66 protein-coding genes and 1 tRNA gene (1 of these 67 cut by a window edge) are annotated in these 54,719 nt (G+C 68.5%); 3 read left to right on the top strand and 64 right to left on the bottom strand.

The genetic code is table 11. The annotated features are described in order from the left end of the window. The 54 genes from truA to rplJ form a co-directional block, all read right to left on the bottom strand. Positions 1–55 carry the start of a tRNA pseudouridine(38-40) synthase TruA gene (truA, locus tag ACZ6SD_RS15755; protein ID WP_465317638.1) on the bottom strand. Its footprint begins 776 nt before the window's first position, so only the first 55 of its 831 coding nucleotides appear in the window; its start codon is at positions 53–55; its stop codon lies beyond the left edge, outside the window. Positions 56–69: 14 nt separating this feature from the next. Next, positions 70–651, bottom strand: coding sequence for a 50S ribosomal protein L17 (gene rplQ / locus ACZ6SD_RS15750; RefSeq protein ID WP_465317637.1), 582 nt, complete (start codon positions 649–651; stop codon positions 70–72). Between the two features lie 51 nt (positions 652–702). Beyond that, the gene (locus ACZ6SD_RS15745; RefSeq protein WP_465317636.1) at positions 703–1,752 is read right to left on the bottom strand and encodes a DNA-directed RNA polymerase subunit alpha; all 1,050 of its coding nucleotides are present in this window, start codon (positions 1,750–1,752) and stop codon (positions 703–705) included. Between the two features lie 114 nt (positions 1,753–1,866). After that, on the bottom strand, positions 1,867–2,472 hold the full coding sequence (gene rpsD, locus ACZ6SD_RS15740) for a 30S ribosomal protein S4 (protein WP_465317635.1): 606 nt from the start codon (positions 2,470–2,472) through the stop codon (positions 1,867–1,869). A gap of 23 nt (positions 2,473–2,495) precedes the next feature. Then, a complete protein-coding gene (gene rpsK / locus ACZ6SD_RS15735; RefSeq protein ID WP_091454169.1) occupies positions 2,496–2,903 on the bottom strand; it encodes a 30S ribosomal protein S11 in 408 nt (135 codons plus the stop codon). 194 nt (positions 2,904–3,097) lie between these two features. After that, positions 3,098–3,478, bottom strand: a complete 381-nt coding sequence (gene rpsM / locus ACZ6SD_RS15730) for a 30S ribosomal protein S13 (protein ID WP_465317634.1) — start codon at positions 3,476–3,478, stop codon at positions 3,098–3,100. A gap of 179 nt (positions 3,479–3,657) precedes the next feature. Then, positions 3,658–3,771 (bottom strand): 50S ribosomal protein L36, encoded by a 114-nt coding sequence (gene rpmJ, locus ACZ6SD_RS15725; RefSeq protein WP_018682809.1) that lies wholly within the window; start codon positions 3,769–3,771, stop codon positions 3,658–3,660. Between the two features lie 82 nt (positions 3,772–3,853). Then, entirely contained in the window at positions 3,854–4,075 is a 222-nt protein-coding gene (infA, locus tag ACZ6SD_RS15720; protein WP_005166804.1) for a translation initiation factor IF-1, read from the bottom strand. A gap of 283 nt (positions 4,076–4,358) precedes the next feature. After that, the gene (gene map, locus ACZ6SD_RS15715; protein ID WP_465317658.1) at positions 4,359–5,129 is read right to left on the bottom strand and encodes a type I methionyl aminopeptidase; all 771 of its coding nucleotides are present in this window, start codon (positions 5,127–5,129) and stop codon (positions 4,359–4,361) included. A 53-nt stretch (positions 5,130–5,182) separates the two neighbouring features. After that, entirely contained in the window at positions 5,183–5,737 is a 555-nt protein-coding gene (locus tag ACZ6SD_RS15710) for an adenylate kinase (protein WP_465317633.1), read from the bottom strand. Further along, on the bottom strand, positions 5,734–7,035 hold the full coding sequence (gene secY, locus ACZ6SD_RS15705; protein WP_465317632.1) for a preprotein translocase subunit SecY: 1,302 nt from the start codon (positions 7,033–7,035) through the stop codon (positions 5,734–5,736). Before secY ends, ACZ6SD_RS15710 begins: the two co-directional genes overlap by 4 nt. A 560-nt stretch (positions 7,036–7,595) precedes the next feature. Continuing rightward, entirely contained in the window at positions 7,596–8,048 is a 453-nt protein-coding gene (rplO, locus tag ACZ6SD_RS15700) for a 50S ribosomal protein L15 (RefSeq protein ID WP_465317631.1), read from the bottom strand. Position 8,049: 1 nt separating this feature from the next. Continuing rightward, positions 8,050–8,232: a 50S ribosomal protein L30 gene (gene rpmD / locus ACZ6SD_RS15695; RefSeq protein ID WP_465317630.1), complete on the bottom strand. Its 183-nt coding sequence runs from the start codon at positions 8,230–8,232 to the stop codon at positions 8,050–8,052. A 2-nt stretch (positions 8,233–8,234) separates the two neighbouring features. Next, positions 8,235–8,906: a 30S ribosomal protein S5 gene (gene rpsE, locus ACZ6SD_RS15690; protein ID WP_091454152.1), complete on the bottom strand. Its 672-nt coding sequence runs from the start codon at positions 8,904–8,906 to the stop codon at positions 8,235–8,237. 28 nt (positions 8,907–8,934) lie between these two features. Beyond that, positions 8,935–9,342 (bottom strand): 50S ribosomal protein L18, encoded by a 408-nt coding sequence (gene rplR, locus ACZ6SD_RS15685; RefSeq protein WP_465317629.1) that lies wholly within the window; start codon positions 9,340–9,342, stop codon positions 8,935–8,937. Continuing rightward, positions 9,339–9,878 (bottom strand): 50S ribosomal protein L6, encoded by a 540-nt coding sequence (gene rplF / locus ACZ6SD_RS15680; RefSeq protein ID WP_465317628.1) that lies wholly within the window; start codon positions 9,876–9,878, stop codon positions 9,339–9,341. The genes rplR and rplF overlap by 4 nt, the downstream gene beginning before the upstream one ends. A gap of 12 nt (positions 9,879–9,890) precedes the next feature. Further along, complete coding sequence (rpsH, locus tag ACZ6SD_RS15675) at positions 9,891–10,289, bottom strand: 30S ribosomal protein S8 (RefSeq protein ID WP_465317627.1); 399 nt, start codon at positions 10,287–10,289, stop codon at positions 9,891–9,893. An 86-nt stretch (positions 10,290–10,375) separates the two neighbouring features. Continuing rightward, on the bottom strand, positions 10,376–10,561 hold the full coding sequence (locus ACZ6SD_RS15670) for a type Z 30S ribosomal protein S14 (RefSeq protein ID WP_091454142.1): 186 nt from the start codon (positions 10,559–10,561) through the stop codon (positions 10,376–10,378). A gap of 37 nt (positions 10,562–10,598) precedes the next feature. Beyond that, positions 10,599–11,162: a 50S ribosomal protein L5 gene (gene rplE, locus ACZ6SD_RS15665; protein ID WP_465317626.1), complete on the bottom strand. Its 564-nt coding sequence runs from the start codon at positions 11,160–11,162 to the stop codon at positions 10,599–10,601. 2 nt (positions 11,163–11,164) lie between these two features. Beyond that, positions 11,165–11,485, bottom strand: a complete 321-nt coding sequence (gene rplX, locus ACZ6SD_RS15660) for a 50S ribosomal protein L24 (RefSeq protein WP_465317657.1) — start codon at positions 11,483–11,485, stop codon at positions 11,165–11,167. Positions 11,486–11,499: 14 nt separating this feature from the next. Further along, complete coding sequence (gene rplN / locus ACZ6SD_RS15655) at positions 11,500–11,868, bottom strand: 50S ribosomal protein L14 (protein ID WP_018682823.1); 369 nt, start codon at positions 11,866–11,868, stop codon at positions 11,500–11,502. Positions 11,869–11,939: 71 nt separating this feature from the next. Beyond that, a complete protein-coding gene (gene rpsQ / locus ACZ6SD_RS15650; protein ID WP_465317625.1) occupies positions 11,940–12,215 on the bottom strand; it encodes a 30S ribosomal protein S17 in 276 nt (91 codons plus the stop codon). Next, positions 12,212–12,454: a 50S ribosomal protein L29 gene (gene rpmC / locus ACZ6SD_RS15645; RefSeq protein WP_091454134.1), complete on the bottom strand. Its 243-nt coding sequence runs from the start codon at positions 12,452–12,454 to the stop codon at positions 12,212–12,214. The genes rpsQ and rpmC overlap by 4 nt, the downstream gene beginning before the upstream one ends. Before the next feature lie 2 nt (positions 12,455–12,456). Then, entirely contained in the window at positions 12,457–12,876 is a 420-nt protein-coding gene (gene rplP, locus ACZ6SD_RS15640; protein WP_091454131.1) for a 50S ribosomal protein L16, read from the bottom strand. 3 nt (positions 12,877–12,879) lie between these two features. Next, positions 12,880–13,746: a 30S ribosomal protein S3 gene (rpsC, locus tag ACZ6SD_RS15635; RefSeq protein WP_465317624.1), complete on the bottom strand. Its 867-nt coding sequence runs from the start codon at positions 13,744–13,746 to the stop codon at positions 12,880–12,882. After that, the gene (gene rplV / locus ACZ6SD_RS15630; RefSeq protein WP_465317623.1) at positions 13,746–14,159 is read right to left on the bottom strand and encodes a 50S ribosomal protein L22; all 414 of its coding nucleotides are present in this window, start codon (positions 14,157–14,159) and stop codon (positions 13,746–13,748) included. Before rplV ends, rpsC begins: the two co-directional genes overlap by 1 nt. A gap of 48 nt (positions 14,160–14,207) precedes the next feature. Beyond that, positions 14,208–14,489 carry a 30S ribosomal protein S19 gene (gene rpsS, locus ACZ6SD_RS15625; protein WP_018682829.1) on the bottom strand — a complete coding sequence of 94 codons (282 nt, stop codon included), beginning with the start codon at positions 14,487–14,489 and terminating at the stop codon, positions 14,208–14,210. Between the two features lie 18 nt (positions 14,490–14,507). Next, positions 14,508–15,341: a 50S ribosomal protein L2 gene (gene rplB, locus ACZ6SD_RS15620; protein WP_091454100.1), complete on the bottom strand. Its 834-nt coding sequence runs from the start codon at positions 15,339–15,341 to the stop codon at positions 14,508–14,510. Between the two features lie 14 nt (positions 15,342–15,355). Next, positions 15,356–15,655: a 50S ribosomal protein L23 gene (gene rplW, locus ACZ6SD_RS15615; protein WP_465317622.1), complete on the bottom strand. Its 300-nt coding sequence runs from the start codon at positions 15,653–15,655 to the stop codon at positions 15,356–15,358. Beyond that, complete coding sequence (gene rplD, locus ACZ6SD_RS15610; protein WP_465317621.1) at positions 15,652–16,341, bottom strand: 50S ribosomal protein L4; 690 nt, start codon at positions 16,339–16,341, stop codon at positions 15,652–15,654. Before rplD ends, rplW begins: the two co-directional genes overlap by 4 nt. Position 16,342: 1 nt before the next feature. Continuing rightward, complete coding sequence (gene rplC, locus ACZ6SD_RS15605; RefSeq protein ID WP_465317620.1) at positions 16,343–16,993, bottom strand: 50S ribosomal protein L3; 651 nt, start codon at positions 16,991–16,993, stop codon at positions 16,343–16,345. A gap of 36 nt (positions 16,994–17,029) precedes the next feature. Continuing rightward, complete coding sequence (rpsJ, locus tag ACZ6SD_RS15600) at positions 17,030–17,335, bottom strand: 30S ribosomal protein S10 (RefSeq protein ID WP_003938093.1); 306 nt, start codon at positions 17,333–17,335, stop codon at positions 17,030–17,032. A gap of 368 nt (positions 17,336–17,703) precedes the next feature. Further along, positions 17,704–18,897 carry an elongation factor Tu gene (tuf, locus tag ACZ6SD_RS15595; protein WP_465317619.1) on the bottom strand — a complete coding sequence of 398 codons (1,194 nt, stop codon included), beginning with the start codon at positions 18,895–18,897 and terminating at the stop codon, positions 17,704–17,706. Between the two features lie 132 nt (positions 18,898–19,029). Further along, on the bottom strand, positions 19,030–21,129 hold the full coding sequence (gene fusA / locus ACZ6SD_RS15590; RefSeq protein ID WP_465317618.1) for an elongation factor G: 2,100 nt from the start codon (positions 21,127–21,129) through the stop codon (positions 19,030–19,032). Positions 21,130–21,199: 70 nt separating this feature from the next. After that, positions 21,200–21,670 carry a 30S ribosomal protein S7 gene (rpsG, locus tag ACZ6SD_RS15585; protein ID WP_018682836.1) on the bottom strand — a complete coding sequence of 157 codons (471 nt, stop codon included), beginning with the start codon at positions 21,668–21,670 and terminating at the stop codon, positions 21,200–21,202. Position 21,671: 1 nt separating this feature from the next. After that, positions 21,672–22,046 carry a 30S ribosomal protein S12 gene (gene rpsL, locus ACZ6SD_RS15580; protein WP_091454089.1) on the bottom strand — a complete coding sequence of 125 codons (375 nt, stop codon included), beginning with the start codon at positions 22,044–22,046 and terminating at the stop codon, positions 21,672–21,674. A gap of 689 nt (positions 22,047–22,735) precedes the next feature. Then, positions 22,736–23,470 carry a D-Ala-D-Ala carboxypeptidase family metallohydrolase gene (locus ACZ6SD_RS15575; RefSeq protein WP_465317617.1) on the bottom strand — a complete coding sequence of 245 codons (735 nt, stop codon included), beginning with the start codon at positions 23,468–23,470 and terminating at the stop codon, positions 22,736–22,738. 168 nt (positions 23,471–23,638) lie between these two features. Beyond that, positions 23,639–24,043 (bottom strand): type II toxin-antitoxin system VapC family toxin, encoded by a 405-nt coding sequence (locus tag ACZ6SD_RS15570; RefSeq protein ID WP_465317616.1) that lies wholly within the window; start codon positions 24,041–24,043, stop codon positions 23,639–23,641. After that, on the bottom strand, positions 24,040–24,309 hold the full coding sequence (locus tag ACZ6SD_RS15565) for a type II toxin-antitoxin system Phd/YefM family antitoxin (RefSeq protein WP_465317615.1): 270 nt from the start codon (positions 24,307–24,309) through the stop codon (positions 24,040–24,042). Before ACZ6SD_RS15565 ends, ACZ6SD_RS15570 begins: the two co-directional genes overlap by 4 nt. Positions 24,310–24,434: 125 nt before the next feature. After that, positions 24,435–28,334 carry a DNA-directed RNA polymerase subunit beta' gene (locus tag ACZ6SD_RS15560; protein WP_465317614.1) on the bottom strand — a complete coding sequence of 1,300 codons (3,900 nt, stop codon included), beginning with the start codon at positions 28,332–28,334 and terminating at the stop codon, positions 24,435–24,437. Positions 28,335–28,416: 82 nt separating this feature from the next. Beyond that, a complete protein-coding gene (gene rpoB / locus ACZ6SD_RS15555) occupies positions 28,417–31,920 on the bottom strand; it encodes a DNA-directed RNA polymerase subunit beta (RefSeq protein WP_465317613.1) in 3,504 nt (1,167 codons plus the stop codon). A gap of 334 nt (positions 31,921–32,254) precedes the next feature. Then, entirely contained in the window at positions 32,255–33,415 is a 1,161-nt protein-coding gene (locus tag ACZ6SD_RS15550; RefSeq protein ID WP_465317612.1) for a hypothetical protein, read from the bottom strand. 17 nt (positions 33,416–33,432) lie between these two features. Continuing rightward, positions 33,433–34,428: a hypothetical protein gene (locus tag ACZ6SD_RS15545; RefSeq protein WP_465317611.1), complete on the bottom strand. Its 996-nt coding sequence runs from the start codon at positions 34,426–34,428 to the stop codon at positions 33,433–33,435. Positions 34,429–34,473: 45 nt separating this feature from the next. Further along, positions 34,474–35,733, bottom strand: a complete 1,260-nt coding sequence (locus ACZ6SD_RS15540) for an MCE family protein (protein WP_465317610.1) — start codon at positions 35,731–35,733, stop codon at positions 34,474–34,476. After that, a complete protein-coding gene (locus ACZ6SD_RS15535) occupies positions 35,733–36,926 on the bottom strand; it encodes an MCE family protein (RefSeq protein WP_465317609.1) in 1,194 nt (397 codons plus the stop codon). Before ACZ6SD_RS15535 ends, ACZ6SD_RS15540 begins: the two co-directional genes overlap by 1 nt. Next, positions 36,926–38,119, bottom strand: a complete 1,194-nt coding sequence (locus tag ACZ6SD_RS15530) for an MCE family protein (protein ID WP_465317656.1) — start codon at positions 38,117–38,119, stop codon at positions 36,926–36,928. Before ACZ6SD_RS15530 ends, ACZ6SD_RS15535 begins: the two co-directional genes overlap by 1 nt. A 5-nt stretch (positions 38,120–38,124) precedes the next feature. Beyond that, positions 38,125–39,117 (bottom strand): MCE family protein, encoded by a 993-nt coding sequence (locus ACZ6SD_RS15525; RefSeq protein WP_465317608.1) that lies wholly within the window; start codon positions 39,115–39,117, stop codon positions 38,125–38,127. Next, positions 39,114–40,148, bottom strand: a complete 1,035-nt coding sequence (locus ACZ6SD_RS15520; protein WP_465317607.1) for an MCE family protein — start codon at positions 40,146–40,148, stop codon at positions 39,114–39,116. Before ACZ6SD_RS15520 ends, ACZ6SD_RS15525 begins: the two co-directional genes overlap by 4 nt. Then, a complete protein-coding gene (locus ACZ6SD_RS15515; RefSeq protein ID WP_465317606.1) occupies positions 40,145–41,482 on the bottom strand; it encodes an MCE family protein in 1,338 nt (445 codons plus the stop codon). The genes ACZ6SD_RS15520 and ACZ6SD_RS15515 overlap by 4 nt, the downstream gene beginning before the upstream one ends. Then, the gene (locus ACZ6SD_RS15510; protein WP_465317605.1) at positions 41,479–42,318 is read right to left on the bottom strand and encodes an MlaE family ABC transporter permease; all 840 of its coding nucleotides are present in this window, start codon (positions 42,316–42,318) and stop codon (positions 41,479–41,481) included. The genes ACZ6SD_RS15515 and ACZ6SD_RS15510 overlap by 4 nt, the downstream gene beginning before the upstream one ends. A 1-nt stretch (position 42,319) precedes the next feature. Continuing rightward, positions 42,320–43,117 carry an MlaE family ABC transporter permease gene (locus ACZ6SD_RS15505; RefSeq protein ID WP_465317604.1) on the bottom strand — a complete coding sequence of 266 codons (798 nt, stop codon included), beginning with the start codon at positions 43,115–43,117 and terminating at the stop codon, positions 42,320–42,322. Next, on the bottom strand, positions 43,114–44,223 hold the full coding sequence (locus tag ACZ6SD_RS15500) for an ABC transporter ATP-binding protein (protein ID WP_465317603.1): 1,110 nt from the start codon (positions 44,221–44,223) through the stop codon (positions 43,114–43,116). Before ACZ6SD_RS15500 ends, ACZ6SD_RS15505 begins: the two co-directional genes overlap by 4 nt. A gap of 235 nt (positions 44,224–44,458) precedes the next feature. Further along, positions 44,459–44,845 carry a 50S ribosomal protein L7/L12 gene (gene rplL / locus ACZ6SD_RS15495; RefSeq protein WP_465317602.1) on the bottom strand — a complete coding sequence of 129 codons (387 nt, stop codon included), beginning with the start codon at positions 44,843–44,845 and terminating at the stop codon, positions 44,459–44,461. A 64-nt stretch (positions 44,846–44,909) separates the two neighbouring features. Next, positions 44,910–45,467: a 50S ribosomal protein L10 gene (gene rplJ / locus ACZ6SD_RS15490; protein ID WP_465317601.1), complete on the bottom strand. Its 558-nt coding sequence runs from the start codon at positions 45,465–45,467 to the stop codon at positions 44,910–44,912. Between the two features lie 267 nt (positions 45,468–45,734). Here rplJ and ACZ6SD_RS15485 point away from each other — a divergent pair, with 267 nt between their 5' ends. Beyond that, positions 45,735–46,544 (top strand): hypothetical protein, encoded by an 810-nt coding sequence (locus ACZ6SD_RS15485; protein WP_465317600.1) that lies wholly within the window; start codon positions 45,735–45,737, stop codon positions 46,542–46,544. Positions 46,545–46,642: 98 nt separating this feature from the next. Next, positions 46,643–46,864 carry a hypothetical protein gene (locus ACZ6SD_RS15480; protein WP_465317599.1) on the top strand — a complete coding sequence of 74 codons (222 nt, stop codon included), beginning with the start codon at positions 46,643–46,645 and terminating at the stop codon, positions 46,862–46,864. Between the two features lie 262 nt (positions 46,865–47,126). Here the strand turns inward: ACZ6SD_RS15480 and rplA are convergent, their stop codons facing one another. The 9 genes from rplA to ACZ6SD_RS15435 all read right to left on the bottom strand — a co-directional run bounded on the left by rplA (position 47,127) and on the right by ACZ6SD_RS15435 (position 52,785). Beyond that, on the bottom strand, positions 47,127–47,846 hold the full coding sequence (gene rplA / locus ACZ6SD_RS15475) for a 50S ribosomal protein L1 (protein ID WP_465317598.1): 720 nt from the start codon (positions 47,844–47,846) through the stop codon (positions 47,127–47,129). Positions 47,847–47,966: 120 nt separating this feature from the next. Then, on the bottom strand, positions 47,967–48,398 hold the full coding sequence (rplK, locus tag ACZ6SD_RS15470; RefSeq protein ID WP_465317597.1) for a 50S ribosomal protein L11: 432 nt from the start codon (positions 48,396–48,398) through the stop codon (positions 47,967–47,969). A gap of 108 nt (positions 48,399–48,506) precedes the next feature. After that, positions 48,507–49,325: a transcription termination/antitermination protein NusG gene (gene nusG / locus ACZ6SD_RS15465; RefSeq protein WP_465317596.1), complete on the bottom strand. Its 819-nt coding sequence runs from the start codon at positions 49,323–49,325 to the stop codon at positions 48,507–48,509. Positions 49,326–49,393: 68 nt separating this feature from the next. After that, positions 49,394–49,801, bottom strand: coding sequence for a preprotein translocase subunit SecE (secE, locus tag ACZ6SD_RS15460; RefSeq protein WP_465317595.1), 408 nt, complete (start codon positions 49,799–49,801; stop codon positions 49,394–49,396). A gap of 66 nt (positions 49,802–49,867) precedes the next feature. Further along, a tRNA-Trp gene (locus ACZ6SD_RS15455) sits at positions 49,868–49,940 on the bottom strand. Positions 49,941–50,168: 228 nt separating this feature from the next. Further along, positions 50,169–51,263 (bottom strand): aminotransferase-like domain-containing protein, encoded by a 1,095-nt coding sequence (locus tag ACZ6SD_RS15450; protein WP_465317594.1) that lies wholly within the window; start codon positions 51,261–51,263, stop codon positions 50,169–50,171. A gap of 67 nt (positions 51,264–51,330) precedes the next feature. Further along, positions 51,331–51,777, bottom strand: coding sequence for a MaoC/PaaZ C-terminal domain-containing protein (locus tag ACZ6SD_RS15445; RefSeq protein WP_465317593.1), 447 nt, complete (start codon positions 51,775–51,777; stop codon positions 51,331–51,333). After that, entirely contained in the window at positions 51,774–52,232 is a 459-nt protein-coding gene (locus ACZ6SD_RS15440) for an FAS1-like dehydratase domain-containing protein (RefSeq protein WP_465317592.1), read from the bottom strand. The genes ACZ6SD_RS15445 and ACZ6SD_RS15440 overlap by 4 nt, the downstream gene beginning before the upstream one ends. A gap of 55 nt (positions 52,233–52,287) precedes the next feature. Beyond that, positions 52,288–52,785, bottom strand: coding sequence for a MarR family winged helix-turn-helix transcriptional regulator (locus tag ACZ6SD_RS15435; protein WP_465317591.1), 498 nt, complete (start codon positions 52,783–52,785; stop codon positions 52,288–52,290). Between the two features lie 105 nt (positions 52,786–52,890). On the opposite strand from ACZ6SD_RS15435, the gene ACZ6SD_RS15430 reads away from it, so the two are divergent. After that, positions 52,891–53,532, top strand: a complete 642-nt coding sequence (locus tag ACZ6SD_RS15430) for an FMN-dependent NADH-azoreductase (protein ID WP_465317590.1) — start codon at positions 52,891–52,893, stop codon at positions 53,530–53,532. 855 nt (positions 53,533–54,387) lie between these two features. On the opposite strand, the gene rpmG is transcribed toward ACZ6SD_RS15430, so the two are convergent. Then, positions 54,388–54,552 (bottom strand): 50S ribosomal protein L33, encoded by a 165-nt coding sequence (rpmG, locus tag ACZ6SD_RS15425; protein ID WP_465317589.1) that lies wholly within the window; start codon positions 54,550–54,552, stop codon positions 54,388–54,390. Positions 54,553–54,719: the final 167 nt, after the last annotated feature.

The raw sequence follows: 54,719 nt of genomic DNA, 5'->3' as shown, positions 1-54,719 counted from the left end.
CCAAGCGGATGCGGACGAGCCCGCCACCCCCAGCGGGGGCGACGGGCTCGGCCACGGTGTGCTGCCGTGTCAGGACTTGTCCTCGGCGCCCTCGGCGGGCTTCTCGGCGGCGTCCTTGGTGGCGGACTCGGGCGCGTCGGCGTCCTGGTCGGCCACGGTGTCGACCGGGGTGTCCTCGGCCTCGGACGCGGCGGTCTCGTCGGCCTTGGTCTCGTCGGCCTCGGCGGGCTTGTCCGCCTTCGGCTTGTCGGCGAACTTCGTCTTGCGGGCCGCCTCGGCCTCCGCGGTGACGGTCTTCTCCTGGATCAGCTCGATGACGGCCATGGGCGCGTTGTCGCCCTTGCGCGGCATCGTCTTGATGATCCGGGTGTAGCCGCCGTTGCGGTCGCTGAAGAACGGGCCGATCTCGACGCAGAGACGCTGCACGACGTCCTTGTCGCGGATCACCTTCATGATCTCGCGACGGTTGTGCAGGTCACCGCGCTTGGCCTTGGTGATGAGACGCTCGGCCAGCGGACGCAGCCGCCGCGCCTTGGCCTCGGTGGTGGTGATCCGGCCGTGCTGGAACAGCGCGGTGGCCAGGTTGGCCAGCAGCAGCCGCTCGTGGGCCGGGCCCCCGCCGAGACGGGCGCCCTTCGTTGGGGTGGGCATTCCTTGCTCCTTGTGGAAATCCGCTGCTCAAGCTGTCCCAGCGGGGACGGCTCAGAGCTGCTCCGTCTCTGCGTAGTCCTGGCCGTCGTCGTTGCCGGTGTCCGAGCCGTCCGACCAACCGTCGGTGGCGTAGTCCGCCGCGGCAGCCGTCGGGTCGAACCCGGGCGGGCTGTCCTTGAGCGCGAGGCCGAGGCCGACGAGCTTCATCTTGACCTCGTCGATCGACTTGGCGCCGAAGTTGCGGATGTCCAGCAGGTCCGCCTCGCTGCGGGAAACGAGCTCACCCACGGTGTGGATGCCCTCACGCTTGAGGCAGTTGTAGGAGCGCACGGTGAGGTCGAGGTCCTCGATCGGCATCGCGTAGGCGGCGATGGTGTCCGCTTCCTGCGGCGACGGGCCGATCTCGATGCCCTCGGCGTCCACGTTCAGCTCGCGGGCGAGCCCGAACAGCTCGACCAGCGTCTTGCCCGCCGACGCGACAGCGTCGCGCGGCGTGATCGACGGCTTGGTCTCGACATCGAGGATGAGCTTGTCGAAGTCGGTGCGCTGCTCGACACGGGTGGCCTCGACCTTGTAGGTCACCTTGAGGACCGGCGAGTAGATCGAGTCGACCGGGATGCGGCCGATCTCCGCGCCCGCCTGCTTGTTCTGCACGGCCGGGACGTAGCCGCGACCGCGCTCGACGACGAGCTCGATCTCCAGCTTGCCCTTGCCGTTCAGGGTGGCGATGTGCAGGTCGGGGTTGTGGACCGTGACGCCGGCGGGCGGCACGATGTCGCCCGCGGTGACCTCACCTGGGCCCTGCTTGCGCAGGTACATCGTCACCGGCTCGTCCTCCTCCGAGGAGACGACAAGCTCCTTGAGGTTGAGGATGATGTCGGTGACGTCCTCCTTGACCCCCGGCACGGTGGTGAACTCGTGCAGCACGCCGTCGATGCGGATGCTGGTGACCGAGGCGCCGGGGATCGAGGACAGCAGGGTGCGCCGCAGCGAGTTGCCCAGCGTGTAGCCGAAGCCGGGCTCAAGCGGCTCGATGACGAAGCGGGAGCGGGTCTCGTTGACCGGCTCCTCGGCAAGGCCGGGACGCTGTGAGATGAGCATTGTCGATTGTTCCTTCCCTTGGGCGACCGCTATTTGACGCCCGACTGAACGGGATGTCCCCGGCCAGGAGGCCGAGGACGGGGCGGCGGCTCTGGCGCCGCCGCCCCTTCAAGATCACTTCGAGTAGAACTCGACGATGAGCTGCTCCTGCACGGGCACGTCGATCTGCGCGCGCTCAGGGAGCTGGTGCACCAGGATCCGCAGGTTGGACGGCACGACCTGCAGCCAGCCCGGGATCGGGCGGTCGCCGAAGGACTCCTTGGCCGCCACGAACGGCAGCGTCGGCAGCGACTTGGGCTTCACGTCGATGATGTCGAACTTCGACACCTGGTAGCTCGGGATGTTGACCTTCTTGCCGTTCACGATGAAGTGACCGTGGCTCACGAGCTGACGGGCCTGGCGGCGCGTGCGGGCGAGCCCGGCGCGGTAGACCACGTTGTCGAGACGGGACTCCAGCAGCTGGAGCAGGACCTCGCCGGTCTTGCCCTTGCGGCGGACGGCTTCCTCGTAGTACTTGCGGAACTGTCGCTCAAGGACGCCGTAGGTGTAGCGGGCCTTCTGCTTCTCCTGGAGCTGAAGCAGGTACTCGCTCTCCTTGATCCGACCGCGGCCGTGCTGGCCGGGCGGGTAAGGACGGCGCTCGAACGCCTGGTCGCCGCCGACGAGGTCGACCTTGAGCCGACGCGAGATGCGGGTCGCGGGGCCGGTGTAGCGTGCCATTTCTTCTTACTCCTCCCCGTTCCTCAGACCCGGCGCCGCTTGGGCGGGCGGCAGCCGTTGTGGGGCTGCGGGGTCACGTCCTGGATGGTGCCGACCTCAAGACCGGCCGCCTGCAGCGACCGGATCGCGGTCTCCCGGCCGGAGCCGGGGCCCTTGACGAACACGTCGACCTTCTTCATGCCGTGCTCGGCGGCCTTGCGGGCCGCGTTCTCGGCGGCCATCTGCGCGGCGAACGGAGTCGACTTGCGCGAGCCCTTGAAGCCGACGTGGCCGGAGGAGGCCCACGCGATGACGGCCCCGGTGGGGTCGGTGATGGAGACGATCGTGTTGTTGAACGTGCTCTTGATGTGGGCGTGCCCGTGCGAGACGTTCTTCTTTTCCTTGCGCCGGACCTTCTTGACTCCGGCGCCGGTGCGCGACTTCGGTGGCATGTCTTCGGGTTTCTCCTAGCTGGTGCGCGAGGTGGTGATCTCGGGAGCTGCGTTCCGGATAATCGATCCGGCGTCCGCGTAGAGATCGCGCAGTGCCGCCGGGCGGGCGCACTTGGGCGCGACTGCAAGGGCCATGAATGCCCGGTTCCGTCGGCGCTGAGGCACGACGTGAACCACGGTCTCGCAGCTCTTGGTCACTTCTTTCCGGCCTTCTTCTTGCCGGCGACCGTCTTCTTCGGGCCCTTGCGGGTACGGGCGTTGGTCTTGGTCCGCTGTCCGCGGACGGGCAGACCGCGGCGCCACCGCAGGCCCTCGTAGCAGCCGATCTCGATCTTCCGGCGAATGTCGGCCTGCACCTCGCGGCGGAGGTCACCCTCGACCTTGAAGTTTTCCTCGATGTATTCCCGGAGCTTGACCAGGTCCTCGTCCCCGAGGTCCTTCACACGCACATCCGGGCTGATCTCGGTGGCGGCCAGCAGCTCCTTGGAGCGGGTCCGGCCGATGCCGAAGATGTAGGTCAGCGCGATCTCCAGCCGCTTTTCGCGGGGAAGGTCCACGCCAGCGAGTCGTGCCATTCGGCGATGTCTCCTCTGGTTTCTTCTCCAGGTCTTCTCCCCCACCGTCCCAGACCGACTCAAGGTCTGGGACCCGGCCTGGAGCCCGGGCGTGAGCCAGATCCGCGTGATCTGGCAGGTAGGGGGAGGTCGTCTTGTTCTCGCTTCGCGTCGATCCGTGACCGAGCGCTAGGCGGTGATCAGCCCTGGCGCTGCTTGTGGCGCAGGTTCTCGCAGATCACCATGACCCGGCCGTGACGGCGGATCACCTTGCACTTGTCGCAGATCTTCTTGACGCTCGGGTTGACCTTCACGTCTGCTGTTCTCCTGCTTCGGCCGCGTGTCCCCGTCGGCGGGGGACACCAGTAGTGGCTTCCCGGTCTTGGCGACCGAGGGTCACTTGTAGCGGTAGACGATGCGGCCGCGGGACAGGTCGTAGGGCGAAAGCTCTACGACGACCCGGTCCTCGGGCAGGATGCGGATGTAGTGCTGCCGCATCTTGCCGCTGATGTGTGCCAGGACCTTGTGGCCGTTCTCCAACTCGACGCGGAACATCGCGTTGGGGAGTGGCTCGACCACGCGGCCTTCGACCTCGATGGCCCCGTCCTTCTTGCCCATGTCCTCCGCGTTTCGTGACAGTGTCGGGTGTAGCTTCGGTCGGGTGTGGCTGTGGTGTTGAGCTGAGAGGTGGAGCTACCGCCGGGCACGAGCACGGCAACTACCACAACACCGAGCGACACGCACGACGGAATCGGCACTTTGACAGCGCCACCGGTCAAGTGTACGCACCCGCGATCCGGCGCCCAAATCGGGGCCGCTCAGCCCGCCGAAACACTGTTACCGATTGCGAAAAGGTGGTCCCCGGCATCCAGGGACCACCGATGCGACACGAACAGGTGACCTACTCGGGGGCGGTCAGCACCCAGGGGCCGTCGTCGGTGACCGCGACGGTGTGCTCCCAGTGCGCGGCGCGGGAGCCGTCCGCGGTGACGACCGTCCAGCCATCCTCCAGCTCCACGGTCTCCTCGGTGCCCAGGGTGAGCATCGGCTCGATCGCGATGGCCATGCCGACCCGCAACCGGGGGCCCTTGCCGGGCTTGCCGTAGTTCGGCAGGAACGGGTCCATGTGCATGGCGCTGCCGATGCCGTGGCCGCCGTACTCGCGGACGATGCCGTACTCGCGGCCGTGCGCCCGCTCGGAGGCGTGCACCGAGGTCTCGATGGCGTGTGAGATGTCGGTCAGCCGCGCCCCGGGGGCCACCGCCTTGATGCCCGCCTCCATCGACGCCCGGGTGGCGTCGGACAGGGCCTGCTCGGCGTCGGTGACCGACCCGACGAACAGGGTCACCGCGGCGTCGCCGTGCCAGTCGTCGAGGATGGCGCCGCAGTCGACCGAGATCACGTCGCCCTCGGCGAGGACCTGGGTTTTGGCCGGGATGCCGTGCACGATCTGCTCGTTGACCGACGCGCAGATGCTCGCCGGGAAGCCGTGGTAGCCCTTGAAGGACGGCACGGCCCCGGCGTCGCGGATGGTCTGCTCGGCGAGCTCGTCCAGCTCGGCGGTGCTCACGCCCGGCCGGGCCGCCGCCGAGACGTTCGCCAGCGCCTTCGCCACGACCAGCCCCGCCGCGCGCATGGCGTCGAGCTGGGCCGGGGTCTTGATCTCGATCATCCGCGCACGCCAGGTCGCCAGCGTGAGCCGCAGTCCGCCGAACATGCCACCGGTCACGTCCGGGCGCGCAGAGCGTCCAGAACGCGGGCGGTGATCTCGTTGACCTCGCCGACCGCGTCGATGGTGATCAGCACGTCGGCGTAGTAGTCGAGCAGCGGCGCGGTCTCGGTCCGGTAGATCTCCTGGCGGTGCCGGATGATCGACTCGCTGTCGTCGGTGCGGCCGCGGGCGAGCAGCCGCTGGACGACCAGTTCCTCATCGATGCGGAACTCCACCACGGCGTCCAGCTTGTCGTCCGACGAGCTGAGCAGCTTGCCCAGCACCTCGGCCTGGCCCACGTTGCGCGGGAAGCCGTCCAGCAGGAAGCCGTCGCGGGCGTCCGCCTCGGCCAGCCGCACGCGCACCATCTCGTTCGTCACCTCGTCCGGGACGAGCTGCCCGGAGTCGAGGTAGCGCTTGACGTTCTGACCAAGCTCGGTGTTGTTCGCGATGTGCGCCCGGAAAAGGTCACCCGTCGAGATGTGCGGCACGCCGAGTTCCGTGCTCAGCGCGGTCGCCTGGGTGCCCTTCCCCGCTCCGGGCGGGCCAACGAGAACAACACGCGTCACTTGAGGAACCCTTCATAGTTTCGTTGCATGAGCTGGCTCTCGATCTGCTTCACGGTGTCGAGGCCGACGCCAACCATGATCAGCACGGCAGTGCCGCCGAACGGGAAGTTCTGGTTCTGCCCGTCACCGGTGACGTCGAGGAAGAAGTTCGGGAGCACCGCGATGATGCCGAGGTAGATCGAGCCCGGCAGGGTGATGCGGCTCAGGACGAAGCTGAGGTATTCCGAAGTCGGCCGCCCGGGTCGGATGCCCGGGATGAAGCCGCCGAACTTCTTCATCTCGTCCGCGCGCTCGTTCACGTTGAACGTGATCGTGATGTAGAAGTACGTGAAGAAGATGATCAGCGCGAAGTAGACGGCGATGTGCACCGCGCTGGACTGCCGGACGATGTGGTTGGCGATGAACTGCTGCCACCACGAGTCGTCCTGGCCGATGAGCCGCGAGATCAGGTCCGGCAGGTACAGCAGCGACGAGGCGAAGATGACCGGGATGACACCCGCCTGGTTGACCTTCAGCGGCAGGTAGGTCGAGGTCCCGCCGTACATGCGGCGGCCGATCATGCGCTTGGCGTACTGCACCGGGATGCGCCGCTGGCCCTGCTCAACGAACACGACGCTGGCGATGATCAGCAGGCCGAACACGCAGACGACCGCGAAGATCAGCCCGCCCTTGCTCTGCAGGATGTTCATGCCCTCGGCCGGGATGCGCGCCGCGATGTTGACGAACATCAGCAGCGACATGCCGTTGCCGATGCCGCGCTCGGTGATCAGCTCACCGAACCACATGATCACCGCGGTGCCCGCGGTCATCGTGATCACGACGACGGCCAGGGTGAACACCGAGCTGTTCGGGATGATCGGGTCCGGGCAGTTGCCGAAGAGCTGGCCGCGGTCGGCCATGGCCACGATGCCGGTCGCCTGCAGGACGCCGAGGGCGATGGTCAGGTAACGCGTGTACTGCGTCAGCTTGCCCTGACCGGCCTGCCCCTCCTTCTTCAACTGCTCGAAGCGCGGAATCACGACCGTCAACAGCTGGATGATGATGCTCGCGGTGATGTAGGGCATGATCCCCAGCGCGAACACCGACAGCTGCAACAGCGCGCCGCCACTGAACAGGTTCAGCAGGCCGTAGACGCCCTGGGTGTCCAGCCCCTCCATACATTTCTGCACGTTGGGATACGACACACCCGGTGATGGCAGCAGGGCGCCCACGCGGTAGACCGCGATGATCCCGAGCGTGAAAAGGATCTTGCGGCGCAGGTCCGGCGTCGCGAGAGCCGAGCGGAAGGCGCTGAGCACGCAGGAACCTCCTCGGCGTCACCGGCAACTCACTGCCGGCGAACGGCTTAACCGGCTGGTCGCCGGCAGGTAACAGGGCCTGACCGCCAAGTACTGGCAAGCCAGGAGCGCTTCGGGGCTAGAGACCCCGAAGCGTGCCTTCGACTCTAACAGCACGGGTGTGCTGGGCTGCACCCTGGAGGGCTTCCGTGCCTTCTGGGGTGACTTGAGTCACCGGGTCTGGCTGCTGGGGGCCGCTCACCGCTGCTCGGTGCTGCTGGGGGCGCTCGATTGGGTGGAGTGGCTTCTTTGGGGCCCCTACGAAGGAAGATCGCCGTGTGAAAGACGGGTGGGAAGCCTTCGGCCTCACACGCGCGCAGCCAGCTTAGCGATCTTCCTTCACCCCCAAAGAAGCCACTCCACCCAATCGAGCACTTGGCAGGGGCGGGCAAGTCTCTGGGGCTCTGGGGTCTCTTGTTGGCCGAAGAAGACATGCCGGGCGAAACAGGAAGGCCGGACCCTGGGGAGGGTCCGGCCTTCGCTGTGGTGCTGGGTGTTGCGGGTCTTGCTGGTGTTCTTAGTTAGGCAGCGGTGGTGGTGGTTGCGGTGCCGCCTGCGGCGGTCAGCTTCTCCACTGCGCTGGCACTGAACTTGTCGGCGGTCAGGTTGAGCTTGACGCCGTTGAGGTCGCCGTCGCCGAGGATCTTGACCAGGTTGTTTTTGCGGACCAGGCCCGCCTGGACAAGCTGCTCGATGGTCACGTCGCCGCCGTCAGGGAACGTTTCGGCGATGTCGCCGAGGTTGACGACCTGGTACTCCACCCGGAAGCGGTTCTTGAAGCCCTTGAGCTTCGGGAGCCGCATCTGGATGGGCATCTGGCCACCCTCGAAGCGCGCGGGGACGTTCTTGCGCGCCTTGGTGCCCTTGGTGCCTCGACCAGCGGTCTTGCCCTTGGAGCCCTCACCGCGGCCGACGCGGATCTTGTCGCGCTTGGCGCCGGGGGCCGGGCGCAGGTGGTGGATCTTGATGGCCATGTCAGTCGACCTCCTCGACGGTGACGAGGTGGCGGACGGTGTGGATCAGGCCGCGCACCTCGGGGGAGTCCTCGCGCACCGTGGACTGCCGGATCTTGCGCAGGCCGAGGGTGCGGAGGGACTCGCGGTGGTTGCGCTTGGTGCCAATGGTGCTCTTGACCTGGGTCACCTTCAGCTGAGCCATGGTCAGACTCCTGTCCCGGCGGTGGCAGCCGCGGCGCGGGCGCGCAGCATGCCCGCGGGTGCGACGTCCTCAAGCGGCAGGCCGCGGCGGGCCGCGACCTCCTCGGGACGCTGCAGGCCGCGCAGGGCCGCCATGGTGGCGTGCACGATGTTGATGGCGTTGTCGGAGCCAAGCGACTTCGACAGCACGTCGTGGACTCCGGCGCACTCCAGCACGGCGCGGACCGGGCCACCAGCGATGACACCGGTACCGGCGCTGGCCGGGCGGAGCAGGACCACGCCCGCCGCCTTCTCACCCTGGATCGGGTGCGGGATGGTGCCGCCGATGCGCGGGACGCGGAAGAAGTTCTTCTTCGCCTCCTCGACGCCCTTCGCGATCGCGGCGGGCACCTCCTTGGCCTTGCCGTAGCCGACGCCGACCATGCCGTCGCCGTCGCCGACGACGACCAGCGCGGTGAAGCTGAAGCGCCGACCGCCCTTCACGACCTTGGCGACTCGGTTGATCGCGACGACGCGCTCAAGGTGCGGAGTCTTCTCGCTCGCCGCACCGCCACGCCCGCCGCCGTCGCGCCGGTCACGGCCGCCGCGACGCTCGCCGCGCTCGCCGCCCTGGCTGGCGCCGCCCTGGCCGCCCTGGCCACCCTGGCCGCCGAATTGCCGCGTACGTCCCGGCATCAGGCGTTCCTTCCCTTGATACTCGTCATCAGAACTCCAGCCCAGCTTCGCGGGCCGAGTCGGCCAGCGAGGCGATCCGGCCGGTGTACTTGTTGCCGCCGCGGTCGAAGACGACCTTGGCGATGCCCGCTTCCTTGGCGCGGGCGGCGAGCAGCTCGCCGACCTTGGCCGCACGGGCCTTCTTGTCGCCGTCGACCGCGCGCACGTCCGCTTCCAGGCTGGACGCGGAGGCGAGGGTATGGCCCGCCAGGTCGTCCACGATCTGCGCGACGATGTGCCGCGAGGACCGGTTGACGACCAGGCGCGGGCGCTCCGGGCTTCCGCTGACCTTCTTGCGGAGCCGGAAGTGCCTGCGTGCCTTGGCTACGCGCCGGATGGTGGAGATGTCCTTGCCCACCGGCTTGCGTTTCGTGACAGTCGCTTCGCTCATGATCACTTACCCGTCTTTCCGACCTTGCGGCGGATCTTCTCGCCTGCGTACCGCACGCCCTTGCCCTTGTACGGGTCGGGCTTGCGCAGCTTGCGAATGTTGGCCGCGACCTCGCCGACCCGCTGCTTGTCGATACCCGAGACGGAGAACTTGGTCGGGCTCTCGACGGCGAAAGTGATGCCCTCGGGGGCCGCCACCTTCACCGGGTGGCTGAAGCCCAGCGCGAACTCCAGGTCCGAGCCCTTGGCCACGACGCGGTAACCGACGCCGTGGATCTCCAGCTTCTTCTCGTAGCCCTGGGTGACCCCGACTACGACGTTGTTGACCAGCGAGCGGGTCAGGCCGTGCAGCGCCCGGTTCTGCCGCTCGTCGTTGGGCCGCTTCACCTCAAGCGTGCCGTCCTCGGCGCGCTCGACGATGATCGGCTCGGAGATCGTGAGCGAGAGAGACCCCTTGGGACCCTTCACGCTCAGGTTCTGGCCATCGATGGTGACGTCGACCCCGGCCGGAACAGGGATCGGCAGCCTTCCGATACGTGACATGTCGCTTCCCCCTTACCAGACGTACGCGAGGACTTCGCCGCCCACGCCCTGCTTGCCCGCCTGGCGGTCGGTCAGCAGGCCACCGGACGTGGAGATGATCGCCACGCCCAGGCCGCCGAGGACCTTCGGCAGGTTGGTCGACTTCGCGTACACCCGAAGACCGGGCTTGGACACCCGGCGCAGACCGGCGATGCTGCGCTCGCGGTTCGGGCCGTACTTCAACTCGACGACAAGGTTCTTGCCCTTTTCGCCGTCCTCATCGCGGTAGCCCGCGATGTAGCCCTCGCGCTTGAGGATCTCGGCGATGTGCGCCTTGAGCTTCGAGTGCGGCAGCACGACCTCGTCGTGGTATGCCGAGTTGGCATTGCGCAGACGGGTCAAGAAGTCTGCGATCGGGTCGGTCATCGTCATGGTGACCTGTCAACCTTTCTCGCCGTGGTTCCCTCGACGGGCCTGCGGCGAACTGGGGGAAAAACCAGCGGGAGCCGGAGTGGCTCCTACCAGCTCGACTTGCTCACGCCGGGCAGCTCACCGCGGTGCGCCATCTGGCGCAGGCAGATCCGGCACAGGCCGAACTTGCGGAACACCGAGTGCGGACGGCCGCAGCGGTTGCAGCGGGTGTACGCGCGAACCGCGAACTTCTGCTTGCCAGCGGCCTTCTGGATCAGCGCCTTCTTGGCCATCAGTTCTCCTTGTTCCGATCCTCAGTGACGGCCACGGTCACTGCTCCTTGAACGGGAAGCCCAGGTGCTTGAGCAGCGCCCGGCCCTCTTCGTCGTTGGTCGCGGTGGTCACGATGGTGATGTCCATGCCGCGCTGGCGGTCGATCGAGTCGGGGTCGATCTCGTGGAACATCGACTGCTCGTTGAGACCGAAGGTGTAGTTGCCGTTGCCGTCGAACTGCTTGCCCGACAGGCCGCGGAAGTCGCGGATACGGGGCAGCGCGATCGTCAGCAGGCGGTCGAGGAACTCCCACATGCGGTCGCCGCGCAGGGTGACCCTGGCGCCGATCGGCATGCCCTCGCGCAGCTTGAACTGCGCGATGGACTTGCGGGCCTTGCGGACCTCGGGCTTCTGGCCGGTGATCGTGGACAGGTCGCGGACCGCGCCCTCGATCAGCTTGCCGTCGCGGGCGGCGTCGCCGACGCCCATGTTCACGACGACCTTGACGACGCCAGGGATCTGCATCGGGTTGGAGTACTTGTACTCCTCCCGCATAGCGGCGGCGATCTCCTCGCGGTAGCGGGTCTTCAAGCGGGGGATGATCTTCTCGGTGGTGGTCATGATCAGATCTCCTTCCCATTGCCGTTGGGGCCACGCGCGATACGGACCTTGCGGCCCTCGTCGGTGATCTTGTAGCCGACGCGGACAGCCTTGCCGTCGACAACCAGCATGACGTTGCTGACGTGGATGGGGGCTTCCTGCGTCACGATGCCGCCGGACTGCGCGCCGCGCTGGGTCTGCGAGATCCGGGTGTGCTTCTTGATCCGGTTGACGCCCTCGACCAGGACCTTGTTGGTCTCCGGGTAGGCCTGGATGACCTTGCCCTTCGCGCCCTTGTCCTTGCCGGAGATGACGACGACGGTGTCGCCCTTCTTGATCTTCATCTTCGTCTTCATGATCAGAGCACCTCCGGCGCCAGCGAGATGATCTTCATGAACTTCTTGTCGCGCAGCTCGCGGCCGACCGGGCCGAAGATGCGGGTGCCTCGGGGCTCGCCCTCGTTCTTGATGAGGACGGCCGCGTTCTCGTCGAACCGGATGTACGAGCCGTCCGGACGGCGACGCTCCTTGACGGTGCGGACGATGACGGCCTTGACGACGTCACCCTTCTTCACACCGGCGCCGGGGATCGCGTCCTTCACGGTGGCGACGATGATGTCGCCGATGCCCGCGTAGCGGCGACCGGAGCCACCGAGAACACGGATGCAAAGGATCTCCTTCGCACCGGTGTTGTCGGCGACACGCAGCCGCGACTCCTGCTGGATCACTTCAACTCCTGACCATTCTTGGCCTGCCAGATTTCCGACCTGACAAGCTCGGCCTGACGGGTCTGACGGATTTACTTGGCCTTTTCGAGGATCTCGACCAGTCGCCAGCGCTTGCTGGCCGACAGCGGCCGGGTCTCCATCAGCAGGACGCGGTCGCCCACGCCTGCGGTGTTCTCCTCGTCGTGCGCCTTCACCTTGGTGGTGGAGCGCAGGACCTTGGAGTACCGCGGGTGCTTCTTGCGGTCCTCAAGGGCGACGACGATGGTCTTGTCCATCTTGTCGGACACGACCAGGCCCTCGCGGACCTTGCGGGTGTTGCGAACCTGGGTCACAGTCTCTTCACTCATGCGGCACCTTCAGTGGTCGCCTCTGCGGGGGACACCGAGAGGCCCAGCTCGCGCTCACGCATCACGGTGTAGATCCGGGCGATGTCGTGCTTGACAGTGCGCAGCCTGCGGTTGTTGTCGAGCTGCCCGGTGGCCATCTGGAAACGAAGGTTGAACAGCTCTTCCTTCGCCTCGCGCAGACGCAGCACAAGCTCCTCGTCGGTCAGCTCACGCAGGTCAGCGGCAGTCGTGCTTGCCATTCCTAGAAGTCACCACCCTCACGCGTGACAATGCGGCACTTCATCGGCAGCTTGTGGATCGCCCGGCGCAGCGCCTCGCGCGCGATCGCCTCGTTCGGGAAGCTCATCTCGAACACGACGCGGCCCGGCTTGACGTTGGCCACCCAGTACTCCGGCGAACCCTTACCGGAACCCATGCGGGTCTCGGCGGGCTTCTTGGTCAGCGGGCGGTCCGGGAAGATGTTGATCCAGACCTTGCCGCCACGGCGGATGTGCCGGTTGATGGCGATACGGGCGGACTCGATCTGCCGGTTCGTCACGTAGGCGGGCTCAAGCGCCTGGATGCCGAACTCGCCGAACGTGACCTTGGTGCCGCCCTTGGCAGCGCCCGCCCGCTTCGGGTGGTGCTGCTTGCGGTGCTTGACCCTGCGCGGGATCAGCATTGGTCAGCCCTCCCCGTTGCCTGAATCAACACTGCCAGAGGTGGTATTTCCACTGGCTGCCGCGGCGCCGTTGGCCGCGGGCGCGTCCACCTTCGTCTGAGCCTCGGCGGCCGCGCGGCCTGCCTCGGTGCTGGTGGCGGTGGTGCCGGAGGCGCCGGAGCGGCGGGCGCGGTTCGGACGCTCGCGACGCGGCTCACGCCGGGTGTCGGGAGCGGCGGACCGGGCCTCGTGCTCGCGGCGGCCGCCGACGATCTCGCCCTTGTAGATCCACACCTTGACGCCGATGCGGCCGAAGGTGGTGCGGGCCTCGAAGAAGCCGTAGTCGATGTCCGCGCGCAGCGTGTGCAGCGGGACGCGACCCTCGCGGTAGTGCTCCGAGCGGGACATCTCGGCGCCGCCGAGACGGCCGCCGCACTGCACCCGGATGCCCTTGACCTGCGGCGAGCGCATGGCCGACTGGATGGCCTTGCGCATCGCGCGCCGGAAGGACACGCGGTTGGACAGCTGCTCCGCGGTCACCTGGGCGACCAGCTGAGCGTCCGACTCGGGGTTCTTGACCTCAAGGATGTTGAGCTGGACCTGTTTCTTGGTCAGCTTCTCCAGCTCGCCGCGGATGCGGTCCGCCTCGGCGCCGCGGCGGCCGATGACGATGCCCGGACGCGCGGTGTGGATGTCGACGCGCACCCGGTCACGGGTCCGCTCGATCTCCACGCGGGAGATACCGGCGCGCTCCATGCCCTTGGACAGGAGGCGGCGGATCTTCACGTCCTCCGCGACGTACTCCGCGTACTGTTTGTCGGCGTACCAACGGGACCGCCAGTCAGTGGTGATCCCGAGCCGGAAGCCGTGCGGGTTGATCTTCTGCCCCATTAGCGGGCACCACCCTTCTTGGCAGCCTTGGCTGCGGGCTTCGGCCGGGACTCGACCTCGACCGTGATGTGGCTCGTGCGCTTGCGGATCCGGTAGGCACGCCCCTGGGCGCGCGGGCGGAACCGCTTCAACGTCGGGCCCTCGTCCACGAACACCGTCTTCACCCAGAGGGTGTCGGGGTCGAGGTTGAGGTTGTTCTCGGCGTTGGCAATGGCACTGGCGAGCACCTTCGCGACCGGCTCACTTGCCGCCTGCGGCGCGAACTGGAGCACGGCCAGGGCCTCGCTGGCGCTACGTCCCCTGATGAGCTCGACGACGCGGCGCACCTTCATGGGCGTGTCGCGAACGTAGCGAGCCCGAGCAACGGCGCTGGGGTACTCCTCCTGCGCCGTTGCTTGGCTACGGGCGTTCATCGCTCTGCTTCCCCTTGCTTTTCTATCGCTCTAGTTAGTTCGTGCCGACTAGCGGCGACGGGCCTTGCGGTCGTCCTTGATGTGGCCCTTGAACGTGCGGGTCGGGGCGAACTCGCCCAGCTTGTGACCCACCATGGCCTCGGAGACGAACACCGGGACGTGCTTGCGGCCGTCGTGCACCGCGATGGTGTGGCCCAGCATGTCCGGAATGATCGTGGACCGGCGGGACCAGGTCTTGATGACGGTCTTCTTGCCTGACTCGTTCAGCGCGTCCACCTTCTTGAGCAGGTGGTCGTCCACGAACGGGCCCTTCTTCAGGCTACGTGGCATATTTCTCTACCTCCCTGCTCAGCGCTTCTTGCCGGTGCGACGGCGACGGACGATCAGGCTGTCACTGGCCTTGCGGCGACGGGTGCGGCCCTCGGGCTTACCGGCCGGGTTCACCGGGTGGCGACCACCGGAGGTCTTGCCCTCACCACCACCGTGCGGGTGGTCGACCGGGTTCATCGCGACACCGCGGACGGTCGGGCGCTTGCCCTTCCAGCGCATGCGGCCAGCCTTGCCCCAGTTGATGTTGGAGTGCTCGGCGTTGCCGACCTCGCCAACCGTGGCGCGGCAGCGCACGTCCACGTTGCGGATCTCGCCCGAGGGCATCCGCAGCTGGGCGTACGGGCCGTCCTTGGCGACAAGCTGCACGCTCGCGCCCGCGGACCGCGCGATCTTGGCGCCGCCGCCGGGGCGAAGCTCGATCGCGTGGATCACGGTGCCGACCGGGATGTTGCGCAGCGGCAGGTTGTTGCCCGGCTTGATGTCGGCCCGGGGGCCGTTCTCAATCGGGTCGCCCTGGCGCAGCTTGTTCGGCGCGATGATGTAGCGCTTCTCGCCGTCGGCGTAGTGCAGCAGCGCGATGCGCGCCGTGCGGTTGGGGTCGTACTCGATGTGCGCGACCTTGGCGGGCACACCGTCCTTGTCGTTGCGCCGGAAGTCGATGAGACGGTAAGCGCGCTTGTGACCGCCGCCCTTGTGCCGGGTGGTGATCTTGCCGTGCGCGTTGCGCCCGCCCTTGCCGTGCAGGGGACGGATCAGCGACTTCTCCGGCGTCGACCGCGTGATCTCGGCGAAATCCGAGACACTGGCGCCACGACGACCCGGGGTCGTCGGCTTGTACTTGCGGATGCCCATGTTTGCTCAGTCCCTTACGCGGCCGGGCCGCCGAAGATCTCGATCGGCTTGCTCTCGGCGGACAGCGTCACGATTGCCCGCTTGGTGTCCTTGCGCTTGCCGTACCCGGTGCGGGTGCGCTTGCGCTTGCCGTTGCGGTTGAGCGTGTTCACGCTCACCACCTTGACGCCGAAGACCTTCTCGACCGCGATCTTGATCTGGGTCTTGTTGGCGTCCGGCGACACCAGGAACGTGTACTTGTTCTCTTCGAGCAGCCCGTAGGACTTCTCGGAGATCACCGGCGCGAGCAGGATGTCGCGGGGATCGGGGATCACTTGTCCTCCTCGGAGTTCGCCTCGGCGACCTCGGCCGACGACGCGCGCGCCTTGGCGGCCTTGACCGGGCGGCTCAGGAAGGCGTCCAGCGCCGCCTTGGTGAACACCACGTCGTCGTTGACCAGCACGTCGTAGGTGTTGAGCTGGTCGGGCGCGATGACGTGCACGTTCGTCAGGTTGCGCACCGACACCCAGGCGACGTCCTCGTCCCGGGTCAGCACGACCAGCAGGCGCTTGGCGTCGCTGAGCGACTCCAGCAGCAGGCGGGCGGTCTTGGTCGAGGGCTTGTCGCCGTCGACCAGGCCGGTCACCACGTGGACCTGGCCAGCGCGGGCCCGGTCGGAGAGGGCGCCACGCAGGGCGGCGGCCTTCATCTTCTTCGGGGTCCGCTGCGCGTAGTCGCGCGGCTGGGGACCGTGCACGACGCCGCCGCCGACGAACTGCGGCGCGCGGGTCGAGCCCTGGCGGGCGCGGCCGGTGCCCTTCTGGCGGTACGGCTTCTTGCCGCCACCGGCGACCTCGCCGCGGGTCTTGGTCGAGTGCGTGCCCTGGCGGGCCGCGGCCATCTGCGCCACGACGACCTGGTGCATCAGCGGCACGTTGGCCTGCACATCGAAGATCTCGCCGGGCAGCTCGACGGTGCCGTCGGTCTTGCCCTCGGGGGTCTTGATCTCAACGCTGGTCATCTCAGGCACCGCCCTTCGCAGCGGTCTTGAGGAACACCAGGCCGCCCTTGGGTCCGGGAACCGCGCCCTTGATCAGGATGAGGCCGGACTCGGCGTCGATCTGGTGCACCTTGAGGTTCTGGGTGGTCACCCGGACGTTGCCCATCCGACCGGCCATCCGCAGGCCCTTGAAGACCCGGCCCGGGGTGGCGCAGCCGCCGATGGAACCCGGCGAGCGGTGCTTGCGCTGGGTGCCGTGCGAGGCGCCGAGGCCCTTGAAGCCGTGGCGCTTCATGACACCCGCGGTGCCCTTGCCCTTGGTGGTGCCGGTCGCGTCGATGACCTGGCCAGCCTCGAACACCTCGACGGTGATCTCCTGGCCGACCTCGTAGCTCGCCGCGTCGCTGGTGCGCAGTTCCGCGAGGACGCGCCGGGGGGTGACACCGGCCTTGGTGAAGTGCCCGGCCTCGGGCTTGTTCACCTTGCGCGGGTCGATCGCGCCGAACGCCAACTGGACCGCGGTGTAGCCGTCGGTCTCCGCGTTGCGCACCTGCGTGACCACATTGGGCCCCGCCTTGACGACGGTCACCGGAACGACCCGGTTGTTCTCGTCGAAGACCTGGGTCATCCCGAGCTTGGTGCCCAGGATTCCCTTCATCTGCCTGTCAGACATGGCTCTATTTACTCTCCGCCGCTCTTCGCCGCACGCTTACTGGATGTTGACGTCGACACTCGCCGGGAGGTCGATGCGCATGAGCGCGTCGACCGTCTTCGGCGTCGGGTCGAGGATGTCGATCAGACGCTTGTGCGTACGCATCTCGAAGTGCTCGCGCGAGTCCTTGTACTTGTGCGGCGAGCGAATGACGCAGTAGACGTTCTTCTCCGTGGGCAGCGGCACTGGCCCGACGACCCGCGCGCCAGTGCGCGTCACGGTCTCCACGATCTTCCGCGCGGACGCGTCGATCGCCTCGTGGTCGTAAGCCTTGAGCCGGATGCGGATCTTTTGTCCCGCCATGATGGCTTGCCGTTCCTCTTCTCGTTGCGATCCTCGGCGGACCTCTTAGGCCGATGCCGCGCCGCGTCCCTGTTCAGAAGTCAATCCTTGTCGGAAAGCCCGGCCCTTCCGGTCCACGCGGTCGGGCGTGTCGCGCCCGCTTCGCATACCGGTCCCTGGGAACTGTCCGAGTCCCGGAGGACTCGGGCACCGCGAGGGACGAGCCGTGCATTATCCGAAGGGCCCTAGGTGGCCCCGGCACTCGTGCGGGGGCGGCCGGTGAAACCCAACCGGCCGCCCCGCGACGAGCAACCCATAAAGGATGCCACACCGGGGTGTGACCATCCAAATCGGGGTGGCCGAACGAGTTCGACCACCCCGAAAAGGCACTACTTGAGGATCTTCGTGACCTGACCCGCGCCGACGGTCCGGCCGCCCTCGCGGATCGCGAACCGCAGACCCTCGTCCATCGCGATGGGCTGGATGAGCTGGACGGTCATCGCGGTGTTGTCGCCCGGCATGACCATCTCGGTGCCCTCGGGAAGGGTGACGACACCGGTGACGTCCGTGGTCCGGAAGTAGAACTGCGGGCGGTAGTTGTTGAAGAACGGGGTGTGCCGACCGCCCTCGTCCTTGCTCAGGATGACGGCCTGAGCCTCGAACTCGGTGTGCGGGGTGGTGGTGCCCGGCTTCACGATGACCTGGCCGCGCTCGATGTCCTCGCGCTTGATGCCGCGGAGCAGGAGGCCGACGTTGTCGCCAGCCTGGCCCTGGTCGAGCAGCTTGCGGAACATCTCGACACCGGTGACGGTGGTCTTCTGCGCCTTCTCGCGGATGCCGACGATCTCGACTTCCTCGTTGACGTTGATGATGCCGCGCTCGATCCGGCCGGTCGCGACGGTGCCGCGGCCGGTGATCGTGAAGACGTCCTCGACGGGCATGAGGAACGGCTTCTCGGTCTCCCGCTCGGGCTCCGGGATGCTCTCGTCCACCGCGTCCATCAGCTCGATCAGGCGGGCGCCCCACTCGGCGTCGCCCTCAAGGGCCTTGAGCGCGGAGACCCGCACGACCGGCAGGTCGTCGCCGGGGAAGTCCTGAGCCGACAGCAGCTCGCGGACCTCCAGCTCGACCAGTTCGAGGATCTCCTCGTCGTCGACCATGTCGGACTTGTTCAGCGCCACCACGATGTAGGGCACGCCGACCTGGCGGGCCAGCAGCACGTGCTCACGCGTCTGCGGCATCGGACCGTCGGTAGCCGCGACCACGAGGATCGCGCCGTCCATCTGCGCCGCGCCCGTGATCATGTTCTTCACGTAGTCGGCGTGACCGGGGCAGTCGACGTGCGCGTAGTGGCGCTTCTCCGTCTGGTACTCGATGTGCGCGATGGAAATCGTGATACCGCGCTGCTTCTCCTCCGGCGCCTTGTCGATCTCGTCGAACGGCGTGAAGGGGTTCAGGTCGGGGTACTTGTCGTGCAGGACCTTCGAGATCGCCGCGGTCAGCGTGGTCTTTCCGTGGTCGATGTGACCGATGGTCCCGATGTTGACGTGCGGCTTGGTCCGCTCGAACTTCGCCTTCGCCACTTGATGTCCTCCTGGACTTGTACTTTCCGCCTGACCGAAGGGGTTTTCGGATGGCGGCTTCAGGGTCGAATGTGCGGACCCCGGGGAGTCCCCCGGAGAGCCCGCACTACTGTGCGGTGCTCCGGTTAGGGGTTACTCCCCCGTAGCCTTTGCGATGATCTCCTTCGCGACGCCCGCGGGGACCTCGGCGTAGGAGTCGAACACCATCGAGTAGTTGGCGCGGCCCTGGGTCTTCGACCGCAGGTCGCCCACATACCCGAACATCTCCGACAGCGGAACCAGCGCCTTGACGACGCGGGCGCCACTGCGCTCCTCCATGGCCTGGATCTGGCCGCGGCGGGAGTTCAGGTCGCCGATGACCTCGCCCATGTAGTCCTCGGGCGTGGTCACCTCGACCGCCATCATCGGCTCCAGCAGCACGGGGCTCGCCTTGCGGGCGGCTTCCTTGAGCGCCATGGAACCGGCGACCTTGAACGCCATCTCGGACGAGTCGACCTCGTGGTACGCGCCGTCCAACAGGGTCAGCTTGAGCCCGACAAGCGGGTAACCGGCCAGCACACCGTACTGCATGGCGTCCTGCGCGCCCGCGTCCACCGACGGGATGTACTCCCGGGGAACGCGGCCACCGGTGACCTTGTTGTCGAACTCGTAGAGCGCGCCGTCCGTGGTGGCCAGCGGCTCCAGCTTGATGATCACCTTCGCGAACTGGCCGGAGCCACCGGTCTGCTTCTTGTGGACGTAGTCGAGCTTGTCCACCGTCTTGCGGATCGTCTCGCGGTAGGCGACCTGGGGCTTGCCGATGTTCGCCTCGACCTTGAACTCGCGGCGCATCCGGTCGACCAGGATGTCCAGGTGCAACTCGCCCATGCCAGCGATGATCGTCTGGCCGGTCTCGTCGTCCTGGTTGACCTTGAAGGTCGGGTCTTCCTCGGCGAGCTTCTGGATCGCGGTGCCCAGCTTCTCCTGGTCGGCCTTGGTCTTCGGCTCGATCGCGACCTGGATGACCGGGTCGGGGAACGTCATCGACTCAAGGACGATCGGGTGGGCCGGGTCGGACAGGGTCTCACCGGTGGTGGTGTCCTTGAGGCCGATGACCGCGTAGATGTGGCCCGCGATGGCCTCGTCGACCGGGTTCTCCTTGTTGGCGTGCATCTGGAAGAGCTTCCCGATGCGCTCCTTGCGGTCCTTGGTCGAGTTGATGACCTGGGACCCGGAGGCGACCCGGCCCGAGTAGACCCGGACGTAGGTCAGCTTGCCGAAGAACGGGTGCACGGCGATCTTGAACGCCAGGCCGGAGAACGGCTCCTCGGTGTTCGGCGCGCGCTTGACGACGGTCTCGCCGTCCTGCAGCGTGCCCTCGACCGGCGGCACGTCCAGCGGCGACGGCAGGTAGTCGATCACGGCGTCGAGCATGGGCTGGACGCCCTTGTTCTTGAACGCCGAGCCGCACAGCACCGGGTACGCGGAGCGGTTCGTCACGATCTTGCGGATGCCCGCCTTGATCTGCTCGACGGACAGCTCCTCGCCACCGAGGTAGAGCTCCATGAGCTCGTCGTCGGTCTCGGCGACGGCCTCGATCAGCGCCTCGCGGTACTCGGCGGCCTTGTCGGCGAGGTCGGCCGGGATCTCCTCGACCGCGTAGTCCTCGCCCTTCTTGACCTCGCCGCGCCAGGTCAGCGCGCGCATCTCCACCAGGTCCACGACACCGATGAAGTCGTTCTCGCTGCCGATCGGGAGCTGGATGGGCAGCGGCTTGGCGCCCAGGCGCTCGGAGATCGTGCGCACGGTGAAGTAGAAGTCCGCGCCCAGCTTGTCCATCTTGTTGACGAAGCAGATACGCGGGACGTCGTACTTGGTGGCCTGCCGCCACACCTGCTCGGACTGGGGCTCGACGCCTTCCTTGCCGTCGAAGACCGCGACGGCGCCGTCGAGCACCCGCAGCGACCGCTCCACCTCGACGGTGAAGTCGACGTGCCCGGGGGTGTCGATGATGTTGATCTGGTGGTTCTTCCAGAAGCAGGTCGTCGCGGCGGACGTGATCGTGATGCCGCGCTCCTGCTCCTGCTCCATCCAGTCCATGACCGCGGCGCCGTCGTGCACCTCGCCGATCTTGTAGCTGATCCCCGTGTAGAAGAGAATCCGCTCGGTCGTCGTGGTCTTGCCCGCGTCGATGTGGGCCATGATCCCGATGTTGCGGACCTTGGCCAGGTCGGTCAGCACGTCGAGTGCCACGGGTTCTTCCCCTGTCCTTGATGCAGCTACGGCGCCGCTGGAACCCCGACCGGGCGGCCGGAGCCGGTTGTCACCAGCGGTAGTGGGCGAAGGCCTTGTTGGACTCGGCCATCTTGTGGGTGTCCTCGCGGCGCTTGACGCTCGCGCCAAGGCCGTTGGACGCGTCGAGCAGCTCGTTCATGAGGCGCTCGATCATGGTCTTCTCGCGGCGCGCCTGGGAGAAGGAGACCAGCCAGCGCAGCGCCAGGGTGGTGGAGCGGCCCGGCTTGACCTCGATCGGCACCTGGTAGGTGGCGCCACCAACGCGGCGGCTCTTCACCTCGATGGTGGGCTTCACGTTGTCGAGCGCGCGCTTGAGCGTGACGACCGGGTCGGTGCCGGTCTTGTCGCGAGCGCCTTCGAGGGCGCCGTAGACGATCCGCTCGGCGACGGAGCGCTTGCCGTCCTTGAGCACCTTGTTGATCAGCTGGGTGACCAGCGGCGAGCTGTACACCGGGTCGGAGATCAGCGGCCGCTTCGGGGCCGGTCCCTTACGGGGCATGTCAGCTCTTCTCCTTCTTCGCGCCGTAGTGGCTGCGGGCCTGCTTGCGGTTCTTCACACCCTGGGTGTCCAGCGAGCCGCGGATGATCTTGTAACGAACACCCGGAAGGTCCTTAACGCGGCCACCGCGGACGAGCACCATGGAGTGCTCCTGCAGGTTGTGACCCTCGCCAGGGATGTACGCCGTGATCTCGATGCCGCTGGTCAGCTTCACGCGAGCGACCTTGCGCAGTGCGGAGTTCGGCTTCTTCGGGGTGGTGGTGTACACGCGGGTGCACACGCCACGCCGCTGCGGGCTCCCCTTGAGAGCCGCAGTCTTCTGCTTGGCGACCTTGTCCTGGCGGCCCTTGCGGACCAGCTGCTGGATCGTGGGCATAGACCGGCTTTCTCTGTTCACTCTCGACGACCACGCGGGCGCCGAAGGCACTGTGTACTTGCGGTTCCTGCTGCTCCACCCGCCCCCCGAGGTCGGGCGTGTCGCCCGGATCGGAGAAACCCGCGTGGGACTGAATCATCCCTGCGGGGTTCGGGAGGAACTCCGACGTGACTGGCAGGAGTCCGGTCACGGACGATCGGATGAACGACCATCAGCGCACGAACCGCGCGGCACAGGCACACGGACCGACCCGACATGGGTCGGGCACGAGTAGCAAAGATACCGTGACCCCGGGGGCGAGGTCAAAACGGGGTGCCCCGAAACGCGCGGGCGGCGCTCCCACGGCTTTCCCGGCCACTGTCGGTATCCGATCGATGCCGTTTCGAGACTCCCGCTCCAGCCCAGAAGAAGGCCCCGCCCGGACACCGGGCGGGGCCTTGTCGCCCGCGTGGCCGTGGGGGGGGGGGCGGGGGGGGGGGGGGGGGGGGGGAAGAACCCCCCCCCCCCCCCCCTAACGCCGCGGCCCCCACCCCCCAACCTGTCCCCGCACCCACAACTCCCCCACCCCCGCCCCCCCCCCCCTCCCCCCCCCCCTCTTCCCCCCCCCCCCCCCCCCCCCCTCCCCCCCCCCCGCCCCCCCCCCCCCCCCCCCCCCCCCCCAGGTCCCGGCCGCCGCGGGCCGGGACGCCTCAGATGCCGCAGCTGGGCGCCGACCAGAACCGGCTCGACCGGTGGTCGACGTGGGTGTGGTCGTTGTGGCCCGGGTAGCCGGGGCCGAGGATGCCGTTGAAGCCGTGGCTGCGCGCCTGCTGCGCCAACCGGCACAGCGAGTGCGGCCCGAAGCCGAGATCGACGGCGTCGCCGTAGAGATGGCGGCTGTCCGACGCCCCGCCGACCGCGTTGTTGCACGCGACGCTGCGGAAGCCGCTGGTCACCCTGATCGACTGGTCGCCGAGGGCGTGCCGCATCGCCTGGAGCTTCCACATCGAGACCAGGGCGTTGAACCTGGCGGTCGATGCCGACACCGCGCCCCCGGACCAGGTGGAGTTGCAGGTGTTCAGCTCGGCGTAGGAAAAGTTCACCGGGGTGCAATCGTCGTCCTGCAGCGCGTAGATCTTGCTGAACGTCGCGGACCCGGCGACCCCGTCCGCGGCGAGGCCGTACGCCTGCTGGAAGCGGGTCACCGCGGCCTTGGTGCCCGGCCCGTAGGCGCCGTCGAGGGCCAGGACGCCGCCGTAGCCGGGGTAGCCGGAGACCCGGATCTGCAACTGCCGCACGTCCTCCCCAGAGGCGCCCTCGGAGAGGGTCCTGCCCCACGTGTAGCAGCCGTCGGCCGACGCCGGGGCCGCGGTGAGGACGAGGACACTGAGGACAGTGGCGGCCAACAGCGGGATGACGGCCAAGAGCCTGCCCAGACGAGCCATGGTGCGCCTCCGAAGGTCAGCGGTGACTGTTCGGAAGCGTTCCGCGCCGACACCCGGAGGGTCAACAATCCCTCGGGCCGATAGGGGTTTAACGCGCTTTCACCCCTAGCTTGAGGTCGCCGCCTCGGCGGTGGTCACTGTGGACGCCGGGGTCGTCCACAGTGAGCCCTAGACGCCAGGAGCCACGACGGTGAGGCCCGCCTCCGCGGCCGCGACCGCCAGCCGCTTGTCATAGGTGACGAACGCGGTGATCGACTTGCCAGAGGCTGCGATGGCATCGGCTGTGGCCACATGGACGGCGTCGAGCGATCGAAGGTTCGGGTCCATGTAGGCGGCAGCGGTGGCGCGCACGACGTCGTTGATCTCGACTCGGTGCAGGTAGCGGAGAACCATCGACACCGAACCGAGCACCCCAGGCTCGCGGCGACGGATAGCGCGGGGGACCTCCACCTCCGCGAGCTTGGAGGTCAGCAGTTGCTTGTCCGACTGGTCCCGCAACCACTCGTTGAGCGCCGCGGACTCGTCTTCCTCGACGACAAGCTTGATTATCGCGCAGCTGTCGAGATAGATCACCAGCGTTCCTCGTCGCGCATAGCGTGCAGGGCCGCGCTGACCGAGTCGCCTTCCACCTTGACCGTGGGCATGGGGATGGGCCCGGTCATCGTCGCAGGGGTGACCCAGCCCGCCTGCACGAGATCATCGATCTCACTGGCCGCGACGGGGATAAGACGGGCGACAGCCTCACCCCTGCTGGTGATCTCCAGGCTCTCACCCCGACGCACACGCTGCACGGTGCCCGCGGTGTCCTGGTTCAGAACGCTGATCGGAACCTGTTCCACGTGCTCATGGTACTAGGTTTTCTAGTAGCAAGGCGTGCCGGGAAAGCCCCGATCGAGTGGTCCCACGGACGCGAAGCGCCCCCAGCCGCGGGGGCTGGGGGCGCTTCGGTGGAGCGGATTTCGGCTTAGCGGTAGTCGCGGCCGAAGTCGTAGTCGTCCAGCGGGACCGCGGCGCCGGTGCCGGTGCCGAACACATCCGGGGTGTAGTAGCCGTCGTCGTAGGACGGGATCGCGTAGGCGGCGACCCGGGCCTCTTCGGTCGGCTGGACCTGGATGTTGCGGTACTTGTTGATGCCCGTGCCAGCCGGGATCAACTTACCGATGATGACGTTCTCCTTCAGGCCAACGAGCTTGTCGCTGCGGCCGTTGATCGCCGCGTCGGTCAGCACGCGGGTCGTCTCCTGGAAGGAGGCGGCCGACAGCCACGAGTCGGTGGCCAGCGACGCCTTGGTGATGCCCATCAGCACCGGGCGGCCCGAGGCGGGCTCGCCGCCGGAGGCGACCACCCTGCGGTTCTCCGCCTCGAACTCGGCGCGCTCGATGAGAGCGCCGGGCAGGAACTCGGCCGCGCCGCTGTCGAGGATCGTGACCCGGCGCAGCATCTGCCGGACGATGACCTCGATGTGCTTGTCGTGGATGGACACACCCTGCGCCCGGTACACCTTCTGGACCTCGTCCACCAGGTGCAGCTGCGCCTCGCGCGGACCCATGACCCGCAGCACCTCGTGCGGGTCCCGGGTGCCCTCCAGCAACTGCTGGCCGACGTTCACGTGGTCGCCGTCAGCCAGCGGGCCGTCCGGAGTCACCGCGAGCCGCTGACGCTTGGACAGCTTCTCGAAGATGATCTCCTCGCTGCCGTCGTCCGGAGTCAGAGTGATCTTCCAGAACCGGTCGCCGTCCTCGATGCGGACGCGGCCGTCGACGTCGGCGATGGGCGCCTTGCCCTTGGGGACGCGGGCCTCGAACAGCTCCTGGACACGCGGCAGACCCGTGGTGATGTCGTCGTTGACGACGCCACCCTGCTGGAAGGTGCGCATGGTGAGCTGGGTGCCCGGCTCACCGATGGACTGCGCGGCCACGATGCCGACGGCCTCGCCGATGTCGACCAGCTGGCCGGTCGCCATCGAGCGGCCGTAGCAGGTGGCGCAGACGCCGACCTGGGCCTCGCAGGTGAGCACGGAGCGCACCTTGACCTTCGACACGCCCGAGGACAGCAGCTTCTCGATCGCCGGGTCGCCGAGGTCGTCGGCCCGGTTCAGGATGACGTTGCCGTCCGCGTCCTTCACGTCGTCGGAGACGCAGCGCGCGTAGACGCTGGTCTCGACGTGCTGGTCGCGCAGGATCTTGCCGTCCGCGGTCGGCTCGCCCAGCGTCATCACGATGCCGCGGGTGGTGCCGCAGTCGACCTCGCGGACGATGACGTCCTGGGAGACGTCCACCAGACGACGGGTCAGGTAACCCGAGTCGGCGGTGCGCAGCGCGGTGTCGGCCAGACCCTTGCGGGCGCCGTGCGTGGCGATGAAGTACTCCAGCACCGACAGGCCCTCGCGGAAATTGGACTTGATCGGCCGCGGGATGAACTCGCCGCGCGGGTTGGTGACCAGGCCGTTCATGCCCGCGAGCTGACGGATCTGGGTCATGTTGCCCGCCGCGCCCGACTTCACGATCGTCGGGATCGGGTTCTCGTCCGGGAAGTTCTCCTCCATGGCGCGCGCGACGTCTTCGGTCGCGTTGCTCCACACCTTGACGAGTTCGTTGTTCCGCTCGGTCGAGGAGAGCTGGCCACGCTGGTAGCGCTTCTCGACCGTGTCGGCCTTCTTCTCGTACTCGTCAAGGATGCCCTGCTTGGCGGGCGGCACGACGACGTCGGAGATCGCGATGGTGACACCCGAGCGGGTGGCCCAGTAGAAGCCCGCGTCCTTGAGCTTGTCCAGGGTCCGCGCCACGGTCACCATCGGGTACCGCTCGGCGAGGTCGTTCACGACCGCGGCCTGCCGCTTCTTGGGCATCGGCTCGTTCATGAACGGGTAGTCCGGCGGGAGCAGCTCGTTGAACAGCACCCGGCCCAGGGTGGTCTCGGCCAGCCACGGCTGGCCGGGGCTCCAGTCCTCCGGCTGCATCCCGGGACCGGGGTTGCGGTCGGCGATGCGGATCTTCACCAGCGACTGGAGGCCGATGACCTTGCGGTCGAAGGCCATGATCGCCTCGGCGGGCGAGGAGAACGCCAGCCCGGCGCCCAGCCCGTCCTCCTTGAGGCGGGTCAGGTGGTAGATGCCGGTCACCATGTCCAGACGCGGCATGGCCAGCGGGCGGCCGGACGCCGGGGACAGGATGTTGTTCGAGGACAGCATCAGGATGCGGGCCTCGGCCTGCGCCTCGGCCGACAGCGGCAGGTGGACCGCCATCTGGTCGCCGTCGAAGTCGGCGTTGAACGCCTCGCAGACCAGCGGGTGCAGCTGGATGGCCTTGCCTTCCACCAGCTGCGGCTCGAAGGCCTGGATACCGAGGCGGTGCAGGGTGGGCGCGCGGTTGAGCATCACCGGGTGCTCGGTGATGACCTCTTCGAGCACGTCCCACACGGCCGGGCGGGACCGCTCGACCATGCGCTTGGCGGACTTGATGTTCTGCGCGTGGTTGAGGTCGACCAGCCGCTTCATCACGAACGGCTTGAACAGCTCCAGCGCCATCGCCTTGGGCAGGCCGCACTGGTGCAGCTTGAGCTGCGGGCCGACCACGATGACCGAACGGCCGGAGTAGTCGACGCGCTTGCCCAGCAGGTTCTGGCGGAACCGGCCCTGCTTGCCCTTGAGCAGGTCGGACAGCGACTTGAGCGGCCGGTTGCCCGGGCCAGTCACCGGACGGCCGCGGCGGCCGTTGTCGAACAGCGCGTCGACGGCCTCCTGCAGCATCCGCTTCTCGTTGTTGACGATGATCTCGGGCGCGCCGAGGTCGATCAGCCGCTTGAGCCGGTTGTTGCGGTTGATCACCCGGCGGTAGAGGTCGTTCAGGTCCGACGTCGCGAAACGGCCGCCGTCGAGCTGGACCATCGGGCGCAGGTCCGGCGGGATCACCGGCACGCAGTCGAGCACCATGCCCATGGGCGAGTTGCGGGTCGCCTGGAACGCGGCGACGACCTTGAGCCGCTTGAGGGCGCGCAGCTTCTTCTGCCCCTTGCCGCTGCGGATCGTCTCGCGCAGGCTGTCGGCCTCGGCGTCGATGTCGAAGTCACGGGCCAGGGTCTGGATCGCCTCGGCGCCCATCGACCCGGTGAAGTAGTCGCCGTAGCGGTCGATCAGCTCGCGGTAGAGCAGCTCGTCGGCGATGAGCTGCTTGGTGTCGAGCTTGGTGAAGGTGGACCAGATCTCGTCCAGCCGGTCCAGCTCGCGCTGGGCGCGGTCGCGGAGCTGGCGCATCTCCCGCTCGCCGCCCTCCTTGACCTTGCGGCGCACGTCGCTCTTGGCGCCCTCGGCCTCAAGCTGGGCCAGGTCGGCTTCGAGCTTCTGCGCGCGGGCCTCGATGTCGGCGTCGCGCTTGTTCTCGACCTGCTTGCGCTCGACGCCCATCTCCGACTCCAGCGTCGGCAGGTCGTTGTGGCGCAGCTCGGTGTTCACCGTGGTGATGACGTACGCGGCGAAGTAGATGATCTTTTCCAGATCCTTCGGCGCGAGGTCGAGCAGGTAGCCCAGGCGGCTCGGGACGCCCTTGAAGTACCAGATGTGGGTGACCGGGGCGGCCAGCTCGATGTGCCCCATGCGTTCACGCCGCACCTTGGCGCGCGTCACCTCGACGCCACAGCGCTCGCAGATGATGCCCTTGAAGCGGACGCGCTTGTACTTGCCGCAGTAGCACTCCCAGTCCCGGGTGGGGCCGAAGATCTTCTCGCAGAAGAGCCCGTCCTTCTCCGGCTTGAGGGTGCGGTAGTTGATCGTCTCGGGCTTCTTGACCTCGCCGTAGGACCACTGACGGATGTCATCGGCGGTCGCAAGCCCGATCCGGAGCTCATCAAAGAAGTTAACGTCCAGCACGGAGGTTTCCTTCTCCCCTTCTTGGTTACAGCTTGAAATGGGGGATCAGGCCCCCGGCCCGCGCGGACCGGGGGCGGCGAGATCAATTCACGATGTCGTCTACCGAAGCCGACTCGTTGCGGGAGAGGTTGATGCCCAGGTTGGCGGCGGCGCGCTCCAGGTCCTCGTCGTCGCCGTCGCGCATCTCGATGGCGGCGCCGTCGCTGGACAGCACCTCCACGTTCAGGCACAGCGACTGGAGCTCCTTGAGGAGCACCTTGAAGGACTCCGGGATGCCCGGCTCCGGGATGTTCTCGCCCTTGACGATCGCCTCGTAGACCTTGACGCGGCCGAGCACGTCGTCGGACTTGATCGTCAGCAGCTCCTGCAGCGTGTACGCCGCGCCGTAGGCCTGCATGGCCCAGCACTCCATCTCACCGAAGCGCTGGCCACCGAACTGCGCCTTACCGCCGAGCGGCTGCTGGGTGATCATCGAGTACGGGCCGGTGGACCGGGCGTGGATCTTGTCATCGACCAGGTGCAGCAGCTTGAGGATGTACATGTACCCGACCGAGACCGGGTACGGGTACGGCTCGCCGCTGCGGCCGTCGAACAGGGTCGCCTTGCCGTTCTCCTTGACCATGCGCTCGCCGTCCCGGTTGGGCCGGGTCGAGGCGAGCAGGCCGGTCATCTCGTTCTCGCGGACGCCGTCGAACACCGGGGTCGCGGTGTTCGTGTTCGGCTCGACGTCGTAGAGCTCCTCGGGGAGCAACTTCGCCCACTCCGGGTCGCCCTCGATCTTCCAGCCCTGTTTGGCGATCCACCCGAGGTGGGACTCCAGGATCTGGCCGATGTTCATACGACGGGGGACACCGTGGGTGTTGAGCACGACGTCGACGGGCGTCCCGTCCGGCAGGAACGGCATGTCCTCGACGGGCAGGATCTTGCCGATGACGCCCTTGTTGCCGTGGCGGCCCGCGAGCTTGTCACCGTCCTGGATCTTGCGCTTCTGCGCCACGTAGACCCGGACCAGCTCGTTGACGCCCGGGGGCAGCTCGTCCTCGTCCTCGCGGCTGAACACGCGGATGCCGATGACCTTGCCGGTCTCGCCGTGCGGGACCTTGAGCGAGGTGTCGCGGACCTCGCGCGCCTTCTCGCCGAAGATCGCGCGGAGCAGCCGCTCCTCCGGGGTCAGCTCGGTCTCGCCCTTGGGCGTGACCTTGCCGACCAGGATGTCGCCAGCGCCGACCTCGGCGCCGATCCGGATGATGCCGCGCTCGTCCAGGTCGGCCAGGACCTCTTCGGAGACGTTCGGGATGTCCCGGGTGATCTCCTCAGCGCCCAGCTTCGTGTCGCGCGCGTCGATCTCGTGCTCATCGATGTGGATGGAGGTGAGCACGTCGTCCTGCACGAGGCGCTGCGAGACGATGATCGCGTCCTCGTAGTTGTGCCCCTCCCACGGCATGATCGCCACGAGCAGGTTCTTGCCCAGCGCCATCTCGCCGTTCTCGTTGCACGGGCCGTCGGCGATGACCTGACCGGCCTCGACGCGGTCGCCCTCGGAGACGATCGGCTTCTGGTTGATGCAGGTGCCCTGGTTGGACCGGCGGAACTTGTACAGCCCGTAGGTCTGGCGGGTGCCGTCGTCGGCCATCACCGTGATGAAGTCCGCGGACAGCTCCTCGATGACACCGCTCTTGCTGGCCACCACCAGGTCGCCAGCGTCGACCGCGGCGCGCAGCTCCATGCCGGTGCCGACCAGCGGGGCCTCGCTGCGCAGCAGCGGCACCGCCTGCCGCTGCATGTTGGCGCCCATGAGCGCGCGGTTCGCGGCGTCGTGCTCAAGGAAGGGGATCATCGCGGTCGCGACCGAGACCATCTGCCGCGGCGAGACGTCCATGTAGTCCACGTCGAACGGCTCGATCAGCTCGACCTCGCCGCCCTTCTTGCGGACCAGGACGCGCTCCTCGGCGAAGTGGTTCTGGTCGTCCAGCGGCGCGTTGGCCTGCGCGATGACGTGCCGGTCCTCCTCGTCCGCGGTCAGGTAGTCGATCTGGTCGGTGACCTGGCCCTCGACCACCTTGCGGTACGGGGTCTCGATGAACCCGAACGGGTTGACCCGCGCGTAGGACGACAGCGACCCGATCAGGCCGATGTTCGGGCCTTCCGGGGTCTCGATCGGGCACATGCGGCCGTAGTGGCTGTGGTGGACGTCGCGGACCTCCATGCCCGCGCGCTCACGCGAGAGACCGCCGGGGCCCAGCGCCGACAGGCGGCGCTTGTGGGTCAGGCCGTCGACCGGGTTGGTCTGCTGCATGAACTGCGAGAGCTGCGAGGTGCCGAAGAACTCCTTGATCGCCGCCACGACCGGGCGGATGTTGATCAGGGTCTGCGGCGTGATCGCCTCGACGTCCTGGGTGGTCATCCGCTCGCGGACGACGCGCTCCATGCGGGAGAGGCCGACCCGGATCTGGTTCTGGATCAGCTCGCCGACGGTGCGCAGGCGGCGGTTGCCGAAGTGGTCGATGTCGTCCACCTCGACCGGGATGGTGACCGCGTTCTCACCCTCGCCGACCGTCATCTCGGTCTCACCGGCGTGCAGGCGGACCAGGTACTCGATCGTGGTGACGATGTCGTCCTCGGTCAGCACGCCGGTGTCCTTCGGGATGGACAGGCCGAGCTTCTTGTTGGCCTTGTACCGGCCGACCTTGGCCAGGTCGTAGCGCTTGTCCTTGAAGAACAGGTTCTCCAGCAGGGTCTGCGCGGACTCCTTGGTCGGCGGCTCGCCCGGGCGCAGCTTGCGGTAGATGTCGAGCAGCGCCTCGTCGGTGCCCGCGGTGTGGTCCTTCTCCAGGGTCGCCAGCAGCGTCTCGGAGAAGTGGAACCGCTCGCGGATCGCCTCGGTGGTCCAGCCCAGCGCCTTGAGCAGCACGGTGACCGGCTGGCGGCGCTTGCGGTCGATGCGCACGCCGACGGTGTCGCGCTTGTCGACGTCGAACTCCAGCCAGGCGCCCCGGCTCGGGATGACCCGGACGTTGAAGACGTCCTTGTCGGTCGTCTTGTCGATCGCGGTGTCGAAGTAGACGCCCGGCGAGCGCACCAGCTGCGACACCACGACGCGCTCGGTGCCGTTGATGATGAAGGTGCCCTTGTTGGTCATGACCGGGAAGTCGCCCATGAACACCGTCTGGCTCTTGATCTCGCCGGTGGTGTTGTTGGTGAACTCGGCCGTGACGAACAGCGGCGCCGCGTACGTCATGTCCTTGTCCTTGCACTCCTCGACGGAGGCCTTGACCTCGTCGAAGCGCGGGTCGGAGAAGGACAGGGACATGGAACCGGAGAAGTCCTCGATCGGGGAGATCTCGTTCAGGACTTCTTCGAGGCCACCGACGGGGCTCTCGTCACCGGCGTCGACGCGGCGCTGGAACCACGCCTCGTTGCCGGTGAACCACTCGAACGACTGAATCTGCAGATCCAGCAGATTGGGCGTGCCCAGAGGTTCACGGATCTTCGCGAACGAGACCCGTCGGGGAGCGCCCGGGATTCCAGAGTTCGAAGCAGTGGAGTTGGTCGCAGCAGTGGCCTTGGTCGCGCGGGAGACTGCCAAGATGCGTCCTTCCAGGACTATGAGCGGTTGACAGCCGCGCTAGCAAGAGTTAACGCGCCTGTCAAGGGTGCCGTGGTGCCCAACATCCTAGCTCTTGGCAAAGGGCGTGCGGGAAGTGGGCAGCGCAAAGGGGCAGTCTAGCCACTAAATGGGCGACTGTCGAGGCCCGCCGCTCAATCGGTCCTCCCGCTCAGTACGTGCTGGGTTACAGCGTGACCCCGCCCGGTCCCTGAGTCAAGATGCCACGCCAACCAGACCACTTTTGCAGCAGTGTGCGCTCACTCACGAACCTACGCTTGACCTGGGGAAACGCAACTGCTAGCAGGCCTTGTGGTCAGCAGGTGGCCGGGTCGTTGCCCGCGGGCAGCGGCTGGTTGAGCATGTCGAAGTCGGTGATCTTCCAGACACCGTCCTGGCGCTCGGCGCGGATGCCGAACTGGGCTCCGCTGGCCGAGGTCTGGTCCTGGTCGGTGCGCGTGGTCGTCTGGTCCACGAAGACCAACAGATCGGCCTGGTCGCCGTCGAGCCGCTGCACGCCCAGCTCGCGGACCTTGGTCGTCAGGACCAGCTTCTGCTGCGGGGCGAGCTCCTTGAGCTGGCCGAAAAGCTTGTCGTACTCGCAGACCGCCTTGCCCGCGAAGCTCTCCCGGACGGCCTTGGCGGTGGCTTCGAGGTCGGTGTGGTTGTAGGACAGCGCGCTCTCCACGGCCCCGCGCAGCTTGCCGGTGATCTCACTGGTGGCCGCCGGGTCTATGATCGCCCGGTTCCCCGCGTCGGCCCCGGCGGTGAGCGAGTCGGCCTCGCCCTTGAACCAGAACGCGGCGCCCGCCAGGACCACCGCCAGCACGCCCAGGGCGATGGCCAGGTTGAACCCCCGGGACCGGGCCCGAGCGGCCTTCTCCGCCGCGGTCGGCTCCGCCTCGGCGGCGCGCCTGCGGCCGCCGGAGCCACGCTCGACGGTGCTCATGTACTCCGGCACCGCCGAGCCCTGGGCACGGCGCTTACCGGCAGGCCGTGAGCCCGCGCCGCTCTCCTGCTTGCCCGCGCCGCCCTGGCTGCCTGCCGTGCCGTTCGCGCCGACGGCCGCCTGCTTGGGGCGCGGCGACGGCCGGGGCGTCGGCCTCGGCGTCGGGCGCGGCGGCGCGGGGATCTCCGGGGCCGCGGCGGCGAGGCCGGGACGGGGCGGGAGCTTCGCGGGCTTGTCGGCGGTGTCCGCCTGCCCGGTCTTGGCGGTGCTCCCCGCGCGCGTGCCTGCCTTGTCCGCGCCGGACGTGCCCGCGGCGGTCTTGTCGGCGCTCGCCTTGGCAGGGGCGGTCTTGCCAGCGTTTGTGTCGTTGGGAGCGGTCTTACCGGCGCTTGTCTGGTCGGTGAGAGCGGTGTCGCCGGTGGTGGGCGCGGCTGGGTCGGCGGGGCCAGCGGGCTTGCGCAGACCCGCCACCTTGGGGCGGCGGGCGTGCTGGGCGGCCGGGCGGCGACGGGACGGAGGCGTGGGCACTGCGGGGGTCCTCTCGGCTATCCGGCGGGCGTGAAGGGCACGTAACCGAGCCCGCTGAGCTTCCATCCGGTGTCCGTGCGATCCAGGGACGCCCGGATGCGCTGGAACTTCTGGTAGGCGGGCTTGCCCTCGGGGGCCACGTCGATCCGGATCGCGGCGATGACCTCGGCCTTGCCCTCACGGTCCTGGAGGGTGATGACGGCGGTCTTGAGGACGGTGGCCGTGGTGACCGTCTTGGCCTGCTCGATGGTGGTCTTGGTGGCCGCTCGGCGGCTGTTCACCTCGTCCAGCAGCGGGCCGGTCGCGGTGGCGGCCCAGCGGTCGAAGTCTTCGTCGACCTTGTGGAAGTCGAGGCTGTTGAAGGTCACGATGCCCGCGCTGGCGACCCGGGCGACCTCGTCGCGCATCCGGGCCAGCTCCAGGTCGCCGTCGCGCGCGGCGCGCGCCCAGGCGATCCCGAACCACGCCGCGAACCCCCCGGCGACGACCGCCAGCACCATAGCGACCACCACGAACGGATTGGGCCCCGGCCGCCTGCCCGCGCCCCCGGCGGCGCCTGCGTCGGCGCCATCGTCGCCATTGCCCGCGCCACCGTCGTCAGCCCCGTCCGCGCCACCGGCATCCTCGACGCTGTCAGCGTCGCCGTCATCCTCGGCGCGATCAGCGTCGCTGGCATCTTTGGCACCACTGGCGTCACCGGCACCGTCCGCGTCACCAGCGCTGGTGGTGTCTTCGGCACCGGCAGCGCTCTCCGCTGGACTGGCGTCACGCGCGCCACCGGCGCTCTCCGCGTTCCCAGCGCCACCAACCGTCGCACCAGCGGAGCCGCGGGAATCGTCGACGTCCTCCGCGCTGGTGCCACCACCGTCGCGCTCAGCGCCATTGGCGTCGGCGGCGTCAGGAGTGCCAGCGTCGGCCGCGTCCTCGGCGCTGTGGGGGGCGTCCGGGCTGTCGGCGGGGCGGGGCGGGGTCACCGAAGACTCCGGTGGCTCTTCAGTGTCCGTGGTGGTCATGGCGCTCCAGGGTAGACCGTGCGTAGTCAGGTGCGTGTTTGCCGGTCAGCGGGGCAGGCCGAGCAGGTCGGCGAGGCCGGTCCGGCCTGGGACGCCGGGCGCGCCGACAGTGCCGGGGACACGCGCGAAGTCGGCAAGCTGCTCCTGGGGGCGGCTCTGGGCCGCGGCCAGTTCCTCGGGGGTCGGCTCGACCGGTCTGCCGCCGACCGGGGCGTTCTGGGAGCCGCGGACGTTGATCGGGCTGCCGACCGGCTCGGCGCAGTAGGCCCGCTCGTTCACCGGAGTCGGGTCGGTCTCGTCGCCGTCGCGGCGGGGCGTGCCCTCGTAGCCCCTGGTGCAGCTGGGCGGGTCGAACAGGTTCAGCGCGAGGCCCAGGTGCGCGGTGCCGTCGCCGGGGACCACGGTTTTCGGGCCGACCGCCAGGACCGGGTAGGCCACCAGCGCCAGTTCGAGCCCATCGGTGCGGGCCAGCAGGATGTTCGAGGTGGTCAGCAGGTTCGCCAGCACCACGCCGATGCCTTGGCCGGACTCGCGCAGCAGGCCGGTCACGGCGTCGGCCGCGCCGGGGGTGGCGGCGATGAGGGTGCGGATGTCCTGGTCGGAGCCGCGCAGTTGCTGGGCGAGCAGCCGGAGGTCGCCCGCGAACGAGGTGATGTTGCCCGCCTGGGCGGCCTGGGTGTCGAGCACGACGCCGCCGTCTTCGATCAGTTTGATGGTCTGCGGCAGGTTGTCGCGGGCGGCCTTGGTGAACTCGCCGGTGGTGTCGAGCAGGGCCTGGAGGTCGGGGCCGGTTCCGGAGAACGCCTTGTCCAACTCGTCCACGACAGTGCGCAGGGACTCGGTCGGTACCGAGTTGGCGAGAGCGTCTAGATCGCGGATTACCGCGTCGGTGCTGACTGGGGTCTTAGTGCGGTCGGCGGGGATTACCGAGCCCTCGGTAAGCGTGGGACCGCCCTCGGCGCGGGGACGCAGGTCCACGAACTGCTCGCCGACCGCCGACCGGTTGGCGATGACGGCGTCGAGGTCGGCGGGGATGGCGGGCGCGGCGGGGTCGATGTCGAGGTCGACGTCCATGCCCGCGCGGGTCAGCCGGATCTCGCCGACCCGGCCGACGTTCACGCCGCGGTAGGTGACCTCGGCGTTGGTGAAGATGCCGCCGGACTCGACCAGCCGCAGCGTCACCCGGTAGCCGTCCGCGCCGAACGCGCGGCCGAGGTCGGTGAACCGGACGGCCGCGTAGCCGACCGTGAGGACGGCGATCACCAGGAACGCGATCAGCTGGCGGCGGACTCGCTGGGTGAGCATCAGGCGCCGCCTCCCAGGAGCACGTCGAAGACACTGTCCAAGCCCGACAGCGGACCGGTGGCGCCCGTTAGCGGGGTAGGGGGCGCGTCGAGGGCGGGCAGCGGCAACGGAACTGGCAGCGGCGCGGTGTTCGGCGGCCCGTCCTGGCCGCCGGTGACGTCGCCGATGATCGGGACGTCCTGGAGTGGGTTCTGCCTGCTGCGGGACAGGTTGTCCACGACGGTTTGCAGGTTCAGGTCGAGCTTGGCGTAGATGTTGAAGTAGTCGCCCTTGGCGCCCTTGGCCGCCTCGTCGGTGAACGGGAAGGTGACCAGCAGCTCCAGCGACTTGGGCAGGTTCTCCCCCGCCTCGCCGAGCTTGCGCAGCGTCGGGGTCAGCGCCTTGAGGTCCGCCACCAGGTCTTCCTGGCTCCGGTTGACCGTGTCTACCGCGACGCCGGAAAGCGCGTCGAGGCTGCGCAGCATGGTCACGAGCTGCGTGCGCTGGTCGGCGAGCACCTTGAGGCCGGGGCCGATGCCGTCCACCACGCCCGCGATCTCGTCCCGCTGGTCGTTGAGGGTGCTGGCGAGGCGGTTGAGGCCGTCGAGTGCGCGGGTGATGTCGGCCTTGCCCTCGTCCAGCGTGGTGACCATGGTGTCGACGTTGTCCAGCAGGGCGCGGATGTCGGTTTCCCGGCCCTCCACGGCGGCGTTCAGCTCCCGGGTGATGCTCCGCAGCTGCTCGACGCCGCCGCCGTTGAGCAGCAGGGACAGCGCGCCGAGCACTTCCTCGACCTCGGTGTTGCGGTTGGTGCGGTCGATCGGGATCAGCGCGCCGTCAGTGAGCCGTCCCTGGGCCTGACCGGCGGGCGGCGGGCTCAGCTCGATGTACTTCTCGCCAAGCAGGCTGGACTGCCGGACCTTGGCGAAAGCGTTTGCGGGCAGCTCGACAGCCTGGTTGACCAGGACGGTCGCCTCGGCGGTCCACCCGTCCTCGGCCAGCCCGATGGCGTCGACGCGGCCCACGGTGACCTCGTTGACCTTCACCCCGGACTGCGGCACGAGGTCGAGCACGTCGCGGAACTGGACCTTCACCGAGTACGGCCGGTCGCCGAGGTCGGCCCCACCGGGCAGCGGCAAGTCGTAGATGCCGGTGAACCCGCAGCCGGACAGGACAAGAGCGCTGGCCGCGATAAGAGGCGCGAGACGGGTCATCACCGGCCACCTCCCTGCGACGCGTAGACCTGACCGGCCAGCGGCAGCGGCAGGCTCGGCAGCTTCCCGTTCCGCAGGCCGTCGATGACCTGCGCGGGCGACTCCAGCGGCACCAGGCCCTGCACGACCGGCGCGAGTTGGTCGCAGAGGTCGGCCAGCGTGGGCGGCAGCGGGGCGGTCGTGCCCTGCCGGACGAGCTTGCACACCGTCACGATCGGCGGCTGGGCCAACTCGTTGAGGTTGGCCCGCGCGTCGAGCGTGCCGGAGGCGGCGTTGTAGCTGTTGACCACGTTGCTCAGCGCCAGCGGCGCGATGTCCAGCGTCTCGGCGAGCGCGGCACGCTGGTCGACCAGCACCTGGGTCACCGTGGCCAGCTTGTCCACATTGGACTTGATTCGGCCCCGGTTGTCGTTGATGAACCGCTGGACCTGGCCCAGCGCGACACTGAGCTGTTCGACCGTCCCGGAGAGGTTGCCGCGCTCGCCCGCCAGGAACTGCGCCGCCTCGGCGAGCTGCTCGTTGAACCGGCGCACCTGGTCGTCGCTCGCGGCGAGCGTGCTGGTGAACTCCTGGAGGTTCCGGACGGTGGCGAACAGGTCGTCGGAGTTGCCCGACAGGGTGCCGCTGAGCTTGCCGAGCTGGGTGACGGTGTCGTTGATGGCCTGGCCGTTGCCGTCGAGGTTCTGCGCGAGGGTGTCGAGCAGGTCCGACAGCGCGCCGTCCTGGTTCGCGCCGTTGGGGCCGAGGGTGGTGCTGACCCGGTTCAGGCTCGCGTAGAGGTCGTCCACCTCCAGCGGCGTCGCGGTGCGCTCGCGCGGGATGACCGCGCCCGCCCGCATCACCTCGCCGCCGGTGTGGGCGGGGGCGAGCTGCACGTACCGGTCAGACACCAGCGACGGCGCGACGATCACGGCCCGCGCGTCGGCTGGCACGTCCACGGTCCGGTCGACCAGCAACTCGACCTCGACCACGTCCCCGCGCGGGGTGACCTTGTCGACCGTGCCGACCTTGACGCCGAGGACGCGCACGTCGTTGTCCGCGTAGAGGCCGACGACGCCGGTGAACACGGCGGTGTACCGCTTGGCGTTGGGCTCGCGCAGCAGCCACCACAGGGCCGTGGCGAGCACCAGGCCGAGCACACAGGCGATGGCGACGACCCGGGCCAGATCCCGACGCGGCTTAGTGGCCAACAAGCTGGTCATGACGGATCTCCCAGACAGCCGGGCTGGTTGAGCGGGCCTAGGGCGGGCGGGAGCAGGCCGCAGACATAGGAGTCGAACCAGCGGCCGGAGCCGAGCGCGTTGTTGAACTGCCGGGCGAACGGGGCGAACTTCCTGATGCCCTCGGCCAGTGCGTCCTGGTTGCGCTGGAGCATCCCGGTGAGCTGGTCGAGGCTGGCCAGCACCGGCCCGAGCTGGGCGTTGTTGTCGGCGACGAGCCCCTGCAACTCCCGGGACAGGTCCCGCGTGCCGGTGAGCAGCGCGGAGATCGCCTGCTTGCGGTTGTTGAGCTCGGCCAGCAAGAGGTTGCCGTCGGACAGCAGCCGGGCGACCTCGGCGTCGCGGTCGGCCAGGGTCTTGCTGATCTGCTTGGTGTTGTTCAGCAGCGTGGCCAGTTCCTGGTCGCGCGAGGAGATCGTGCGCGAGAGCGACTGGAGGCCGGTGAGCGCGCCGCGCACCTCGTCGGGGGTGTCGGCGAAGGTCTGGGAGATCACCTCGAAGCTCTCGGCGAGCCGCGCGGTGTCGACCTCGTCCACGGTCTCGGCCAGGCCGCGGAACGCCTCCAGCACGTCGTAGGGGGCGGCGGTGCGCTCGCGCGGGATGCGGACGGCCGGGTCGAGCACGGCGGAGCCGTCCGGCTCCAGCGCCAGGTACTTCTGCCCCAGCAGCGTCTTGATCTTGATTTCGGCCCGGGTCCGGTCGCCCACCCAGGCGTCTTTGACCTTGAACCGGACCACCACCTTGTCCCGGTCCAGGTCGATGTCGGACACCGCGCCGACCTTGATGCCCGCGATGCGGACCTCGTCGTCGGGCGCGATGCCCGCGGCCTCGCTGAACTCGGCGCTGTAGGTGGTGCCGCCGCCGATGATCGGCAGGTCGTCGGAGTTGACCGCGGCGACCAGCGCCAGCGCGATCGTCAGGATGGTGACAATGCCGATCGGGATCGGGTCGCGGGAGCTGAACGGCTTCATGCCCGGCACCTCTCCTGGCTCGCGGGCAGCAGCGGGATCTCGACCGGCGTGGTGATCAGCCCGGGGATGCCGATCTCGCCGCTCGCCTCGCACAGGTAGAAGTTGAACCAGGAGCCGTAGCCGACCGTGCGGGTCAACGCGGTCGTCTTCTCGGGCAGGAACTGGATGAAGTGCTCCACCAGGTCCTCGTGGTCGTTGAGGGTGTTCGCCAGCCCGCCCAGCGCGGCGATGTCCTGCTTGAGCGGCTCACGGGCCTCTTCGAGCAGGCCGGAGGTCGTCGTGGCCAGGCCGCCGAGCGCGTCGACCGCGTCCCCGATCGGCGCGCGGTCCTCGGCGAGGCCGCTGACGAGCCGCTGGAGCTGCACCACGAGCTGCGAAAGCTGCTCGCCGCGCGCGTTGACGGTGGTGAGCACGCCGTTGAGGTTGCCGATGACCTCGCCGATGACCGCGTCCTTGTCGGCGAGGGTGGTGGTCAGCGACGCGGTGCGCGCGAGCAGCGACTCCACGGTGCCGCCCTCGCCCTGCAAGACCTGGATGATCTCGTACGACAACTTGTTCACGTCGTCGGGCGACAGCGCCTGGAACAGCGGCTTGAACCCGTTGAACAGCTCGGTCAGGTCCAGCGCGGGCCGGGTGCGTTCCAGCGGAATCGTCCCGCCCGGCTCCAGCACGGCGTTCGGGTCGTAGCCCGCGCCCTGGCCGAGCGCGACGTACCGCTGGCCGACCAGGTTGCGGAACTTGATCTGCGCGGTCACCGACGCGGGCAGCCTGCGGTCCGCCGCGACGGAGAAGCGCACCTGCGCGTGCTTGCGGTCGGCGACCGAGACCTCCTCCACCTGCCCGACCCGCACGCCCGCGATCCGCACGTCGTCGCCGGGCAGCAGCAGCGTGGCGTCGGAGAACCGCGCGGTGTAGGTGTTCGTGGCGCTGAGGTCGACGTTGGCGATGCTGATGGCCAGCACCCCGGTCGCGGCGACCGTGAGCACCATGAACAGGCCCAGCTTGACCAGCGGCGCGGCGATACCCCTCATTTGAAGCCCACCTCCGTCCCGCGCAACGCCGGGCCGAGCAGCAGCGTGCTCCACCCGGGCACCTGCTCGGGGGCGACGCCCAGGCCCGGGGCGAGCAGTTGGGCGACGAACGCGGCCTCCTGCGGCGAGTTCGGCAGGCCCAGCCCGTCACCGCCCGCCGAGGCCGGGCTGGTGGACCCGGGTGGCAGGACGCCATCGGAGATCGAGCGGGCGGGCGGCGGGTTCGACGCGCCGTCGCCCAGCGGCCCGTCCGGCGGGGACTGCGGGAACGGCGTCGGGAACTGGGTGAGGTCGTAACAGCGCGGGCCGCGGTCTTCGGCGTACCGCGGCTCGTCCACCCCGGGCCGGTACGGGCCGCGGTTGGTGGTGACCTCCAGCGTGACGTGCAGACCGGGCTGGTCGGTGCCCTTGCCGAACACCCGGTCCAGCGCGGGCACGTTCTCGGCCATCATCCGCAGCAGGCACGGGTACTCCGGCGAGTACCGGGCCAGCGTCTCCAGCGTCGGGCGCGACGAGTCGGCGAGCCGGATCAGGTTGTCCCGGTTGACCAGCAGGAACGACTCCAGGTCGCGCGCGGCGGTGGTGGTCGTGGCGAACAGGACGTCGAGGTTGGCGCGCTGCTCGGCGACGGTTCGCGAGGTGACCGTGAGGTCGGTGAGGGCGGCGACCAGGTCGGGCGCTGCCTCGCTGTAGACGTCGCTGACCTCGGCCAGTGAGCGCAGGTCTTCCCGCAGCTTCGGTAAGTGCGGATTCAGCTCGCCGACAAGCTGCCCTAGATCCGACAGCGTCTGGCCAAGCGCCTCGCCGCGGCCCTGCAACGCGGTGGAGATGGCGGTAAGCGTGCTCGACAGCTTCTGCGGCTGCACCGCCTGCAACACCGGCAGCAGGCTCTCGAACGCCTGCTCCAGCTCCACGGCCCTGGTCGAGGTGTCCTGCCGGATGCGGTCGCCCGCCGACAGCGCGTCCGGCGCGGGGTCCGCCGGGATCACCAGCGCGACATAGCGCTCACCGAACAGCGTCTTGGGCAGGAACCGCGCGGCGACGTTGCGGGGGATGACGTCGATCTTGGCCGGGTCGATCGCCAGGTCGAGTTCGGCGCCCTCGGCGGTCGGGGTGATCCGGCGGACCTCGCCGACGATCAGACCGCGCACTTTCACATCGGAGTGCACCGTGAGCTGGTTGCCCACCTTGTCCGTGGTCAGCGTGACCGACGCGACCGGGGTGAACGCCTTGTTGTACGACGCGATGCTCAGCGCGACCAGGCTGGCGACGGCCGCGACGAACGTCAGGCCGTAGAGCCGCCGCTTGATCACCTTGCCTAAGCCCGTGCTCATCCCGCGATCCTCACCGTTGTGGTCGTGCCCCAGATGGCGAAGCCGATGAAAAAGTTGACGATCGCGACAGTGACGATCGTGGTGCGCACCGCCCGGCCCACGGCCACACCGACGCCAGCGGGGCCGCCGGAGGCGGTGTAACCGTAGTAGCAGTGCGACAAGATGATGATCACCGCGAAGACCAGCACCTTGCCGAACGACCAGAACACGTCCTGCGGCGGCAGGAACAGGTCGAAATAGTGGTCGTAGGTGCCCGCGGACTGCCCGTAGAAGTGCACGGTGATCGTCCGCGACGCCAGGTACGAGGTCAACAACCCGATGATGTAGAGCGGAATCACCGCGATGAACCCGGCGATGATCCGGGTCGTCACCAGGAACGGCAGGCTCGGGACGGCCATGACCTCCAGCGCGTCGATCTCCTCCGAGATCCGCATCGCGCCGAGCTGCGCGGTGAAGCCCGCGCCGACCGTCGCCGACAGCGCCAGCCCGGCGACCAGCGGCGCGATCTCCCGGGTGTTGATGTAGGCCGAAGCGAACCCGGAGAACGCGGCCGTGCCGATCTGGTCGAGCGCCGCGTACCCCTGCATGCCGACCACGACCCCGGTGAACACGGTCAGCCCGACCATCACCCCGACCGTGCCGCCGATGACCGCAAGCGCGCCGCTGCCGAAGCTGACCTCGGCGAGCAGCCGCATGGTCTCGCGGGTGTAGCGGCGCAGCGCGCGCGGAATCCAGGCGATGGCGCGCACGTAGAACGACATCTGGTCGCCCAGCTCGTCCAGGGTCTCCAGCGGCCGTCGGACCGTGCGCCGGGCGGCTCTGCCGATCAGGGCCATGTCAGCTCCCCTTCGCCGGGACGACTTGGAGGTAGACCGCGGTCAGCACGAAGTTCACGAAGAACAGCAGCAGGAACGTGATGACGACCGACTGGTTCACCGCGTCGCCGACCCCCTTCGGACCGCCCTTGGGGTGCAGCCCCCGGTAAGCGGCGACGACCCCGGCGATGAAGCCGAAGATGAGCGCCTTGAGTTCGCTGATCCACAGGTCCGGAAGCTGCGCCAGCGCGGAGAAGCTGGACAGGTACGCGCCGGGCGTGCCGCCTTGCAGGACCACGTTGAAGAAGTAGCCGCCCATCACCCCGACCACGCTGACCAGGCCGTTGAGCAGGACCGCGACCAGCATGGCGGCCAGCACCCTGGGCACGATGAGCCGCTGCACCGGCGAGACGCCCAGCACCGCCATCGCGTCGATCTCCTCGCGGATGGTGCGCGCGCCGATGTCCGCGCAGATCGCCGAGCCGCCCGCGCCAGCCACCAACAGCGCGGTCACCAGCGGCGCCGCCTGCTGGATGATGGCGAGCACGCTGGCCGCGCCGGTGAACGACTGCGCGCCCAGCTGCACGATCAGCGTGCCCAGCTGCAAGGCGATGATCGCGCCGAACGGGATGGCGACCAGCGCGGTCGGCAGGATCGTGACGCTGGCGATGAACCAGCACTGCTGGATGAACTCCCGGGTCTGAAACGGCCGCCGGAAGACGTTCACCAGCACGTCGAGTCCCAGCGCGCACAGCTTGCCGGTTTCCCGCAGCGCGCCCGCGCCGGGGAAACTGGCCTGCTTTGCCGCGCCGGTCGTCACCGCCCGCCTGCCCCCCGCCAGTCCTGCCGGGGCAGCCGCGCGATCTCCTGCGTCTCGTGCAGGCTGCCGCGGAAGCTCGCCGCCGGGGGCCGCCGGTGGGACCGCACGTTGTAGCGGGCGCGTTCGGCGTCGCTGAGCGAGTCGATGATGCCTTCCTGCGCGGCCTCGGGCAGCGTGTGCAGGATCTGCATGACCCGGTCCTTGCGCCTGCGCGCGCCCTGCCGCTCGGGCAGGCCCGGGGTCGGCTCGATCTGCGGGACGACGCCGCGCAGATCCTCCGAGCCCGAGCCGTCGTGGTGCCCCGCGTCGACGTGCGCCTGCTCGGCGGCCATCTGCGCGGCGTCCTTCTCCTCGGACATGCCGATCGGGCCGATGCGGCGGCCGTTGAGGAACTGGTCGACCACGGGCTCGTCGCTGGTCAGCAGCACCTCGCGGGGGCCGAACATGACCAGTTCCTTGCGGAAGAGCATGCCCAGGTTGTCCGGCACGGTGCGGGCCAGATTGATGTTGTGGGTGACGATCAGGATCGTCGCGTCGATCTGCGCGTTCAGGTCGATCAGCAGCTGCGACAGGTACGCGGTGCGGACCGGGTCGAGGCCGGAGTCGGGCTCGTCGCACAGGATGATCTCGGGGTCGAGCACCAGCGCGCGGGCCAGCCCGGCGCGCTTGCGCATACCGCCGGAAATTTCGCCGGGCAGCTTGTGCTCCGCGCCTTGTAGGCCAGTCAGCTCCAGCTTCTCCAGCACGATCCGCTTGATCTCGGCCTCGGACTTCTTGGTGTGCTCCCGCAGCGGGAACGCCACGTTGTCGTAGAGGTCCATCGAGCCGAACAGCGCGCCGTCCTGGAACAGCACCCCGAACAGCTTGCGGGTCTCATACAGCTTGGCTTCGCTGCAGGTCACGATGTCGACGCCGTTGACGACGCACGAGCCGCGGTCGGGCTTGAGCAGGCCGATCATCGACTTGAGGAACACCGACTTGCCGGTGCCCGACGGGCCCAGCATGACCGAGACCTCGCCCGGCGGGAGAGTCAACGTGACGTCCCGCCAGATGGCCTGGTTGCCGAAGGACTTGCTCAGGCCCTCGATGACCACCTCGGCGCCCATCGAACCTCCCGGATGTGCTCGACCGCTACGCGGTGTCAATAGGGGCAACGACTGCGCTCCGCCCTGGTTACTGGCGAAGTTACTGCCGAGTTCGGAAAATACTCGCCACCACTGCGGGATGACCAGCGGGGTTGTGCCTAGAACACAAAAAGGCCCGGCGCACACGGCGCCGGGCCCCTTCGCGGGTACTGCTGAGGTTACTTCACGGTGCTGAGGTTACTTGGCTGTGCTGAGGTTACTTAACCGCGATCTTCGCGCCAGCCGCCTCAAGCTTCTCCTTGGCGGCCTCGGCGGCCTCCTTGGTGACCTTCTCCAGGATCGCCTTCGGAGCGGCCTCGACCAGCTCCTTGGCCTCCTTCAGGCCCAGGCCGGAGACGACCTCGCGGACGACCTTGATGACCTGGATCTTCTTGTCGCCAGCGGCCTCAAGGACCACGTCGAACTCGTCCTGCTCCTCGGCGGCCTCGGCCGGAGCGGCGCCCGGGGCGGCGGCGGCGACGGCGACCGGCGCGGCGGCGGTGACCTCGAAGGTGGTCTCGAACTCCTTGAGGAAGGCCGAGAGCTCCAGGAGAGTCATCTCCTTGAACGCGTCGAGCAGCTCGTCGGTGCTGAGCTTCGCCATGGTGGCGGTTCCTTTCACTAACACACCCGGTCAAACGGGCGCGGTGTACTTCCGGGTGGTTTGTTCAGCTCTCGGCGGCAGCGTCTTCCGCGGGAGCGGCTGGCGCGGCGGCCGCCTTCTTCTCCTGCAGAGCAGCGGCCAGGCGGGCGACCTGCGTGGCGGGCGCGGCGAACAGGCCGGCCGCCTTGCTGAGGTTGCCCTTCATCGCGCCCGCCAGCTTGGCGAGCAGCACCTCACGGCTGTCGAGGTCGGCGATCTGCCCGACCTCTTCGACGGTGAGCGGGCGGCCGTCCATGTAGCCGCCCTTGATGACCAGACCCTTGTTGTCCTTCGCGAAGTCGCGGAGCGCCTTGGCGGCGTCCACCGGCTCACCCTCGACGAAGGCGATCGCGGTGGGCCCGACGAACAGGCTTTCCAGCCCGTCCAGGCCCGCGTCCTCCGCGGCCCGCTTGACCAGGGTGTTCTTCGCGACGCGATAGGTCGTGCCAGTGCCGAGAGCGCGACGCAGCGTGGTGAGCTGGGCCACCGTGAGGCCGGTGTACTCAGTGACGACAGCGGCCGAGCTGTTGCGGAACTTGTCCGCGATCTCGGCGACTGCACCCACCTTTTCAGGCTTCGCCATGGGTCGCCTCCTCTCGTGTGCATGGGATTCGCTGGCACACGCGGGGCCCGGAAACGACGAACGCCCCGGCGCGGACGGCACGGGGCGACTCCACGAAGCGCGCACGGCGGCGCTCTTCGGATGTTTCCTCGTCCTGCCTGCGCGGGCCGCCCACGTTGTGGGCCCTTCGTCTTCCGCCACCGAGGCGGCGGAAGAAACCAGCGGTCTTCGGTAGAACCATCGGCAAGGGTACGCGCCGCTGGCCGCCCACTCCAAATCGGGTGCGGCATGATGGTCTCCGTGGCCGACAACGAGCACCCGGACCGCGACCAGCCGACCCCCGGGCCACCACCGGCCCTCCCACCGCCCGCGGGCCCACCGGCGTCCTGGCAGCCCCCCGCCGGACCGCCGCCCGCGGCCCGGCAGCCCCAGCCCATACCGCCCGTCGACGACGAGCAGTGGCGCCAGTTCCAGGAGTTCCAGCGCTTCCAGGAGTTCCAACGCGCCCAGGGCGGCCTGCCCCAGGGGCCGAGGGACGAGCCCAAGCGACGCCCGCTGTGGCTGCGGGTGCTGCTGGCCAAGTGGTTCCGCCGGATCGTGTTCCTGCTGGTCGTGGTGCTGGCCCTGAGCTGGGCCTACCAGCACTACTTCGGCAACCCGGACGAAGACCTCCCCGCGTCGCAGACCGGCGGCGGCAAGACCGAGCGCACCCTGATCTTCGCCACGAATCCCCGGACCGCGGTGCGCATGGTCTACGACGACATCGCGCACACCGACCCGGTGGCCACCTGCAGGCGCTTCGAGACCCCCGAGGTGGAGCAGCAGTTCGCCAACCACTTCAACGCCCCCGACTGCCCCACAGCGGTCCAGCGCCTGGGCGGCCAGGTCACCAGCCGCACCGACTACTCGAACCCGCGCTTCCCACCCAGCGTCGACCTCACGCCCGGCCCAGACGGCTCCGTCGTGGTCAGCTCGTGCGCGCTGGAAGTCCGCCAGGGCCCTCGGCTGGGCCAGTTCACCGTGCGCCCCATCCCGGAGTCGAAGGGCACCCAGTGGACGATCTCCCGCCACGAAGCCGAGCCGAACCCCTGCCGGTGACCACCTGCCGGGGCCTGGCCATCGGCCCCTGGTGGCACCGCCTGGGTCAGCCTTCGGACTGATTCGGGCCTACCGGCCCCGCTCCTAGCCTTCCGATCATGGACGCACGGGGGTACGAGGGGTTGCAGGTGCTGGTGTTCTTCGTGGGGCTCTACGAAGGGGTGATCCCATTCGTGGCGAAGCTGTTCGACTGGAAGCCGTTCTTGGCGTTCCCGCTGCGGTTGCCCAGTCCAGCCTGGTGGATCGTGTCGGCGGCGACGATCGTGGTCAGCATTGCGCTGCTCGAATTGTTGGACCGAGCGAAGAAGCGGGTTTCCTAGGCAAGCATGTGGGCCGTGTTGGACCCGGCACTACACACCGCGCTGTACGTGAGCGAAACGGGCGGCTGGGCTGCTTGTGGGTGCCGGAGCGCCCCAACACACACCAAGTCCCGCGACGAAGTCATCGCTGGAACAGGGGCCACGGCGATGCTGTCGGCCCCGCGTTGGAGGCGGAGCGGGGCGCGCGGTGAGTGTGACCCGCCCCCACAACGCGCGAAGGCCCCCTCCGGTGGTTCGGAGGGGGCCTTCACCGAGCGGTGGGTCAGGCGTTGGCTTCCTCTTCGAGGAGGTTGCGGAGCCTGGCCGGGTCGACCGGGATGCCGGGGCCCATGGTGGTCGAGAAGGTGACCTTCTTCAGGTAGCGGCCCTTCGCGGCCGAGGGCTTGGCCCGCATGATCTCGTCCAGGGCCGCGGCGTAGTTCTCCACCAGCTTGGCCTGGTCGAAGGAGACCTTGCCGATGACCAGGTGCAGGTTGGCCTGCTTGTCGACCCGGAAGTTGATCTTGCCGCCCTTGATGTCGGCGACGGCCTTGGTGACGTCCGGGGTGACGGTGCCGGTCTTCGGGTTCGGCATCAGGCCGCGCGGGCCGAGGATGCGGGCGATGCGGCCGACCTTGGCCATCTGGTCGGGGGTGGCGATCGCGGCGTCGAAGTCGAGCCAGCCGCCCTGGATGCGTTCGATCAGGTCTTCCGAGCCGACCGCGTCGGCGCCTGCGGCCTCGGCCTCGGCGGCCTTGTCGCCGGTGGCGAAGACGATGACGCGGGCGGTCTTGCCGGTGCCGTGCGGCAGGTTGACGGTGCCGCGGACCATCTGGTCGGCCTTGCGGGGGTCGACGCCGAGGCGGATCGCGACCTCGACGGTCGCGTCCAGCTTCACCTTGGAGGTCTCCTTGGCGAGCTTGGCGGCCTCAAGCGGCGAGTACAGCCGCTCCCGGTCGATCAGCTCGGCGGCCTGACGGTAGGCCTTGCTGCGCTTTGCCATTGCTGTTCCTATCTCCATGTTCGCGCCCGGGTCAGGAAACGAAACCCGGCGCGGCGGATCAGTCGTGGTGCGAGCCAGCGCCTGGCCCTCCCACAGATGCTTGGGGTCGTGCTGGTGGAACTACTCGACCGTGATGCCCATCGAGCGGGCGGTGCCCGCGATGATCTTGGCGGCCTGGTCGACGTCGTTCGCGTTGAGGTCGGCCTTCTTGGTCTCGGCGATCTCGCGCACCTGGTCCCAGGTCACCTTGGCGACCTTGGTCTTGTGCGGCTCCGCGCTGCCCTTGTCCACACCGGCGGCCTTGAGCAGCAGCTTCGCGGCGGGCGGGGTCTTGAGCTTGAAGTCGAACGAGCGGTCTTCGTACACGGAGATCTCGACCGGCACGACGGTGCCGCGCTGCGACTCGGTCGCGGCGTTGTAGGCCTTGCAGAACTCCATGATGTTGACGCCGTGCTGGCCCAGCGCGGGACCCACCGGCGGGGCCGGGTTGGCCATGCCCGCCGTGATCTGCAGCTTGATGATCGCTGCGAGCTTCTTCTTCTTGGGTGGCATTTCCGTGCTTCCTGTTGCTCTCGGTGTTGCGTCACCGATGGCGACGCGATGTCCGCCTCGGGCGAATGGCTGCGCCCGAGACGGCCGCCGGTCCGGCTGGCGGACCGGTCAGATCTTGGAGACCTGGGTGAACGACAGCTCGACCGGGGTCTCCCGGCCGAAGATCGACACCAGGACCTTCAGCTTCTGCCCGTCGGCGTTGACCTCGCTGATCGTCGCGGGCAGGGTCGCGAACGGGCCGTCCATGACGGTGACCGACTCGCCGACCTCGAAGTCCACCTCGACCGACGGGCCGCGGGTCGCCGAGGCGGCCGCGCCCTTGGCCTTGTCCGGCTTGGCTTCCTCGACCTGCGGCAGGAGGAACTTGAGCACGTCGTCGATGGTCAGCGGCGACGGCTTGGACGTGGCGCCGACGAAGCCGGTGACCCCGGGGGTGTTGCGGACCGCGGACCACGAAGCGTCGTTGAGGTCCATCCGGACCAGGATGTAGCCGGGCAGCACCTTGCGCTGCACCTGCTTGCGCTGGCCGTTCTTGATCTCGGTGACCTCTTCGGTCGGCACCTCGACCTGGAAGATGAAGTCCTCCATGTCCAGGGTCTGGATGCGGGTTTCGAGGTTGGTCTTGACCTTGTTCTCGTAACCGGCGTAGGAGTGCACGACGTACCAGTCGCCGGGGGCGGACCGCAGCGCGTCGCGCATCTCGGCCGCCGGGTCGGCGGGCGCCGCATCGATGGGCGGGGCGGCGGCTTGTGAGTCGTCGCTGTCTTCGGAGTCGTCAGAGTCTTCTGAGTCTTCGGAGCCCTGGGCGACCTCGACGGTCTCGGTGCGCTCGCTGTCGCCGTCCGGCTCGGGGGTCGAGACCTCATCGACCTCGTCGTCGGTCAGGCTGGTCAGTTCGCTCCCGGCAGCGCCGTTTTCGGAGGTCACAGTTGGTCTCGCTTCCTTTCGTACATCACGTGTTCAGTCTCATCGACCGGCGCGCCGCAGGCGCGGGCTCAGCCGAACAGCCAGAACACGCCCTTGCCGAGGGCAAGGTCCAGGCCCGCGACCAACGCCACCATGAAGGCCACGAACACCAGCACCACGGCGGTGTAGGTGATCATCTGCTTGCGGGTCGGCCAGATGACCTTGCGCAACTCGGCGACGACCTCGCGGAGGAACCGGGCGATCCGGGCGAAGATCGAGCCCTTGTCGTCCTTGGCGCGGTCGCGGGCCGGAGTGGGGCGGCCCTTGCGGTCCGCGGCGGCGGACTCGGCCTTCGCCGCGGGGGTCTTGGCCGACTTGCCGTCGGCGTCCTTGCGTGCGGCCGGGCGCGCCGTGCCGCGGCGCTCACGCCGGGCAGCGGCGGTGACCGGACGAGAAGGGCGCTCTTGCCCCTCTTCCCGCTCCTTGTCCTCGGCCACGCCATTCCTCCACTCGGTGTGTTCCCACCCGCCCGGCGCGGCGCGAGCCGGACCGGACGTCAAACGCAGGGGCGACAGGAATCGAACCTGCAACCTGCGGTTTTGGAGACCGCTGCTCTGCCAATTGAGCTACACCCCTTCGCGACCCGTCGGCACCGCCTCCGGTCCGCGTCATGGACGCACCTGACCAACCCCACCTTAGCCGCTTTCCGGCTACCGCGAGGATGTCAAGGTCGTTCCAAGCACGAGAGCATACGGCACCGCGCGGACCCCCTCGAAATCGAGCCCCGCGCACCCCGTGTGACCTGCTGGTTCGCCGCGGAACCCGGACGGGAGCCGCGGCGAACCAGCGAGGACCGGCGCGGGCTCAGCCGAGCGAGGCCAGCGCGTCCGCGAGCCGGGACACGCCCTCTTCGATCTGGTCGACCCGCACGCCCGAGTACGCCAGGCGCATGGTCCGCTCGCCGCCGTCGAGCAGGAAGTCGGTGCCCTTGACGAAGGTGACGCCGCGCTCCTCCGCCGCGGGCAGCAGCTTGGCGACGTCGACGCCCTCGGGCAGCTCGACCCACATGAAGTAGCCGCCCTCCGGCGCGGTGAACTTCGCGTCCGGCAGGTGCTTGGCCAGCGCGTCGCACAGCGTCTGGACCCGCTCGGCGAGCGCGGCGTTGACCGTGGCGATGGAGCGCTCCAGGCCGCCGTCGACGCAGAACCGGTGCACGACCGCCTGGGCGAACATGTTCGGCGAGATGTAGGTGTTGGTCGCGCGCACGCGCACCTTCGCCACCAGCTCGGCCGGGCCGACGATGTAGCCCACGCGCACGCCGGGGGCCACGGTCTTGGAGAACGAGCTCGCGTACACGACCCGGCCGCGACCGGAGTCCAGCTCCAGCATGGTCGGCAGCGGCTCACCGGCGAAGCGGATCTGCACGTACGGGTCGTCCTCAAAGATGACGAAGTCGTACTGCTCGGCCAGCTCCAGCAGGCGGGTGCGCTTGGCCAGGCTCAGGGTGTACCCGGCCGGGTTCTGGAAGTTGGGGATGACGTGCGCGAACGTCGGGCGCAGGCCGCCTTCGAGCAGGCCAGCCAGCTCCTCGACGTCGATGCCGTCCACGGCGAGCGACACCGGCCGCACGTCGGCCTCGCGCTGCCGCAGGCCCAGCAGGGTGCGGTCGTAGGTGGGCCGCTCCACGATCACCGGCTGGCCGGGCTTGACCAGCTCGTCGAAGAGGAACGCGTCCGCCTGCATGGAGCCGTTGGTGACCAGCACCTGGTCCTCGGCGACGCCGTGCCGCTCCGCGAGGTACTTGCGCAGCGGGGGGTAGCCGATCGCGGTGCCGTAGCCGAGGGCGCCGCCGGGGTCGTTGGTCAGCGCTGCGTCCGCGGCGGCCTTGAGACCGCTGACGTCGACAATGTCGAGGGACGGGGCGCCACGGGCGAAGGAGATCAGTTCTGATGCCGTCACAGGTGAAATCTAGAGCTTCCGCCCCGCTCCGGTGAGCCCGCCCCCGACCGATCTTGGCGCGCCGGACCTAGGACCGCGGCCGCACCACCGCGACGGCCTTGCCCAGCACGGTCTTGCCATCGAACTTCGCGGTGAGGTCGACCCGCACCGTGCCGTCCGCGCGGATCTCGCCGACCTTGCCGCTCAGCTCCAGCAGCGCGCCCTTGTCGTCGTTCGGGACGACCACCGGCCGGGTGAACCGGGAGTAGTACTCGACCAGCTCCCCCATGCCCCAGTCGGTGACGACCCGCCCGGCCAGCGCCATGGTGAGCATCCCGTGCGCGATGACGTCGGGCAGGCCGACCTCGCGGGCGAACGCCTCGTTCCAGTGGATGGGGTTGAAGTCGAGCGCGGCGCCCGCGTACCGGACCAGGTCGGCGCGGGTGACGCGCACGTCCAGCGGCGGCAGGGCGGCGCCGACCTTGATCCCAGTCGTGGCGTCGGCGATCTCGGTGCTCCCGGTGCTCTCGGTCATGCCTCGCCCTCCTCGGCGTCGCGCACCACAAGCTGCGCCTTCGCGGTGACCCTCGGCTCGCCGGATTCGGTGCCGATCTCGGCGCGCAGGGTGATGAAGTCGTTCCCGACCCGCCGCATGATGCTCTCGACGGAGCTGGCCACCACCAGGCGGTCTCCCGCCACCACCGGCTGGTGGTAAGCGAAGGACTGGTCTCCGTGGACCATCCGGCTGTAGTCGAGCCCCAACTCGGGGTCGCTGACGATGGTGTTGATCGCCGCGAGGTTGATGATCGTGGTGAAGGTGGGCGGCGCCACCACGTCCGGGTAGCCAGCGGCCCGCGCGGCCTCCGGGTCCCGGTACACCGGGTTCGGGTCGCCGATGGCCTCGGCGAACTCAAGAATCTTCGCCCGGCTCACCTCGTACACGGGCGAGAGCGGGTAGGTGCGACCAACGAACGACTGATCCAACGCCACCCGGAAACCCTACCCAACCCGCTGACGTCCGGATGTCACCAGCGCTTAAGCGCCGTCAGCACGGCGGAATCCGGTCTTCCATCTCGGCGATGTCCTTGACCACGACGCAGGCCGACTCGTCCTCGTGCTCCTGGCGGGTGGCCAGCTTGCGCAGCAGGTCGCGCAGGACCTCCCGCTCGGACTCGCCCAGCGGCGCGAGCACGTGGTCCTCGACCCGCCCCAGCGCGGCGGTGGCCTCGGCGAGCCGCGCGTTCCCGGCGTCGGTGATCACCAGCCTGCGCGCCCTGCGGTCGGTCGGATCGGGCCTGCGCTCGACCAGTCCCGCGCGTTCCAGGTCATCGATCAGATAGGTCATGACCGTCCGGTCGACCCCCAGCCACTGCGCCAGCGCCGCCTGGCTGCACGCCGACCCGTCCCGCGCGGCGATGAGCACCTGGTGCCCCCTCGGCCCGCCGGGCAGGCCAGACAGCACGGCCTCGGTCGCCTTCAGATAGCCCCGGTAGACCGCGCCCAGCGCCCAGCCGAGATCGGCGGAGACAGCGGGCGTGGTCACGCGAACCAGGGTACGGCAGGAATATCGGCCCCACAGGATCTGTTGACAAGATAGTCTGCTCAGCAGAACATCTTGCTTGACACGTATCTCGTTCTGGAGGACCTGATGACCTTGCTCCGCGTCGACAGCAGCATCCGCACCGAAGGCTCCGTCAGCCGCGCTGTCGCCGACACGTTGGAGAACACCTGGCGGGCAGAGCATCCGACCGGAGCCGTCGTGCGCCGCGATCTTGGGGTGAATCCGCTGCCCGCTGACGCCTGGGCCGCTTCCGTCGCCGCTGGTTCCGTTGCCGAGCCCAATGCTGAGCAGCAGGCCGCGGCCGCGCTGGCTACCGAGCTGGCTGATGAGGTGCTGGCGGCGGACGCCGTGGTGATCGCTACGTCGCTGTACAACTTCGGGCTCTCGCAGCACGTGAAGAACTGGATCGACCTGCTGATCAGCGAGCCTCGGCTGGCGCCGGGGTCGACCGCGCTACAGGGGCGGCCGGTGGCGATCGTGGTCGCGCGTGGGGGTGGGTATGGGGCCGGGACGCCTCGGGAAGGGTGGGACCATGCCACGCCTTACCTGGTGCGGATCTTCCAGGATGTGTTCGGGGCTGAGGTGACGGTGGTGGAGGCTGAGCTGACTATGGCTGACACTGTGCCCGCCATGGCTGAGCTGGTGCCGCTCGCTCAGGAGTCGATCAGCGCCGCGCACAGCCTGGCCGCTTCGACTGCCAAGGTGTTCGTGAGTCGTAGCGCTGCTTGATCGCTTGCTGCGCTGTTTGCTCGATGGGGGTTCGTGGGCTGGGTTTGTGGGGTTGCTCGATGGGGTGGAGTGGTTTCTTCGGGGCCCCTACGAAGGAAGATCGCCGTGTGAAAGACGGGTGGGATGCCTTCGGCCTCACACGTGCGGAGCCAGCTTAGCGATCTTCCTTCTCCCCCGAAGAAACCACTCCACCCCATCGAGCACCTGGCGAGCCTCGGGTGCTGTTGGCAGGAGCGTGGGTTTGCTGTGTCCGTCCTCGCCGGGCACCTGGCAGAGCCGGGCGCGGCTGACAGGAGGAGCGGGGTCGCTGTTAGGCCCCACCGGGCACCTGGCGGGGTTGGGTGCGGTTGGCAGGTAGGCGGGTTCGCTGTCCCGCTCGTCCATCTGGCACTTGGCAGCTTTGACGCTGCCTAACAAGAGGGCGGGTTCTCTGTTCGGCCCCGCCTGGCGGGGCCGAGGTGTGGTTGGCAGGAACGCGGGTTCGCTGGTCCTCCCACCGGGCACCTGCCAGAGCCGCCGGACGCGGCTGGCAGGGGGTTCCTTGTTCCCAACCACGTCCACAATGGCCCTGTTTCGGCCTTTTCCGCCGCCCCACACCCCCACACAACAAACCCCACCCGCCCTGGGGGCCGGGCCCTGTTCCATCCTATCGTCGCAGGTCAGGACGGTAAAGAGGGTGCGCTGGGCCTGTGGATAACTTGCGATCATGGACGGCCCGGGAAGCTCCGCAGCACTGGGAGCTCCCGGTGCCGGAGGTTGCTGACCAAGCAGCCGAGAGGCATCCCCAACAACAAACACGAAGGCCGCCTCACCGACAGGTGAGGCGGCCTTCGTGAATCAGGAAGAACCCGAAAGTCAGCGGGTTTCCTTGTGCAGCTTGTGAGTCCCACAGTTAGGGCAGAACTTCTTCATCTCCAACCGGTCAGGATCATTCCGCCGGTTCTTCTTGGTGATGTAGTTACGGTGCTTGCAGCTCTCACACGCGAGCGTGATCTTCGGCCGCACGTCAGTAGAAGCCACAACCAACCCTTCCTAACAGCCAAGTCCCGGATCAACACGAAAGCCGACCCGAGCGGGGGTCCAGGGGGCTTGCCCCCTGGGGTGGGGTCTGGGGGGGGGGGGGGGGGGGGGGGGGGGGGAGGGGGGGGGGGGGGGGGGGTGGGGTGGGGGGGGGGGGGGGGTGAGGC

It is taken from the genome of Actinokineospora sp. NPDC051303 (assembly GCF_055586285.1).
This window is presented reverse-complemented; position numbering and strand designations above follow the sequence as displayed.

Coding starts and splice junctions, on each gene's coding strand:
- rplQ (WP_465317637.1), bottom strand. CDS start 651: ATGCCCACCCCAACGAAGGGCGCCCGTCTCGGCGGGGGCCCGGCCCAC.
- ACZ6SD_RS15745 (WP_465317636.1), bottom strand. CDS start 1,752: ATGCTCATCTCACAGCGTCCCGGCCTTGCCGAGGAGCCGGTCAACGAG.
- rpsD (WP_465317635.1), bottom strand. CDS start 2,472: ATGGCACGCTACACCGGCCCCGCGACCCGCATCTCGCGTCGGCTCAAG.
- rpsK (WP_091454169.1), bottom strand. CDS start 2,903: ATGCCACCGAAGTCGCGCACCGGCGCCGGAGTCAAGAAGGTCCGGCGC.
- rpsM (WP_465317634.1), bottom strand. CDS start 3,478: ATGGCACGACTCGCTGGCGTGGACCTTCCCCGCGAAAAGCGGCTGGAG.
- infA (WP_005166804.1), bottom strand. CDS start 4,075: ATGGGCAAGAAGGACGGGGCCATCGAGGTCGAAGGCCGCGTGGTCGAG.
- map (WP_465317658.1), bottom strand. CDS start 5,129: ATGATCGAGATCAAGACCCCGGCCCAGCTCGACGCCATGCGCGCGGCG.
- rplO (WP_465317631.1), bottom strand. CDS start 8,048: ATGGCCATCAAGATCCACCACCTGCGCCCGGCCCCCGGCGCCAAGCGC.
- rpmD (WP_465317630.1), bottom strand. CDS start 8,232: ATGGCTCAGCTGAAGGTGACCCAGGTCAAGAGCACCATTGGCACCAAG.
- rpsE (WP_091454152.1), bottom strand. CDS start 8,906: ATGCCGGGACGTACGCGGCAATTCGGCGGCCAGGGTGGCCAGGGCGGC.
- rplF (WP_465317628.1), bottom strand. CDS start 9,878: ATGTCACGTATCGGAAGGCTGCCGATCCCTGTTCCGGCCGGGGTCGAC.
- rpsH (WP_465317627.1), bottom strand. CDS start 10,289: ATGACGATGACCGACCCGATCGCAGACTTCTTGACCCGTCTGCGCAAT.
- ACZ6SD_RS15670 (WP_091454142.1), bottom strand. CDS start 10,561: ATGGCCAAGAAGGCGCTGATCCAGAAGGCCGCTGGCAAGCAGAAGTTC.
- rplE (WP_465317626.1), bottom strand. CDS start 11,162: ATGACCACCACCGAGAAGATCATCCCCCGCTTGAAGACCCGCTACCGC.
- rplX (WP_465317657.1), bottom strand. CDS start 11,485: ATGAAGATCAAGAAGGGCGACACCGTCGTCGTCATCTCCGGCAAGGAC.
- rpsQ (WP_465317625.1), bottom strand. CDS start 12,215: ATGAGTGAAGAGACTGTGACCCAGGTTCGCAACACCCGCAAGGTCCGC.
- rpmC (WP_091454134.1), bottom strand. CDS start 12,454: ATGGCAAGCACGACTGCCGCTGACCTGCGTGAGCTGACCGACGAGGAG.
- rplP (WP_091454131.1), bottom strand. CDS start 12,876: ATGCTGATCCCGCGCAGGGTCAAGCACCGCAAGCAGCACCACCCGAAG.
- rpsC (WP_465317624.1), bottom strand. CDS start 13,746: ATGGGGCAGAAGATCAACCCGCACGGCTTCCGGCTCGGGATCACCACT.
- rplV (WP_465317623.1), bottom strand. CDS start 14,159: ATGAACGCCCGTAGCCAAGCAACGGCGCAGGAGGAGTACCCCAGCGCC.
- rpsS (WP_018682829.1), bottom strand. CDS start 14,489: ATGCCACGTAGCCTGAAGAAGGGCCCGTTCGTGGACGACCACCTGCTC.
- rplB (WP_091454100.1), bottom strand. CDS start 15,341: ATGGGCATCCGCAAGTACAAGCCGACGACCCCGGGTCGTCGTGGCGCC.
- rplD (WP_465317621.1), bottom strand. CDS start 16,341: ATGACCAGCGTTGAGATCAAGACCCCCGAGGGCAAGACCGACGGCACC.
- rplC (WP_465317620.1), bottom strand. CDS start 16,993: ATGTCTGACAGGCAGATGAAGGGAATCCTGGGCACCAAGCTCGGGATG.
- rpsJ (WP_003938093.1), bottom strand. CDS start 17,335: ATGGCGGGACAAAAGATCCGCATCCGGCTCAAGGCTTACGACCACGAG.
- rpsG (WP_018682836.1), bottom strand. CDS start 21,670: ATGCCCCGTAAGGGACCGGCCCCGAAGCGGCCGCTGATCTCCGACCCG.
- rpsL (WP_091454089.1), bottom strand. CDS start 22,046: ATGCCCACGATCCAGCAGCTGGTCCGCAAGGGCCGCCAGGACAAGGTC.
- ACZ6SD_RS15575 (WP_465317617.1), bottom strand. CDS start 23,470: ATGGCTCGTCTGGGCAGGCTCTTGGCCGTCATCCCGCTGTTGGCCGCC.
- ACZ6SD_RS15545 (WP_465317611.1), bottom strand. CDS start 34,428: ATGACCACCACGGACACTGAAGAGCCACCGGAGTCTTCGGTGACCCCG.
- ACZ6SD_RS15540 (WP_465317610.1), bottom strand. CDS start 35,733: ATGCTCACCCAGCGAGTCCGCCGCCAGCTGATCGCGTTCCTGGTGATC.
- ACZ6SD_RS15535 (WP_465317609.1), bottom strand. CDS start 36,926: ATGACCCGTCTCGCGCCTCTTATCGCGGCCAGCGCTCTTGTCCTGTCC.
- ACZ6SD_RS15525 (WP_465317608.1), bottom strand. CDS start 39,117: ATGAAGCCGTTCAGCTCCCGCGACCCGATCCCGATCGGCATTGTCACC.
- ACZ6SD_RS15520 (WP_465317607.1), bottom strand. CDS start 40,148: ATGAGGGGTATCGCCGCGCCGCTGGTCAAGCTGGGCCTGTTCATGGTG.
- ACZ6SD_RS15515 (WP_465317606.1), bottom strand. CDS start 41,482: ATGAGCACGGGCTTAGGCAAGGTGATCAAGCGGCGGCTCTACGGCCTG.
- ACZ6SD_RS15510 (WP_465317605.1), bottom strand. CDS start 42,318: ATGGCCCTGATCGGCAGAGCCGCCCGGCGCACGGTCCGACGGCCGCTG.
- ACZ6SD_RS15500 (WP_465317603.1), bottom strand. CDS start 44,223: ATGGGCGCCGAGGTGGTCATCGAGGGCCTGAGCAAGTCCTTCGGCAAC.
- rplL (WP_465317602.1), bottom strand. CDS start 44,845: ATGGCGAAGCTCAGCACCGACGAGCTGCTCGACGCGTTCAAGGAGATG.
- rplJ (WP_465317601.1), bottom strand. CDS start 45,467: ATGGCGAAGCCTGAAAAGGTGGGTGCAGTCGCCGAGATCGCGGACAAG.
- ACZ6SD_RS15485 (WP_465317600.1), top strand. CDS start 45,735: ATGATGGTCTCCGTGGCCGACAACGAGCACCCGGACCGCGACCAGCCG.
- ACZ6SD_RS15480 (WP_465317599.1), top strand. CDS start 46,643: ATGGACGCACGGGGGTACGAGGGGTTGCAGGTGCTGGTGTTCTTCGTG.
- rplA (WP_465317598.1), bottom strand. CDS start 47,846: ATGGCAAAGCGCAGCAAGGCCTACCGTCAGGCCGCCGAGCTGATCGAC.
- rplK (WP_465317597.1), bottom strand. CDS start 48,398: ATGCCACCCAAGAAGAAGAAGCTCGCAGCGATCATCAAGCTGCAGATC.
- ACZ6SD_RS15445 (WP_465317593.1), bottom strand. CDS start 51,777: ATGACCGAGAGCACCGGGAGCACCGAGATCGCCGACGCCACGACTGGG.
- ACZ6SD_RS15430 (WP_465317590.1), top strand. CDS start 52,891: ATGACCTTGCTCCGCGTCGACAGCAGCATCCGCACCGAAGGCTCCGTC.